We start from the raw sequence: 55,133 nt of genomic DNA, 5'->3' as shown, positions 1-55,133 counted from the left end.
GGCGACGCCGTCGCCGATCAGCTCGACGGGCAGTCCGCCCGCGGCCTTGGCGGCCCGCTCGACCAGCGGGTAGCCGCGCCAGCCGGGCACGTTCACCGGGCTGACCGTGCCGGCGGAGGCGTCCACCGGACCCGCGCTGCCGATACCGAGGGCTCCGGCCCTGCTCCACAGCGGGGAGACCGTCAGCTCGCCGATGACCTCCTCGACGGCGCGCATCACGGTGTCGCCGTCCTCCCGCGCGGGCGTCGCGCGCTGCGCGCGCAGGAGAATCCGGCCGTGGCCGTCCACCAGCGCTCCGGCGATCTTGGTGCCGCCGATGTCGAGCGCGGCCACGAGGTCGGTGTGCATCAGAGTCAGGTCTCCCATGGGGTGTCGTGACGGGCCCACCGCGCCGCGGGTCCGGGGTCCCCGGCCGGGAACGGGGCAGGATCGGGCCCTGTCGTACGCCGGCCGCGGAGGGCGCGGCGGACCACGGGGACCGTGCGCCCTGGGGAAGGCGCAGGCCGGAGATTTCGGTGGACAGTGTCTCCCGCATCTGACAACGTTGTCCAGGCTCTATGCTCGTCGCCACATCCTCATACAACCCCATGGACCTACGCATCCCCGTGGACGACAGGACAGGACAGCACATCGTGGCCGAGACCGCCCGCCGATCCGAGAACCGCTACGGAAACCGTCCGACCATGAAGGACGTGGCGGCGCGTGCGGGAGTCGGTCTGAAGACGGTCTCCCGCGTGGTCAACGCCGAGCCCGGGGTCACCCCGGACACCGAGCGGCGCGTCCAGGAGGCCATCGAAGCACTGGGCTTCCGCCGCAACGACAGCGCCCGGGTGCTGCGCAAGGGCCGCACCGCGAGCATCGGGCTGGTCCTGGAGGACCTCGCGGACCCGTTCTACGGGCCGCTGAGCCGCGCGGTCGAGGAGGTGGCGCGCGCGCACGGCGCCCTGCTGATCAACGGTTCCAGCGCGGAGGACCCGGAGCGCGAGCAGGAACTGGTCCTCGCGCTGTGCGCGCGCCGTGTGGACGGGCTCGTCGTGATCCCGGCCGGCGACGACCACCGCTATCTGGAGCCGGAGATCAAGGCGGGCGTCGCCACGGTGTTCGTGGACCGCCCGGCCGGGAGGATCGACGCCGATGTCGTCCTGTCGGACAGCTTCGGCGGTGCCCGGGACGGTGTCGCCCATCTCATCGCCCACGGCCACCGCCGGATCGGCTTCATCGGCGACATGCCGCGCATCCACACCGCCGCCGAGCGGCTGCGCGGTTACCGGGCCGCGATGGAGGACGCCGGGATACCGGTCGAGGACGACTGGATGTCGCTGGGCGTCACCGATCCGCAGCGGGTGCGCAAGGCGGCCGAGGACATGCTCTCCGGCCCGTCGCCCGTCACCGCGGTCTTCGCGGGCAACAACCGGGTCACGGTGACCGTCGTCCGTGTCATCTCCGAGTGCGGCCGTCCCGTCGCCCTCGTCGGCTTCGACGACATCGAGCTCGCCGACCTCCTGAAGCCCGGGGTCACCGTCGTGGCCCAGGACGCCGCCGCCCTCGGCCGCACCGCCGCCGAACGCCTCTTCCGCCAGCTCGACGGCAACCTCATCGCTCCGGAACGCGTCGAACTCCCGACCCGCCTGATCACCCGCGGCTCGGGCGAACTGCCGCCGGCACGCTGAGCCAGGAGGGCAACCGGCCCGCCCGCTCGGGACGTCGGGCCTCGCCGAGGCCGGGCTTTCCGGTCCGCGGCGCTGCCCCGACGCGTGCCCGCGGGGCGGCGCCGGGCTCGCTCCGTCCGGACTTCTCGGCAGCCACCGGCCGCCGTCTCGCCCGTTCGCCCGAGGCCGGCGGCGTTCGCTACTGCCCCGAAACCGTCAGATCCCCCCGCCGCGGCGCCGCGAAGGCCTCCAGTTCCGGTCGGGTCAGGCCCGTCGCGCGGGCGACCTCCGGGATGTCCAGGGCGCCGCAGTCCAGGCCGCGCAGCAGGTAGCCGCTGAGGGCCTTGGCGGTGGCGGGTTCGTCCATGACGTCGCCGGACGCGTGTCCGGCGTAGCGGGAGAGGCGGGCGGCGGCCTGTTCGAAGCCCTCGCGGTAGAAGGCGAAGACGGCCGCGTAGCGCGTCGGGATGTGGCCGGGGTGCATGTCCCAGCCCTGGTAGTAGGCGCGGGCCAGGGCACGGCGGGTGAGGCCGTAGTGCAGGCGCCAGGCGTCGTGGACCTTCTCGGTCGGGCCGACGGGCAGGACGTTGGTGGAGCCGTCCGAGAGGCGCACGCCGGTGCCCGCGGCCGCGACCTGCATGATCGCCTTGGCGTGGTCGGCGGCCGGGTGGTCGCTCGACTGATAGGCCGCGGAGACGCCGAGGCAGGCGCTGTAGTCGAAGGTGCCGTAGTGCAGTCCGGTGGCGCGGCCCTCGGCGGCCTGGATCATGCGGGCGACGGTGGCCGTGCCGTCCGTGGCGAGGATGGACTGGCTGGTCTCGATCTGGATCTCGAAGCCGATCCGGCCGGGCTCCAGGCCGCGCGCCTTCTCGAACTCCTCAAGGAGCCGGACCATGGCGGTGACCTGTTCCGGGTACGTCACCTTGGGCAGCGTGAGGACGAGCCCGTCGGGCAGGCCGCCCGCCTCCATCAGGCCTGTCAGGAAGATGTCGAGGGTGCGGATGCCCCGGTCGCGGACCGGTGCCTCCATGCACTTCATACGGATCCCCATGTACGGGGCCGCCGTTCCGTTCTCGTACGCCTCGGCGATCAGCCGGGCCGCGCGGACCGCCGTCGCGTCCTCCTCGGCGTCCGGGCGCGGGCCGTAGCCGTCCTCGAAGTCGACGCGCAGGTCCTCGACGGGTTCGCGCTCGAGCTTGGCCCGTACGCGGTCGTACACGGGGCCGGCGAGTTCCTCGGTGAGGCCGAGGACCGCGGCGAAGGAGGCGGCGTCCGGGGCGTGTTCGTCGAGGGCGGCGAGGGCGCGGTCGCCCCAGGCGCGGACGGTGTCGGCGGCGAACACGTCTCCGGGGACGTACACGGTGTGGACGGGCTGCCGGGTGCCGGGGTCGCCCGGATAGCGTCGCTCCAGCTCGGCGTCGACGGGGGCGAGCGAGGCGCTGACCGCTTCGGTGACGGCGCCCGCGAGGCTCGTCGCCACCTTCTCCTGCTGACCCTGACCCATCCCACAACCTCCCATTTTCCGCAGTACGGAATCAATAATCCGTAGAGCGAAGTTATCCGGCGAGCTTCCCGCGGGTCAACACCCTCTTGGATCGCGGGACACTCCGCGGCCCCGCCGCGTTCACTCCCGTCCCGGTCGGTTCGGGCAGTCTTTTCCGGTTCCTTCTTCCCCTCCGGTGATGCGCGCCCCCATCCTGACTCGCGACCGAAGGAGCACGCGTGTCCGACTCCAGCAGAGTGACCCGACGCACGGGGCTCAGAACCGCGGTGGCCGCCGCGGTCTCCATGCCCCTGCTCACCACGGCCCAGGCCGCCGCCACCCGGCGCGCCCGCCACCGCCCCCGCGCCCGTCCACACCTCGACGTCATGACCTACAACCTGCGCTACGCGAGCACTGCCGAACCCAACAGCTGGGCGGTGCGCCGTCCGGTGATGCGCGAACTGCTGCTCGGCGAGTCGCCCCACGTCATCGGCACTCAGGAGGGCCTCTACCGGCAACTGCTCGACATCGAGTCCGACCTCGCGCCGCACTACGAGTGGATCGGCACCGGCCGGGAGGGCGGCAGCCGCGACGAGTCCGTGGCGATCTTCTACGACACCCGGCGGCTGTCCCCGGTCGAGCACGACACGTTCTGGCTCTCCGACACCCCGAAGGTGATCGGCTCGAACACCTGGGGCGCGGCCCTCCCCCGGATCGCCACCTGGGTGCGCTTTCGCGATCTGGCGGACGGCGGGCGGGAGTTCCGGGTCCTCAACACCCACCTGGACCACAGGAGCCAGTACGCGCGGACGCGGGCCGCCTCGCTCATCGCCGAGAGGGCCGCGGCGTTCGACCCGTCCCTCCCCCTGCTGGTGACCGGCGACTTCAACGCGCCGGCGCATCTGAACGAGGCCTACGACATCCTGCTGGGCGCCGGGCTCCGCGACACCTGGGACACGGCGGCCTCGCGGACCAAGCTGTACGCGACCTTCCACGGATACGCGCCGTTGACACCGGACGGCGAACGCATCGACTGGATCCTCGCCAGTCCCGGGGTCAGCGTGCACCGGGCGTCGATCGACACCTTCTCGCTGTACGGCCAGTTCCCGAGCGACCACCTGCCCGTGGGGGCATCGCTGACCCTGGGATGAACGAAGGCCCCCGTGACCGGTGTCCGGTCACGGGGGCCTCAGCACTGCGGGATCAGCCCTTGCGGGACTTGATCTCCTCGGTGAGCTGCGGGACTACGTCGAAGAGGTCGCCGACCACTCCGTAGTCGACCAGGTCGAAGATCGGCGCCTCGGCGTCCTTGTTGATCGCGACGATCGTCTTCGAGGTCTGCATGCCGGCGCGGTGCTGGATGGCACCGGAGATGCCGGAGGCGATGTAGAGCTGCGGCGAGACGGACTTGCCGGTCTGGCCCACCTGGTTGGTGTGCGGGTACCAGCCGGCGTCGACCGCGGCACGCGAGGCGCCTACGGCGGCACCGAGCGAGTCGGCGAGGTTCTCGATGACCGAGAAGTTCTCGGCGCCGTTGACGCCACGGCCGCCGGAGACGACGATCGCGGCCTCGGTCAGCTCGGGGCGGCCGGTCGACTCGCGCGGGGTGCGGGCGGTGACCTTGGTGCCGGTGGCCTTGTCGGAGAAGGTGACCGCGAGGGCCTCGACGGCGCCGGCGGCCGGGGCGGCCTCCACGGCGGCCGAGTTCGGCTTGACCGTGATGACCGGGGTGCCCTTGGCGACACGGGACTTGGTGGTGAAGGAGGCGGCGAACGCGGACTGCGTGGCCACCGGACCCTCGTCACCGGCCTCCAGGTCGGTGGCGTCGGTGATGATGCCCGCGCCGATACGGACCGCGAGGCGGGCCGCGATCTCCTTGCCCTCGGCGGAGGACGGGACGAGAACGGCGACCGGGGAGACGGCGTCGTACGCGGCCTGGAGCGCTTCCACCTTCGGCACGACGAGGTAGTCGGCGTACTCGGCGGCGTCGTGCGTGAGGACCTTCACCGCACCGTGCTCGGCGAGCGCGGCGGCGGTGTTCTCGGCACCGGAGCCGAGGGCGACGGCGACGGGCTCGCCGATACGGCGGGCCAGCGTCAGCAGTTCGAGGGTGGGCTTGCGGACGGCACCGTCCACGTGGTCGACATAGACGAGAACTTCAGCCATGGGGATGATCTCCTGCGGATTACGAAGTCTGAGGGCGGTGAGCTGGGTGGGCCGTGGCCGCTGCAACGGTCCGGGAGCGAGACCCGGACCCTCGGCGACTAGATGAACTTCTGGCCCGCGAGGAACTCGGCGAGCTGCTTGCCGCCCTCGCCCTCGTCCTTGACGATCGTTCCGGCGGTGCGCGCCGGACGCTCGGTGGCGGAGTCGACCTTGGTCCAGGCACCCTCGAGACCGACCTCGTCCGTCTCGATCTCCAGGTCTTCCAGGTCCCAGGCCTGAACCGGCTTCTTCTTGGCGGCCATGATGCCCTTGAAGGACGGGTAACGCGCCTCGCCCGACTGGTCGGTCACCGACACGACCGCGGGGAGGGAGGCCTCGAGCTGCTCGGAGGCGGTGTCGCCGTCGCGACGGCCCTTGACCACGCCGTCCTCGACCGAGACCTCGGAGAGCAGGGTGACCTGCGGGACACCGAGGCGCTCGGCCAGCAGCGCCGGGACGATGCCGGCGGTGCCGTCGGTGGACGCCATGCCGGAGATGACCAGGTCGAAGCCGGCCTTCTCGATCGCCTTGGCCAGCACCAGCGAGGTGCCGATGGCGTCGGTGCCGTGCAGGTCGTCGTCCTCGACGTGGATGGCCTTGTCGGCGCCCATGGACAGCGCCTTGCGCAGCGCGTCCTTGGCGTCCTCGGGGCCGACGGTCAGCACGGTGATCTCGGCGTCGTCCGCGTCGGCGGCGATCTGCAGCGCCTGCTCGACGGCGTACTCGTCGAGCTCGGACAGCAGGCCGTCCACGTCGTCACGGTCGACGGTCAGGTCATCGGCGAAATGCCGGTCGCCAGTGGCGTCGGGCACGTACTTCACAGTGACAACGATCCTCAAGCTCACGCCGGCTCTCCTACTGCATCGTCATGTCTGGGCTGCCTTCTTTCAGGCAGCATAGGCGCCTGAAGCGGCCGATCCCGGTCGGGGCGGCCCGCGCTCCGACCGAAATATTACTCACCAGTACACCCATCGGGCGCCCACTGAGCAAGCGCTTTGGACTGTGACCTTCGCAACTGTGTGTAACCGGTGGGTAGAACCGGCGAGTAGCCCGGTGGACACCCGGTCCACGGGTTCAGTCGCGCAGTCCGTTGAACCGGCCCTGGTGGTACAGGAGGGGGCCGCCGGCGCCCGAGTGATCGCCCAGCACGACCTCCGCCAGGACGATGCGATGGTCCCCCGCCGGTACCCGCGCCACGACGCGGCACACCAGCCAGGCCAGGACGTCGTCGAGTACGGGAACTTCCTCGGGCCCCTTACGCCAACGGGTGGGCGCGCCGAACCGGTCGGCGCCGCTGCGGGCGAAGGTTGCGGCCAGCTCCCGCTGGTGTTCGCCGAGCACATGGACGCCGACATGGCCGGCCTCGGATATCGCCGGCCAGCTGGAGGCGCCGGTGCCGATGCCGAACGAGACGACCGGGGGGTCCGCCGAGACCGAGGTGAGTGAGGTGGCGGTGAAACCGACGGGACCGCGGGCGCCCGAGGCGGTGATCACCGCGACACCCGCCGCGTGCCGCCGGAACACCGAGCGCAGCAGATCCGGGGAGGCGGGTCGTGGAGTGCCGAGGCCGGGCGTGGCCGTCATGGAGCTGTCCTTCTGCGAGAGCCGACGTGAGGTTCCCGCCGCTCGGGCGGAACCGAGGGCGGGGAGCGGTCCTTGGCTGCTCAAGAGCCCGGACCGCGCGCACCCGCGGTGCGGGCCGGGTCCATGTCGACGAGCTCGGGGAGAAGGATTTCCGGTGACATACGGTCAGGCTGACGAGAGGCGACGGGCGCAGTCAAGGGTGTACCGGCATATGGGAGATGCCTCACCATGATCGCCACGGGTCAGACGGCCTCTCCGAGCGCCGCGATGACGTCCGCCTTGCGCGGCTGCCCCGTCGCCCTCCGCACGATCCGCCCGTCGGCGTCGAGCACGAGCACCGTGGGCGTCTTGAGGACGCCGAGATCGCGTACGAGGTCCAGGTGGTCCTCGGCGTCGATCTCCACATGCGTCACCCCGGGGACGAGGCCGGCCACCTCGCCGAGCACCCGCCGGGTCGCCCGGCAGGGGGCGCAGAAGGCGCTGGAGAACTGCACGAGCGTGGCCCGTTCACCGAGCGCCTCCCCCAACTCCGCCGCGCCGAGCAGCTTCCCGCCGTCACGCCCGCGCACACGCACTCTCCCGCTCCGCCGCCGGTGCAGCACTCCGTAGACGCTCGCCGCCGCGAGCACCACCACGCACACCACAAGTCCGTTCATCCTCCGTACAAGCATTCATGAGACCGCAAAGATTCCCGGGGTCACTCGGCACCCTTCATACGGAATGCTTGATTCATGGACATCGATACGAGAGGGCCGCGGTTCGGTGCGGCCGTGACGACCGTCGTGCTGGCGGTGACGCTGATCACCGGGAGCGTCTGGCTGCTGGCGTGGCAGACACTGGCGTTCGCCCTGGGCGCGGCGGGCGGCGTGACGCGCTCGCCGTACGGCTGGGTCTTCAGGAAGGCGGTACGGCCGCGGCTCGGGCCGCCGACGGAGTTCGAGGCGCCGGAGCCCCCGCGGTTCGCGCAGACGGTCGGGCTCGCCTTCGCGGTGGTGGGTCTGATCGGCTGGACCGCGGGTCCCCAGTGGCTGGGGTCGGCGGCAACCGGGTGCGCTCTGGCCGCGGCGTTTCTCAATGCCGCGTTCGGGTACTGCCTCGGGTGTGAGATGTACCTGATTGTGCGTCGGGTGTCGGTACGCGCTAAGTAAAGGCGGGTTAAAACTCCGAGGTGGATCAAGTGGACGACGTGACGAGGATCTCGCCGTTCCGAGGCACCGGGGCTGGCCTCCCGTCCGTTCTTCGGGCACGATCTGCGCAATGCCGTAAACCTACGGCTGCGTAACTTTCCCGCCGGGAGACCCCTTCCCAGGCAGAGAGAAGGGTCCACCCCGTCCATGGCAGAGCTTGTCTACCGTCCCGTCGTCGGCCTCGCCCAAACGCTCTTCAAGGCGTGGGACCTCAAGATCGACTGCAAGGGATCGGAGAACATTCCGCGCTCGGGCGGCGCCGTGCTGGTCAGCAACCACATCAGCTATCTGGACTTCATCTTCGACGGCCTGGCCACTCTGCCGCAGAAGCGCCTGGTGCGTTTCATGGCGAAGGAGTCGGTCTTCCGGCACAAGATCTCCGGTCCGCTGATGCGGGGCATGAAGCACATCCCCGTGGACCGTCAGCAGGGCGAGACGGCCTACCAGCACGCGCTGGACTCGCTGCGTTCCGGTGAGATCGTCGGCGTGTTCCCCGAAGCGACCATCTCGCAGTCCTTCACGCTGAAGAGCTTCAAGTCGGGTGCCGCGCGCATGGCCCAGGAGGCCGGCGTCCCGCTCATCCCCATGGCTCTGTGGGGCACGCAGCGGCTGTGGACCAAGGGCCACCCGCGCAACTTCAAGCGCAGCCACACCCCGATCACCATCCGGGTCGGCGAGCCGATGGAGGCCCCGCAGGACCAGTACGCGGGCGCCATCACCCGGCGGCTGCGCGAGCGGGTCCAGGAGCTGCTCGAAGCGGCACAACGCGCCTATCCCGTACGCCCCAAGGGGCCGGACGACACCTGGTGGATGCCCGCCCACCTGGGCGGCACCGCGCCGACCCCCGAAGAGGTGCGCGCGGCCGAGAAGCGCTGAACCGTCCCGTACGGCGCGCCCCGCGTCGAGTCGTCATTCCGGGGCGTGGACGGTGATCCGCGCCCCGGGGCTGAACTTCTGGAGCAGCTCGGCGAGTTCGGCGCCCGCGGCCTCGACGTCGGCGACCGGCATCGGGGCCAGGCTCTCCAACAGGAAGAGGGCCGAGGCGGATTGCTCCGTGAGCCGGGTGCGCGGTCCCTGGCGCCAGTTCCAGCGGCGGCAGGTGACACCGGTGTCGTCGCGCCACACCACCTCGCCCGCGTCAGGGTGTTCGACGGTCTCCGCACCGCCTGCGACGGTCACGAAGTCCTCGTCCCCCGTGGCGCGCACGAGGCGCATCGCACCCCGGATGTGGTCGGTGTCCTCGCCTCCGACGGGGATCAGGTGGGCCACGCTGATCGCGTTGTAGACGTCCACGAGGACGTTGATCCGTGGCAGGCCCCCGTCCGACAGCGCGCGTTTGGCCAGCGCCTCCGCGGAGTTGCGGGTGCGTGAGGGCTTGGAGCCGAACGCCGTGTAGATCTCCCGCCAGGCCGCCATGTGCGGGTCCTCGTGCGGGGCCCGCCCCGCGAGCCGTTCGGCGAGCCGCCGCGCCGCGTCGTCCAGGAGCGCCGAAGTCCCTTCCGTACTGGGTCCGTTGACCAGTCCGTCCGCCTCGATGGCGACATGGGTGAATCCGGGCGCGAGGGCGCGCACCTCGTCGGACACGGTGAGCGTGAGAGTCATCGTCTGCCTCGCCTCAGAGTGCGGTGGGGAGCGTCCGCGAAAGGGACAGCCGGTCCGGGGCGGCCTTCAGGACGCCGACCACGACCGGGTGAGGTTCAGCGTACAACTCCGGATAGTCCATCTCATTGCACTCCGGGTCGGGCGTGAAGGCCAGTCGTTCGCCGTCGAGGGAGAACTGGGCGTCCACACCGGGTTTGTTGCCACGGGGGTCCTGCCGGTGCCAGGCGCCGTCGAGGCGGACGGCGACGAGACCGTGCACCTCCTCGAACTTCTGATAGCAGAACCCGGTCGGAATGTCCTCGGCCCGCAGCAGCGCGGCCAGCGCGTGAGCCTTGGCGTAACAGATGCCGGTGCGCCGCTCCAGTACGTCGGAGGCGCGCCAGGTGACCCGCGGATCGCCGGAATCGTAGGAGTGCGGGATGGTGTCCCGGACGAACTCGAACGCCGAACGCGCATAGGCATACGAGTCGGCAGCCCCGGCGGCGAGCCGGGCGGCCGTCTCGCGGACGAGTGGATGATGATGGTCGACCACCTCGTCGGCGGCCAGGTAGGCGGACAGGTCGCTGGTTTTCTGGATCAGCTCCATGCGCGCAGAGCATAGGAATGCGGCCGCCCGAGAGTCAATGACTTTTCAGGCTACCGCATATCCATGCACAGCTTGCCGCTGCGTGATGTCTCGTGCGCGCTGTCTGGTGCGCGCTGCGCACGAGGACGGCCATGGCCGTACGGAGAACCCAGGAGCGCCCTGCTACCGCTGGGCCATCTCCTCCTTGAGCGCGGCCACGAACCCGTCGACGTCGTCCTCGGTCGTGTCGAAGGCGCACATCCAGCGGACGTCGCCCGCGGGCTCGTCCCAGAAGTAGAAGCGGTAGCGCTTCTGCAGCCGCTCGCTCACGTCGTGCGGGAGCCGGGCGAAGACCGCGTTGGCCTGCACCGGGTAGAGGATCTCCACTCCGTGCACGGCGCGGACGCCCTCGGCCAGACGCTGTGCCATCTCGTTGGCGTGCCGGGCGTTGCGCAGCCACAGGTCCTTGGCGAGCAGCGCCTCCAACTGCACCGAGACGAAGCGCATCTTGGACGCGAGCTGCATCGACAGCTTGCGCAGATGCTTCATGTGGCTGACGGCGTCCTGGTTCAGGACGACGACGGCCTCGCCGAACAGCGCGCCGTTCTTCGTGCCGCCCAGCGACAGGATGTCGACGCCGACCGCGTTGGTGAACGTCCGCATCGGGACGTCCAGGGAGGCGGCGGCGTTGGATATCCGGGACCCGTCCAGGTGCACCCTCATGCCGTGCGCGTGGGCGTGGTCGCAGATCGCGCGGATCTCTCCGGGCGTGTAGAGCGTGCCCAGTTCGGTGCTCTGGGTGATGGAGACGACCTGCGGCATCGCCCGGTGCTCGTCGTCCCAGCCGAATGCCTGCCGGTCGATCAGTTCGGGCGTGAGCTTGCCGTCGGGCGTGGGCACCGTGAGCAGCTTGAGGCCGCCCATGCGCTCGGGAGCGCCGCCCTCGTCGACGTTGATGTGCGCGCTCTCCGCGCAGATCACCGCGCCCCAGCGGTCGGTGACCGCCTGGAGCGCGACCACGTTCGCGCCGGTGCCGTTGAAGACCGGGAAGGCCTCCGCGCCGGCACCGAAATGGCTGCGGATGATCCCCTGGAGGTTCTCCGTGTAGTCGTCCTCGCCGTACGCGACCTGGTGCCCGCCGTTGGCCAGGGCCAGCGCGGCGAGCACCTCGGGGTGGGCCCCCGCGTAGTTGTCACTGGCGAAGCCGCGGACGGCCGGGTCGTGATGACGCCGGGCGTCGGTCTTGGGAGGGTTCACGGCTTCTCGGTCAGCCACAGACGCTTTCCGTTCACTTCACCGGCGGGCCGGTCCCAGACGCCGACGATGGACTCGGCGAGTTCCTTGACGTCCGTGAAGCCCGCGAACTTCGCGTTCGGCCGCTCGGCGCGCATCGCGTCGTGCACCAACGCCTTCACCACCAGGATGGCAGCAGCGGACGTCGGGCCGTCCGCGCCCTCGGCGATCCCGGCCTTGCGGAAGTAGTCCGCCATGGCCAGGGTCCACGCCTCGGCGGCGGCCTTGGCCGCCGAGTAGGCGGCGTTGCCCGCGGTGGGATTGCTCGCGCCGGCGGCGCTGATCAGGACGTAGCGGCCGCGTTCGCTGGCCTGCAGCGCCTCGTGGAAGGCGAGCGTGGTGTGCTGAACCGTGCGGATGAGCAGCAGTTCGAGCAGGTCCCAGTCGTCGAGGACCGTCTTGGTGAAGGTCTCGCTGCCGCGCCAGCCGCCGACGAGGTGGACGAGGCCGTCCACCCGGCCGAAGTCCTTCTGGACGCGCGTGGCCCAGTCGCGGGTCGACTGGAGGTCGAGCAGGTCGACGGTGTCGCCGACGACGGTGGAGCCGCCGTGCGCGTAACGGGCCGCGTCCACGGCCTCCGCCAGCCGCTCCGCGTCGTTGTCCGCGCCGATGACGGTCGCGCCCGCCTCGGCGAGCCTGAGCAGTGCCGCCCGGCCGGCGGGTCCACCCGCACCCGCCACCGCGATCACCGCACCGCTGAGAGCCCCGTTCCCCATGGTCTTCGCCTCCTGAGCAATGTTCTCGCTACCGCGGTCGGTCACGCGGCGACCCGCTCGGAGCCGGCCGCGGTGATGCCCTTGGTGGAGGCGATCACGTTCTTCAGCTTTTTGGAGAGCGCCTCATAGAACATGCTCAGGGGAAACTCGTCCGGAAGCACGTCGTCGACCAGCTTGCGGGGCGGCTGGGACAGGTCGAGGGCGTCCGGACCCTTGGCCCAGCGGGAGCCCGGGTGCGGGGCGAGGTAGGTGGAGACGAGCTCGTACGCCTTGAACCAGTGGACGAGCTTGGGGCGGTCGATGCCGGCTCGGTAGAGCTCCTCGATCTCGGAGCAGAGCTGGTTGGTGACCTGCGGGGCGCGCTGCCAGTCGATGTGCAGCTTGTTGTCGGTCCAGCGGACGACGTCGTGCTTGTGCAGGTAGGCGAAGAGGAGCTGGCCGCCGAGACCGTCGTAGTTGCGGACGCGGTCGCCGGTGACGGGGAAGCGGAACATCCGGTCGAAGAGCACGGCGTACTGCACGTCGCGGCCGTGCGCGTTGCCCTCGGACTCCAGCTTCACGGCCTCCTTGAAGGCGGTGAGGTCGCAGCGCAGCTCTTCCAGGCCGTACATCCAGAACGGCTGGCGCTGCTTGATCATGAACGGGTCGAACGGCAGGTCGCCGTGGCTGTGGGTGCGGTCGTGGACCATGTCCCAGAGCACGAAGGCCTGCTCGCAGCGCTCCTGGTCGTGGACCATGGCGGCGATGTCCTCGGGCAGTTCGAGGCCCAGGGTGTCCACTGCGGCGTCGGTGACGGCACGGAAGCGCGCGGCCTCGCGGTCGCAGAAGATGCCGCCCCAGGAGAAGCGCTCGGGCGCCTCGCGCACCGCGATCGTCTCCGGGAAGAGGACGGCCGAGTTGGTGTCGTAGCCCGCGGTGAAGTCCTCGAACGTGATGCCGCAGAACAGCGGGTTGTCGTACCGGGTGCGCTCCAGTTCGGACAGCCATTCGGGCCACACCATGCGCAGCACGACCGCCTCGAAGTTGCGGTCCAGGTTGCCGTTCTGCGTGTACATCGGGAAGACGACCAGGTGCTGGAGGCCGTCCTCGCGGTTCGCGGCGGGCTGGAAGGCCAGCAGCGCGTCGAGGAAGTCGGGCACCTGGAAGCCGCCGTCGGCCCAGCGGCGCAGATCGTTCACGAGCGCCTCGTGGTACGCGACGTCGTGGGGCAGCAGCGGGGAGAGCCGCTCGATCGCGTCTATCGCCCGGCGCACGGCCAGCTCGACGTCGGAGGCGTCGGGGGCCCCCTCCGCCTCGAAGTCGATGGAACCGTCCTTGGACTGCCAGGGGCGGATCTCCTCCACGGCATCCTTGAGCACGGGCCACGCCGGGTGGTCCACCACCCTGGCCACGGGAGGAACCCGCTCCTCCGTACCCACCTGCACAAGAACTTCCGTCATGTCCCACCCTCCACAGGAGAACCTCGCGTATGAACACCGTATGTTTTCGAGGTTCCTTTCCGCAAGCGGGAACTCGGGAGATTATCCTGCGCACCCCCGGCCTTAACCGCTCTTTTTCCTGCCGGACACCGTGGAGGCAATGACATCCGCCACAGCCTTCTGGACGGCGCGAGCATCCGCGGGAAGCACGTCCACCCCGCGACCGACGCCCGTCCGAGGGAGGACGAGCCCCCGTGGGGCGGCCCCGGGTACTCCCTCACGCCGGCGCACGCCCGCTGGTTCGCCGAGCAGTACTTCGGTCCCGACGCCGACCGCTCCGACCCTGGCGCCTCGCCCCTCCTGGCGGGTCCCCAGGGCCTGCCGCCCGCCCACGTCGTGACGGCGGGCTTCGATCCCCTCCGTGACGAGGGCCACGCGTACGCCGTCGGGCTTGAGGGAAGCCGGAGCACGGAACACGGAGAGCCACTTCCCGGGCTTGTTCCACAGGTTCTTCGGCTTCCCCGAGCTACGACCAACGCGTCCCGGTCCACGCCCAGTTCACCGGTGTGCTCGGCGGCCCAGCACAGCGCCGCGTACGCGTCGTCGACGGCCGCGGGGAAGCGTGCCTCCGGGGCGAGCCGGTAGCCGACCGACACGACGGCCGCGCCGGCGTCCCGGCACAGGGCGCGCGCGATGGAGTCGTGCGTGTCCTGGCCGCACTCTTGCGACCGACCAGCTCAACTCCCGGGCCAACCCCTGGATCTGGGGCAGACCCGCACCGCCCACCCGACGACTACGAAGCCGATATGTGTACACCGTTCGAGGAATCCAGCACCAGCGGGCGGACCTCGAAGGGGCAAGGACCATGGGCCGGCCGACCCTCAGGCGCCGGGCCCACCACGGAGCGACACTCCTCCGCGCACCAGCGGGCGCGACACACCCGGAGCGCCGCGTGAGCCCGACACTCCCATTGCACCGCGTAGGAACGGGTACATAGCACAGCCAGGCCATTAGGCTGCGGCCTTGCCGCGTGGACGCCCCCGTCGGAACCACGCGCGAGCCGAGCCGCCGTCGACGGAAGCGAGTCGCATCTTGAACTTCCTCACCATCGGTCACCGCGGAGTGATGGGTGTCGAGCCCGAGAACACCCTCCGTTCCTTCGTCGCCGCCCAGAACGCGGGCCTCGACCTGATCGAACTCGATCTGCATCTGAGCAAGGACGGCGCCCTCGTCGTCATGCACGACGCCGAAGTGGACCGTACGACCGACGGCTCGGGGCCGATCGCCGAGAAGACGCTCGCGGAGCTGCGCACGCTGGACGCGGGGCGCGGTGAGCACGTCCCCGTCTTCGAGGAGGTTCTGGAAGCCGTCAGGACCCCGTTGCAGGCCGAGATCAAGGATGTCGCGGCGGCCAGGGCGCTGGCCGAGGTGATGCAGCGGCACGACCTGGTCGGGCGGGTCGAGGTGTCGTCGTTCCACGACGAGGCGATCGCCGAGATCACGCGGCTGGTACCGGGTGTCCGTACCGCGCTGATCGCCAGCCGCTACGGCACCGATGTCGTGGACCGGGCCGTGGAGGTCGGCTCCGCGACCGTCTGTCTCAACATCCGCAGGCTGAGCCTGGAGGTCGTCGAAGAGGCACGCAAGGCCGACCTGCGGATCATCGGCTGGGTGGTGAACACCCAGGACCAGCTCCGGCTGGTACGCGCCCTGGAGCTGGACGGGGCCACGACCGACTACCCCGAGATCAAGCGCACGGGCCGCTTCACGGCATAACCGGATCGAAGCGGCAGCGGTACCGACGGCCGCTCGGCCGGGACCACCGAGCGGCCCGGCCGCTGACCGCGGTCGTCAGCCACCGCCCACGGACCGGACCCGTACCCGGTCTAGACGAGCGGCTTGACCAGGAGCTCGAAGCGCAGGTCGTCGCGCTGCGGGATGCCGAAGCGCTCGTCGCCGTACGGGAAGGGCGTCATCCGTCCCGTACGGCCGTAGCCGCGTCGCTCGTACCAGGCGATGAGGTCGTCGCGTACGGAGATCACGGTCATGTGCATCTCCGTGACGCCCCAGACCTCGCGGACCGTGCGCTCCGCCTCGGCGATGATCACCTTGCCGAGCCCGCCGCCCTGGAGCGCGGGGCTGACGGCGAACATGCCGAAGTAGGCGTGGTCGCCGCGGTGCTCCAGCTGGCAGCAGGCGACGATCGTGCCGTCCCGCTCCACGGTCAGGAGCCGGCTGTCCGGCGCCCCGATGACGGCGAGTACCGCCTCGGCGTCGGTCCGCTGCCCCGCGAGGATGTCCGCCTCGGTGGTCCAGCCGGCCCGGCTGGAGTCCCCTCGGTACGCCGATTCGATCAGCGCGACCAGGGCGTCCACATCACTGTCGGTGGCGTCGCGGAACGTCAGTCCGGTGGCGGCGGCGGTTTCCATGGAAGCGGTTCTCCGATCAGTGGCGCGGCTGGGCACGCCCGAGCGTAACCCGGGTCTAGGCTCCGGCTGCATGGTGCATGTATTGAGCAGCCGGACGCTTCTGCGCCCGACCGATCCGGAGCGCTCCCGTGTCTTCTACGGTGAGCGGCTCGGCCTGGCCGTCTACCGCGAGTTCGGTACGGGGCCCGAGCGCGGGACCGTCTACTTCCTCGGCGGCGGATTCCTGGAGGTCGCCGGGCGGTCCGCGACCCCGCCCTCCCCCGCGCTGAAGCTGTGGCTCCAGGTCGCGGACGTGACCGCCGCCCACGAGGAGCTGACGGCCGCCGGTGTCGAGGTGGTGCGCGGGCCGGTACGGGAGCCGTGGGGGCTGATCGAGATGTGGATCGCGGACCCGGACGGAACCGAGATCGTGCTGGTCGAGATCCCGGCCGACCATCCGTTGCGTCACCGGCCCTGAGGTGCGATCGAGTCGAGGGTGCGTGCGGCGCGGGCGGCCGGCCGGTCGAACAGGGGGCCGGGACGCGGTGCCCGGATGGCCGGTGTTCCACGGCAGGCTTAGCGTGCTGAGGGGACTCGACGGGGGCTCGCTGCGGAAGGAACCTCATGAAGCTCGACAGGCCGGTGACCGGCGGCCCCTGCTGGACGGAGCTCGGCACCGACGATCTGGAGGGTGCCAAGGGCTTCTACGCCGATCTGTTCGGCTGGCGCCCGGAGACCGACCCGCGGCAGGAGGCGGGCGGATACACGGTCGCGCACCTCGGGGACGCGCCCGTCGCGGGGATCGCCCCCATCTACCAGGAGTCGCAGCCCGTCGCCTGGAACGTGTCGTTCGCCGTCACCGACGTGGACGCGACCGCGGCGGCGGTGCAGGCCGCCGGCGGCACCGTCGTCCTGGCCCCGATGGAGGTGCTCGACGTGGGCCGCTTCGCGGTCGCCTTCGACCCGGGCGGCGCCGCCTTCCAGATGTGGCAGGCGCGGGCCTTCTCCGGTGCGGGGCTGTTCAACGCGCCGGGCTCGCTCGGCTGGGTGGAACTTCTGACCCGGGCCCCCGACCGGGTGACCGAGTTCTACACGACGGTCTTCGGCTGGACCGTGACCGCCTCGAAGTACTACCCGCAGTGGGGCATCGACGGCGCCGATTTCGGCGGGATGGTCACGATGGACGAGAACTTCGCGCACGAGGTTCCCTCGCACTGGCTGCCCTATTTCGCCGTCGAGGACGTGGACGCCACGGCGAACGCGGTCCTCATGGCGGACGGCCACCTGCTGATGGAAGCCGTCTCGCAGCCCAACGGCCGGCGCATCGCCGTCGCGCGGGACCGCCAGGGCGCGGCCTTCGGGATCTACTCGGAGGGCGACAAGGACTGATCCGCCGGGACCGCCGCCGGGACCCGCAGCGCGGACTGCCGTCCCTATGGCGTCCGTTCGCCGTCCCGGCCCGCGTCAGGCGCGCGGCAGCCTCAGCCGGCCTTCGAGCTGTCCGAGCAACTCGCCCAGGAGTCGGGCCAGTTCACGCTGCCGTGCGCGGTCGATGCCGGACAGGACCCCTGTCTCGTAGGCGAGTTGATCAGGGAGGACGCCGTCGACCAGGTCGCGTCCCGCGTCGGTCAGCCGGACGTGCGCGACCCGGCGGTCACGGGTGTCACCGCGGCGTTCGACCAGACCGCGCTCGGTGAGCTGCTTGAGCCGCTTGGTGACGGCGGCGCCCGAGGAGAACGTCTCGCGGGCGATCTCGCTCGGGGTCAGTTCGTGCCCGGTGCGGCGCAGTGTCCCGAGCACGTCGAACTCGGGGCGGGTGAGGCCGGCCCGGCGCAGCGGCGCGTCCTCGGCCTGCTGCAGGAGGGCGGCACAGCGGTTGACCCGCCCGATGACCTCCATGGGCCCGGTGTCGAGATCCGGCCGCACGGTCTCCCACTGACGCACGACAGCCGCCACCGTGTCAGCGGCCACCTTGTCGGCCGACGTACTGTCGGCCGACGACATGTCGTCGGGCGTCGTCTCAGCAGGCACCGCGCCTGCGGGCACCGTGCCTGCGGGCGCCGGCCGGTCCGACGCGGGGCCGCCGCCCGACGCCGGGTCGCCGTCCGGCGCAGGGCCACCGCCCGACGCGGCGCCACCGCCCGACGCCGGGCCACCGGTCGACGCCGGGCCACCGCCCGACGCGGGGCCAACTTCCGGCGCAGGGCCACCGCCCGACGCGGCGCCACCGCCCGACGCGGGGCCACCTTCCGGCGCAGGGCCGCCGGTCGACGCCGGGCCACCGCCCGGTCTCGGGTCGCCGTGCGGTTCCCGGTCGCCGTCCGCCGTTCTCCGCCCGTCCGCTGTCGTCATGCCTGTGCGCCTTCCCAGCAGTGCAGTCCCTGGCGTCGTACCGTCGCCGCGAGCGTACGGTGTCCGGCCTGCTCGGCCCGCATCACCCGCTCCTCCGGCAGGGCGCGCCGCCACCACTCGCCGGCCGCGGCGTCCGCGGCGGTGCGCAGGTCCACGACCGCGGCGGACAGACCGCGGCGGGCGGACTCCAGGGCGCCGGACCGCGGATGCTCCTCGGCGAGCAGCCCGGCGGCGTGTTCCCGGGACCGCTCCACCGCGGACAGCGCCTCTTCGATGCGGTCACCGGCCCGCCGGTTGGTCACGGCGACGGCCGCGACGAAGCCGACCAGCGCGCCGACGAGGGTGTCCAGGACCCGGTCGGTGATCAGTTCTCCGGACGGCTGGGAATGTGCGAACTCGGTGATCAGCAGGGCCATGGGGGTCACGCAGACGCTGCCGAGCCAGTAGTTCCGGCCCATCAGCGCCTCGGCGCCGAAGTTCAGGACGAGGCAGCACAGGACGAGGGCGGCCTGGCCGGCATGGGCGAGCGGGGCGAGGACGACGAAGGCCAGCACGCCGAGGAGGTTGCCGACCACACGCTGGACACCCCGGCTCCAGGTCAGGGCGACGTTGGCCTGGTAGAGGGAGGCGGCGGTGACCAGCGCCCAGGAGGGGCGGCCGACGCCGAGCGCGAGCGAGACGTATCCGGCGAGGGCGCAGCCGAGCGCGGTACGCAGGGCGATGGGGGCGAGCGGACGGAGGCGGCCGAGCAGCGGGGGTTCCCCGAAGGCGAGCACGGCCTCGACGCCGAGGAGTTCGTCGGCGGCGTCCCCGAGGCCGTCGGGGCGCGGGACGGGTCCGGTGCCGGACAGTTCGCGAGCCCAGCCGCGCAGCCGTTCGGGGTCCGTTTCGGCCGGGGCGGCGAGCGCGACCTCGGCCCGTACGACGAGCCGTTCGAGGGCGCGCCGGGGTGCCGAGCGGGCTCCCGTGGACAGCAGCGACTGCCAGGCGGTGTGCACGGCGGCGGCCGCGGCGGCGCGGGCACGGGCGTCGTCCGGCGCCCCCACGGACAGCGCCGCGGCGTTGAGGGCGTACGCGGTGGCACGCCGCTCCGGGCCGTGCGGGCGGACGAGTCCCGGGGCCATGCAGACGATCCAGGCCCAGGCTCCCGCCGCCGCGCCCAGCGCGAGGTGGCCCGGCACCTGACCGAGTGTCTGCGGCACGAACAAGGATGCCGAGGAGATGAAGGCGAGGACCACGTGTCCCGGCGGGCCGACGCGCGTGGCATCGCACAGGGTCTTCTGCGTGGCGGCGAGCAGCGCGCCGACGGTGACCAGCAGGACGGCGTTCGTGGTGAGCGAGGCCATGACGAGCGCGACGCCGAGTCCGCCGAGCATCCCGGCCACCACCCGGGCGAGAACGCGGGCCCGGGCCGCGTACGGACGGTTGTGGGCGTAGAGCGCGCAGAGCGACCCGGCCATGGTGTACATCGCCAGGTCCAGCCGGCCGAGCGCCAGCAGCGTCAGATTCGGCGGGGCGACCGCGACGACGACGCTCAGGGCGGGTTTGAACCAGATGTCGGAGGGCCTGCCGAGGCGCAGCACATCGGCCAGCGGAAGCCGGCGTGCACGCGAGGGGCCGGAAGGGGTCGCACTGCTCATGGCGATAACCTTAACAGGTGTTTTACTTGTAAATCATTCCCCTCGGCGCCGCTCCCACCTGCGGTGCACTCCCGCACGCTCCCCCTCGTACACCCTTGCGCTCGTCTGCGCACCGGCCGGCCGGGGCATGCCCTGACCGACTGTCCGATGTCCGGCACCGCTGCCCGGCACCACCTGCCCGGCATCGCGCGTCCCGCATCGCGCGTCCGACATCGTCGAGCGGGGAGGTACGCGGTGCACGGACCGGCTTCACCCGGCTGGCTGCTCGTCGCGCTGTGCGCGGCGACCGGGGCCTACTGCCTGCTGCGGATGCGCAGCCCGGTCGAGGAACAGCGCCGTACCGCGGGCGGCGAGGCGCTCATGGGGTTCGGCATGGCCGCGATGGCCGTACCGGCGGCCGTGGTGACCCCACCGCGCTGGGCCTGGCTGGCCTGCACGGTCGTCTTCGGCGTCACCGGGCTGCGGGCGCTCTGGACGGCCCGCAGCAGTCCGCACCATCTGCACCATCTGATGGGCACGTTCGCGATGGTCTACATGGCGGCGGCGATGGCCGCGTCCCCGGCCCACCATGTTCACGGCGGCACCGGCGTCCCCCTCCTCACCGGAGTTCTCCTTCTCTACTTCACCGGCTACGTGCTCCGCTCGGGCGTCCGCCTTCTGCCGTCGGCCGTCGCGTCGGGCCCGCCCCCACGCGCCGTGGGCTGGGGTGACCGGCCCGAACTCTCCCAGGCCTGCCGCCTGTCGATGGGAATCGCGACGCTGGCGATGCTGGTCACGCTGTGACCTCCGGGCATCGAAGCCAGACCCCAAAACCCGGTCACGCTCCGAGGCCAAGGCGTCGGGAGGGACCTCGGCCGCCGTACGAAACCGTGGCGTACGTCACTTGGGGTCGTTGCCCGTATCCAGCGGCGAGCCCCGCTCATAGGCTTCGGGCCATGATGCTCCCCGCGGCACTGTTGCTGCTCGGCGCCCTGGCCTCCGTGGTCGCTCCGCGACTGCTCGCGCGGGCGGACTGGCCGGACCGGGAGCCGGTGGTCGCCCTGTGGGTGTGGCAATGCGTGGTGGCGGCCGTCCTGCTGTGCTGCGTCCTGTCGATGACGCTCAGCGCGTCCGCCGCCTGGGTGGCCGTGCGCGGCCCTGTCTTCGAAGGAGCACCGGCCTCGGTCGTCGACGCCTACGCGCCGGGTGCGGGAAGTCCCTGGGCCGCCGCCACGGCCGTGGCACTCGCGTGCGGTGGTGCCTGGACGGCGGCGATGCTGGTGCGCGAGATCGTACGGTCGCGGGTGCGCCGTCGGCAGAGCCGGACCGAACTCCTGGTGCGCGCCCCGCTGTTGCCCGGCGAGGAGCCCGGAGCCGAGCGTCTCGTCGTCCTGGAGGGGGAGCGTCCCGACGCCTGGTGGCTGCCCGGCGCAGCTCCCCAACTGGTCATCACCACGGCCGCGTTGCGCCGTCTCAAGGGTCGGCAACTGGATGCCGTACTCGCCCATGAGCAGGGGCACGCGCGGGCCCGGCACGACTGGCTGTTGCACTGCTCGGCCGCGCTGGCCAACGGCTTTCCGCAGGTGCCCGTCTTCGCCGCGTTCCGCGACGAGATGCACCGGCTGGTCGAACTCGCCGCCGACGACGTGGCGTCGCGCCGCTTCGGCCGGCTCACGATCGCGCTCGCCCTTGTCGAACTCAACGAGGACCGGGGCGTGTTCGGACCCTGCCCGGCCCCGGACGCGCACGTCCCGCAACGCGTCGACCGCCTCCTGACTCCCCGGGACCGGCTCACGACCGCCCGCCGGCTGCAACTCACGGCGGCGGCCGCCCTGGTACCGGTGGTACCGGTCCTCGTCGCGTTCGTACCGGGGTTGCGGGCGCTGGGTTAGCCCAGCGACTTCTCCGAGACGGACACGGAGACGCACTCGGAGCCAGACTCGGAGAAGGGCGGGCGGGCGAGGCCGCCTTGACCCGGATGGGCGCGCCGCGAAGGATCTCCCTCATGACCGTCAAGGGTGTGCTCTTCGACTTCTCCGGGACCCTCTTCCGCGTCGAGGCCGCGGAATCATGGCTGCGCGCGGTACTCGCGGCGACCGGTCACACGCTCCCCGAGCCGGAGTTGACCGAGAAGGCCCGAGCCCTGGAGGCCGTGGGTGCGCTCGCGGGCGGCGCCCGGCCGGTCCGGCCGGTGCCGGCACATCTCGCCGGCCTGTGGGAGGCCCGCGACCGCAGCGCCGAACAGCACCGGGCGGCGTTCACCGGTGTCTCCCGGCAGGTGTCGCTGCCGGATCCCGGTCTGCACGACACCCTCTACGACCGTCATATGACACCCGCAGCCTGGAAGCCCTACCTCGACGCGGCCGAGGTGCTCCACGTGCTGCGCGAACGGGGTCTCACGGTCGGCGTGGTCAGCAATATCGGCTGGGACCTGCGGCCCGTCTTCCGCGAGCACGGTCTCGACCCCTACGTCGGAACGTACGTCCTGTCGTACGAGCACGGTATCCAGAAACCGGATCCGCGGCTCTTCGCGATCGCCTGCGCCGAACTGGGCGTCGCTCCGGAGGACACCCTGATGGTCGGCGACGACCGGAGGGCCGACGGTGGCGCGGCCGCGCTGGGCTGCGCGGTGCATTTCGTGGACCACCTGCCGGTGGCGGACCGTCCCGACGGGCTGCGGCCGGTACTCGACCTGACGGACTGACCGCCAGGACCGCGGACGTCAGCCCCGGTAGCCCTCGACCTGCGACGACGGGCGCACCTGTGCGTCGTCCGGGTTCTCGCCGAACTCGGACTTCGCGCGCCGCTGGCGCAGCAGGTCCCAGCACTGGTCGAGTTCGCGCTCCAGTTGTCCGAGCCGCGCGTGCTCCGTGGCGTCGTCGATCTGCCCGGCCGCCAGCGCGTCGCGCAGCCGCCGCTCGTCGTCCACCATCGACGTGATTCTGGCCAGGATCTGCTCTTGCTCCATGTCCGTATGCCTCCTCGGGGCTCCAGGCCACTCTATGGACGACTCGGGACCCCTGCGAGTGATGGACCCGGGGTGTCCCTTCAGCGCCCGACGCGGGCAGACCGCGTACGAACGTCCGGTCGGCTCAGGAGTGACCGTTCGCCCCTCCTGGATCACCCCTTGCACGGCATCTCGATCCGGAAGGGAGGGCTTCTGATCTCCGACGGCCCGACCCGGTCAAGTTTTCACCAACAAAGGCCAAACGTCTCGCAATACGGCATCCGTGGCTACGTTGGCGCCTCTGCGTCACACACTCCCGAGGTTCCCCATGAAGACAGCGATCTGGCTCCTCCTCGCCGGCCTCCTCACCTACGTCACCGCCACCGCGCTGCACAACACGGCCCGCAGTGACGACAGGGAGACCCTCGTCGGCAACGTGCTGCTGAGTCTGTCGGTCGGCTGGTACACGGTCACCAGCTGGCGACGCGCCTACCTCGCGAAGCACCGACGCCCACCTCGGGACGAGGTGGGCGTGATGCGGAACGCCGGTAAGTGAAGCCCGAGGACGGCCACCGTTCAGAACGACACTCCCCGGCGCCGTCTGCCGCGCGTCCGACCTGAGGCGATCCCCCGCGTCGCCCCAGGTCGGCGACAGCCCGGATGCGACCCGCGAAGAGTCTGGGTCCGGACGCGTTGAGTATAGTTGGCTGGCAGCCAGTCAACGCAGGAGTTACAGCATGTCCCCGCGAAGCGCCTCGGTCAATGAAGAGTTGCGGCGGCGTTCCCGGGAACGGCTGCTGCAGGCCGCGGTGGAGCTGGTGAGCGAGCGCGGCTACGACGCCACGACGCTCGGGGACATCGCTGATCGCGCGGGATCGGCGCGCGGACTGGTGTCGTACTACTTCCCCGGCAAACGGCAGCTCCTGCAGTCCGCCGTGCACCGGCTGATGCACCGCACGCTGGAGGAAGCGCTCGAACGCGAGCCACGCAGCGAGGACGGCCGGGAGCGGATGGCACGGGCCGTCGACGCGATCCTGGGCCTCACCCGGGATCAGCCGGTGCTGATGCGTCAGCACATGGCCGGGCTGCTCCAGGCCGAGGGATTCGTCCAGTGCCCGGAGCAGGTGCGGCTCTCGGAGCTGCTCGGGGAAACCGTCGCACGGTACGGATCACAGCAGGTCACGGCCGACTACCCGATGCTGCGCGCCCTGCTCATGGGCGCGGTGTACGCGGCGCTCGTGCCGGGGGTACCGATGCAGGTCCCGGTGCTGCGGGCCGAACTGTTCAAGCGCTACCGGCTGGACTGGGAGATGGGGACACCCCCGGACACCGAGGCGTCGGACGGTCCCCGCGAGACGGACCTGTCCCGCTTCTTCGAGACCGACCCCGAGCCGGAGGACGGTCGGTCCGCCTAGCCGGGCCGCCTCCGGACGTTGCCCACACAGCCGGGCCGCCTCCGGACGTCGGGCTCGCGCCACGGGGCACGACCACTGCGCCATGGTCAACGACGGACGTGACGAGGGGTCAGGAATCCCGCGTCGCGCGCCCCGGCGATCAGCCTCAGGGACTTGCGGCGACTGTGGCCGGTGGCCCCCATGACGGCGAGCACCGGGTCCACGCCCTCCTCCTGCGCCGCCCGGTACTCCTCCGCGACCAGCAGACGGCCCTCGACACCGCGCGGCCAGGCGGGCCGGGCGCGCCGTGCCTGCCCTTCCCGGTCCTGGTCGCGGTCGGCGCCGAGGCGGGTCCCGCACGCCTCGAACAGCGGTTCCTCGATCCACTCGGCGACCACGGCGAGGTCGTCCAGCGAGAGGGGCGGCTCGGCCCGGACGTCCTCGATGGACAGGGCCGTCTCCGACAGAACGGCCAGCAGATCGACGCGGGCGCCGTCCGCGAAGGCCAGCCGGACGTCGAACCAGGACGTGACCGTCGTACCGGACTCCCGCACTTCCCAGGCGGGCCGCACGGACACGTCGCCGTCCGCTCGGCAGCGGTCGGACAGATTGATGAACGATGCGTCTGGCACATGCGGAACGTAACCGCATCATCACATTCCATACGAACGGACACGCGCGCGTTCACCACGCACCGCACCCTGTCAGCGGAGCACCAGTGGTGCGATCCTGGTAGCACAGCGATGTCCTGTCAGCGATCTTCCTGATCCCTCGGGTAAGGAGTTCCGCAGTGCTGCGTGTCGCCGTCGTCGGTTCGGGGCCCAGCGGGGTCTACAGCGCGCAGGGTCTTGTCCAGCGGAGCGGGCCGCCCGATGTCCGGGTCGACGTCCTGGACCGGCTGCCCTGCCCGTACGGCCTGGTGCGCTACGGCGTGGCACCCGACCACGAGAAGATCAAGTCGCTCCAGAACAATCTGCGGACCGTCCTGGAGGACGAGCGCGTGCGCTTCCTCGGCGGTGTCCAGGTGGGGCCGGGCGGAGTGCCGGTGGCGCGGTTGCGGGAGCTGTACCACGCGGTCGTGTACTGCGTCGGCGCCGCCACCGACCGGCATCTCGGCGTGCCCGGCGAGGATCTGCCCGGCAGTTGGTCGGCGACCGAGTTCGTGTCCTGGTACAGCGCGCACCCCGACTCCGTGGCCGACGGATTCGTGGCCGGTGTGCGCTCGGCCGTGGTCATCGGCATCGGGAACGTCGCCGTCGACGTGACCCGGATCCTGGCTCGCGGCGCGCCCGAGCTGAGCCCCACCGACATGCCGCAGGCGGCGCTCGGCGCCCTGGCCGCGAGCGGGGTCACCGAGATCAGCATGGTCGGGCGGCGCGGACCGTCGCAGGCCCGCTTCACCACCAAGGAACTGCGCGAGCTGGGCGCCCTGCCGGAGGCCGAAATCGGAGTGGACGAGGCGGAGTTGGCGCTCGATCCGGCCTACCTCGATCCCGCTGGGCTGCCCGCCGCACAGCGCCGCAACGTGGAGGTCCTGCGGGGCTGGGCGGCGGCCGGGTCACGGGGCCGGCCACGTCTCATCCGTCCGCGCTTCTTCCTGCGTCCCGTCGAACTCCTCGCCGACGGCGGGCGGGTGGGCGCGGTGCGCTTCGAGCGGACGGCGCCGGACGGGGCGGGCGGGGTGACGGGAACCGGTCGATTCGAGGTGATCGAGGCCCAGTTGGTGCTGCGTTCGGTGGGCTATCGCGGAGTACCGCTGGAAGGACTGCCGTTCGACCCCGACCGTGGCACGGTTCCGCAGAGGGAGGGGCGGGTCCTGCGGGACGGCGCGGTCGCGCCGGGCGAGTACGTGGCGGGCTGGATCAAGCGGGGCCCGACCGGCGTGATCGGAACCAACCGCCCGTGCGCCAAGGAGACCGTCACCTCCCTGCTGGAGGACGCCCCCACGCTCCTACGACGCGAGGTCGCCGAGGATCCGCTCACGGCACTGCGGGCCGAGGGGGTACGGCCGGTCGAATGGGCCGGATGGCAGGCGATCGAGCGGGCCGAGGCGGAGCTCGGAGCCGGCCTGGGCCGTGGCGTGGTCAAGCTGCCCGACTGGGACGCGCTGTGGGCGGCGGCTCGGACGGCGCGGTCCTGACCGGATTCCGGGCACGTCCTGGCGGGCCGCCATCCGGCGCGGCGCGCGGGTCGTGGCCGAGTCCGCAGCAGTTCCGTGGGCATGACACACATCGGCAACAGACCGGACATCAACAAACTGTTTAACTCGCCTACCGTCTCGTGCTGTCCGGGCGTGCTCGTGTCGTGCGGACGTTCCCCTCTCTCACCTCCCCTCTCCCCGCAGCTTCTGGAGTGCCCATGGCAACCACCGCTCCCGTGCATCCCGTCGACGAGGTTCCACCCGTACGCCAACTGGCCGCCTTCGGTCTCCAGCACGTCCTCGCGATGTACGCGGGCGCGGTGGCGGTTCCGCTGATCGTGGGCGGCGCGATGAAGCTGTCGCCCGCCGACCTGGCGTACCTGATCACCGCGGATCTCCTGGTGTGCGGCATCGCGACGCTGATCCAGTGTGTGGGTTTCTGGCGCTTCGGGGTGCGGCTGCCGATCATGCAGGGGTGCACCTTCGCCGCCGTCTCCCCCATGGTGCTCATCGGCACGACGGGCGGCGGACTTCCCGCGATCTACGGATCGGTGATCGTCGCGGGCCTCGCGATCGTCCTGCTCGCCCCGGTGTTCGGAAGGCTGCTGCGCTTCTTCCCGCCGCTGGTCACGGGCACGGTCATCCTGATCATCGGTCTCTCGCTGCTGCCGGTGGCGGGCAACTGGGCCGCGGGAGGCGTCGGTTCGAAGGACTTCGGGGAGCCGAAGAACCTGGCGCTCGCCGGCTTCGTCCTGGCCGTGGTGCTGGGTGTGCAGCGGTTCGCACCGGCCTTCCTCGGGCGCATCGCGGTCCTCATCGGTATCGCCGTGGGTCTCGTGGTCGCGGTGCCGTTCGGGTTCACGGACTTCGGCGGGGTCGGGGACGCCGACTGGGTCGGAATCAGCACCCCGTTCCACTTCGGGGCGCCCTCGTTCCACGCCTCCGCGATCGTCTCGATGCTGGTGGTGGCCCTGGTGACCATGACCGAGACGACCGGCGACTTCATCGCGGTGGGCGAGATGACCGGCCGGCCGATCGAGACGCGGACCCTCGCGGACGGTCTGCGCGCCGACGGTCTGTCCACCGTCCTCGGCGGCGTCTTCAACACCTTCCCGTACACGGCGTTCGCGCAGAACGTGGGCCTCGTCGGGATGACCCGGGTGCGCAGCCGCTGGGTGGTCGCCGCGGCCGGCGGCATCCTCGTCGTGCTCGGGCTGCTGCCGAAGCTGGGTGCCGTGGTCGCGGCGATTCCCGCCCCCGTGCTCGGCGGCGCGGGCCTGGTGATGTTCGGCACCGTCGCCGCCAGCGGGCTGCGCACCCTCGCCGAGGTGGACTTCAAGGGCAACGACAACCTGACGGTGGTGGCTGTCTCGGTCGCGATCGGCATGCTGCCGGTCGGAGTGCCGACGGTCTACGCGAAGTTCCCCGACTGGTTCCAGACGGTGATGAACAGCGGCATCAGCGCGGGATGCCTGACTGCGGTCGTACTGAACCTGCTGTTCAACCACCTTCCGGGCCGCCCGAGTCCGGCGGAGACCGGCGCTGAACCCGAGGCCGCCTCGGCCGACGCCTAGGACCTGTCCGGCCGTGTGTCCGCCGGGATCAGGGACTCGTGAGGACGACGAGTTGCTGGGTCGCGCGGGTCATCGCGACGTAGTGGTCGACCGCGCCCGCCACGCCCTCGCCGAACCTCTCCGGGTCGATGAGGACGACCAGGTCGAACTCGAGGCCCTTCGACAACTCCGGTGTCAGCGACCGGATCCGGGGTGTCGTCCGGAACGTGGGGTCGCCGATGACGCAGGCGATCCCCTCGGCGTGGGTGAGGAGCCAGGTGTCGAGGATCGACTCCAGTTCGCCGACGGAACCGTGGACGACGGGGACACCCGAACTACGGACGGAGGTCGGCACGTTGGCGTCCGGGAGCGCGGCCCGGATCACCGACTCGGCCTCCGCCATGACCTCTTCGGGTGTGCGGTAGTTGATGGTCAGGGAGGCCACGTCGATGCGATCGAGCCCGATCCGCTGGAGCCGTTCCCGCCAGGATTCGGCGAATCCGTGCCGGGCCTGGGCACGGTCCCCGACGATCGTGAAGCTCCTGGACGGACAGCGCAGCAGCAGCATCTGCCATTCCGCGTCGGTGAGTTCCTGTGCCTCGTCCACGACGATGTGCGCGAACGGACCGGCGAGCAGGTCCGGTTCGACGGTGGGCAGTTCGGACTCGTCGACCAGGCTGACCTTGGCGTCCTCGCCACGCAGCATCGTCACCAGGCCTTCGCCGTCGTCACCGTCGGCGCCGGAGTCGGCCGCGGCGTCGATCAGGTTGCCGACGACCTGCGCCATGCTCTCGCGCTGCGCGGCGAGAACGGCCTCGTGGCGGCGCTTGCGCCGGGCCGTCTCCGGGTCGCCGAGCCGCTGCCGTGCGGCGTCCAGGAGCGGCAGGTCGGACACCGTCCAGGCGTGGGGAGCACTCTTGCGCCGCAACTTCCGTACGTCGTCGGGGCCGAGCCAGGGGGCGCACATCCGCAGGTAGGCGGGGACGGACCACAGGTCTCCGACAAGGTCGGCCGCTTCGAGCAGCGGCCATGCGCGGTCCAGGGTTTCCGTCAGTTCCTGGTCGTGCAGCATCGCCCGCCGGAACAGCTCGGGCGGAACGTCGTCGTCGTGCCTGTCCAGCAGGATCGTGAGGAGTTCCTCCCAGATCAGGTCGCGCGCCTCGTTGTGCGGCGTCCCGGGGCCCGCCGCTTCGAACGCCTCGGCCCAGTCGTCGGCGCTCAGCCGGACCTCGGCCCAGGGGGTCGTCACGGTCATCGCCCGGGTGGGCGGCTCCTCGTAGAACCTGACGGCCTTCTCGATCGCGCGCACCAGGTCCGCGGACGATTTCAGGAGGGCCACGTCCGGGTCGGGCTCGATCGCCGCTCCGGTGCCCTCGGCGACCAGGTCCCGCAGGGTGCAGGTCCGCACACCCTCCTCTCCGAGGCTGGGCAGGACGTCGGCGACGTAGGCGAGGTAGGGCTGGTGGGGACCGACGAACAGCACGCCGCCGCGCCGGTGGCCGAGGCGCGGATCGGAGTAGAGGAGATAGGCGGAGCGGTGCAGGGCGACGACCGTCTTGCCCGTGCCCGGACCGCCGTCGACGACGAGAGCGCCGCGGGATCCCGCGCGGATGATGGCGTCCTGGTCGGCCTGGATGGTGGCGAGCACGTCCCGCATCCGGGCCGAACGGTTGCCGCCCAGGCTCGCGATGAAGGCGGACTGGTCGTCGAGCGCGGCATTCCGCTCCAGGCCGTCGGCGGTGAACACCTCGTCCCAGTAGTCGCTGATCCGGCCCTGGGCCCAGCGATACCTGCGACGGCTCACCAGACCCATCGGTTGAGCGTGGGTCGCGCCGAAGAACGGCTCGGCCGCGGGAGAGCGCCAGTCGGTCAGCAGCCTGCGGCCTTCGCTGTCGGTGAGGCCGAGGCGCCCGATGTACACAGGCTCGGGGTTGTCCGCGCCGACGATGTGTCCGAGGCAGAGGTCGAGGCCGAAGCGGCGCAGGGTGCGCAGCCGACCGGTCAGCCGGTGGATCTCCAGGTCCCGTTCCATCGCCTCGCGGCCGATGCCGCCGGGCGCCCTGCGCGCGGCGTCGAGACGGTCGGACAGTTCACCGATCGCCTGCTCCAGGCTCTCCGCGATGGCCGCGAAGTGCCGCTCGTCGCCGGAGATCAGCGCCGGGTCGGCCTTGGCGGAAAGGTGGCCGGGAAGGCGGAACGCGCTGGTGGTCAAGGGGTTCATGTCAGCGGCTCCGATCCGGGGTCGCGGCCGCGCAGGGCGGTCGCGTGCCCGTCCGCACGTCGTCGCCGGACACCCGCGGCCTCGGAGCGATTCCCGCCACGGGTGCGCCGGAGCCGCACGCACCATCGATCGACACAAGCACACGCACTTCGTGAATCTCCCATTTCCGCAGGTCCTGGCCTCGGCCAGTGATTCTGCGGCACACCCGGGGCCTTGCCGCAAGCCCCCCGGTGCGCTATACGTTGAGAGTGGCAAGGAGTGGGCGTTCCTCTTTGCCCGTTCCCCCTCCCCCCTGCCATCCGTCATCGACGGGCAGGACCCTCACCTGTCGTGACCTGCCACGGTCGACCGTCGCGACCCGTCACGGCGCCAGTCGCGCGGCCTGCCCGGAGGCGGCCTCCAGGACGCGGTCCAGGAGGCCGGGGAACAGTGCGTCGAGGTCGTCCGCGCGCAGTCCGTTCAGCTTCGCCGTGCCGCGGTAGACCTGGCGGACGACCCCACTCTCACGGAGCACCCGGAAGTGGTGCGTCGTCGTGGACTTGGTGACCGGCAGAACGAAGTCCGAGCAGGAGAGTTCTCGTCCTTCGGCGGCGAGCTCGCGCACGATCCGGAGCCGCATCGGGTCGGACAGCGCGTGCAGCACCGACTCCAGCCGGATCTCGTCCCGCCCGGGGTGCGGCAGATCACGGCCATTGGCAGCGGTGGCGGCGGTCGTCACGGCGGCTCCACTTCGTCCGGGGACCTCGGTCTTCGACGGGCGCCTCGGGCATGTCCGCGGGCTTCACCCGACGCGGCCATTGTACGAGACCCATCGTAGTTTGACACTCGCCATACTACGATGCTTATCGTACGAGCCGTACACCGGTCCCGCGACGAATGGAGTCGGCCGTGAGCGCGCTCTTCGAGCCCTACGTCCTGCGCGACGTCACCATCCCCAACCGGGTGTGGATGCCCCCGATGTGCCAGTACTCGGCCGCGCCCGACGGACCCTCGGCGGGCGCCCCGCACGACTGGCACTTCGCCCACTACGCGGCCCGCGCCACCGGCGGAACGGGACTGGTCATCATCGAGGCGACCGCCGTCTCGCCCGAGGGCCGGATCTCCCCGTACGACCTGGGCATCTGGAACGACACGCAGGTCGAGGCGTTCCGCCGCATCACACGGTTCCTCACCTCCCAGGGCACGGTGCCGGCCGTCCAACTCGGGCACGGTGGGCGCAAGTCCTCGACCGACCGCCCCTGGAAGGGCGGCGCCCCCGTGGGCCCGGACGCGTACGGCTGGCGGGCGCTCGCCCCGAGCGCGCTCCCGTTCGCCGAGGGGCACCCGGTTCCCGACGAGCTGACGGTCGCCGGAATCCGGGAGATCGTGGGCCAGTTCGCGGACGCGGCCCGCCGCGCGCTGGCCGCCGGTTTCGAGATCGTCGAGATCCACGGCGCCCACGGCTACCTCATCAACGAGTTCCTCTCCCCGCACTCCAACCACCGCACCGACGCTTACGGCGGCTCGTACGAGAACCGCACCCGGTTCGCCCTCGAAGTCGTCGACGCCGTACGGGAGATCTGGCCGGACGACAAGCCCCTGTTCTTCCGCATCTCGGCCACCGACTGGCTGGAGGACGCGGGCTGGAGCACGGACGACACCGTCCGCTTCGCCGCCGAACTGCACGAGCACGGCGTGGACCTGCTCGATGTGTCGACGGGCGGGAACGCCTCGGGCGTACGGATTCCCGTCGGACCCGGCTATCAAGTCCCGTTCGCCGCACGGGTGAAGAGGGAGACGTCACTGGCCGTCGCCGCCGTCGGCCTCATCACCGAGGCCGAGCAGGCGGAGAAGATCATCGCGAACGGGGAGGCCGACGCGGTGCTGCTGGGCCGTGAGTTGCTGCGCAACCCGTCCTTCGCCCGGCTCGCCGCACGCGACCTCGGAGCCGAGGTACACGTGCCGGAGCAGTACCACCGCTCCGTCTAGGCGTCGGCCCGCGAAGGCGCCGAAGTGGGGCCCGGCAGCGGGCGGTCGGCCCACACCGGATGGTCGCGGTGGCTCTCGGTACCTGCTCCGGGAGCCCGAGCGGATTCCCCTCCCGCACTCCCTTTTCGCCCTCTCGTTGCGCAGGCTCTCCCAACCGCCTGCCAACTCCCTTCAGGATCCGGCCTGTCGAGATGCCCGTGCGGGTCGGGTTCGGCCGAAACGGTCGGCCCCCGACCCGCTCGTTCACGCCGCGGCCCGCGGGGCCGTCATCTCGGCCTCCGTTTCGGTCTGACCTTCGGTCTCCGTTTCGGCGAGCAGCGCGATCAGGGTCGCGCGGGCCCGTGCCACACACGAGCGGACCGTTCCGACCGGGCAGTCGCCGACCAGGGCGGCCTCCGCGTAAGGCAGGCCCATGAGTTGGGTGAGGACGAACGCCTCGCGCCGGTCACCGGGGAACGCGGCCGGCAGGTCGAACGAGGAAAGGGAGCCGCCCTCGCGTCCCCCCGCGAACGAATGTGCCAGGGCGCCGGAACCGATGTGCCCCACCCCCATGGCCTCCATCGCGGCCATGCCCTCAGAGCCCACTCCGCTTCCGTTTCCGCGCCGGCCGTTCCCGCTTCCGCGCCGGCCATCGCCCATCAGGCCACCGGCGAGCCGGACATCATCACGTGGCCGAGGGCGGCGACCACCACGCGGACGGCCGCGAACATCGTGGCTCGCAGCATGCGAGTGCACCGCCCAGCAGCCATGAGGGCCCTCATCCTCGTATCCGGGGTGAGGACGTCGTGGACGGGTACGGAAACCGGCCGGGCGTCCGGTCGGTGCCGCGCCCGTGATCCGGATCACGGTGAGCCAGGACCACCGGGCCCGCTTGGCGGGCGTCGCCCGGGGTACCCGGCCGGACACGGGTGGAGCACGGGTGAGGCACGGCCAGGACAGGGCGACCCTACGTACTGTAGGGTCCCGGCGGTGAGCGTCTTATGTCAGGGGGAGCCTGTGAAGGAACGTGACGCCGGGCACACGGCACGCGGACCGGCGTCCGTGCTGGCACTGCTCGTACCGAGCCTCGGGATCGCCGCGCTGGGTGTTTACCACCTGTGCGGCTTCGACCTGCACGCCCTGCACGGGCGCCCGCACCTGGGCGACGCGGTGACCATGGCCGGGGTGATCACGGCCCTGGTTTCGGCGGGCGCGGCATTCGGCGACCTCGTCTGGTGGGCGACCACCCGCGACCGCCCGCTCGGTGACGGCGGGGACCCGCGTCCGGGCAGACATTTCGAGAACTCGGGTCGCGACCGGGGGACCCCGGGCCGCCGCTGAGGCATCCGGGCCGACGCCGTTGAGAAATCCGGCTCGCCCCTGACAGAATCCGGCTCGGCCGCCACGAGGGCCGAGCCGCGGACATGTGGCGCGGTTCCGGGGCCTGGGCCGGGCTCCGCACCCCGGCACCGCCGAGCCCGCGCCTGCCGTTCGGGCCGAGCGGGCGGGCGAGCCGCGGACCGGCGGCCGACAGGCAGGTGTGACGCGGACCGGCGGGCCTTATCCTCAACACCGCCTTACCTCTCCATTCTCAATACCTCCTTACCTCTTCACGCCGACTCTGCCTGGCCATAACCCCACTCTTCCCTACAAGATGTAGTGTTCCGGCCTCTGTCCCCACCGGTTTTCCCGGCCTCTCCCCAAGGTGATGCTCCACGGTGTCCGTACAACAGTCAGCGCTCATCCCGGAACAGCGGAACGCGAGCTCGCGCCGGGGGACCGGGGCCGGACCAACAGGCGTCGGAATCCGGCCACGGGCGGCCGCGCTCACCGTCTGGTATCTGCGGCTGCTCGCCGTCCTCAATATCGTCGCGGTGATCTCGCTGCCGTTCCGCGAAGAGGTGCACGAGCACAACGGCGGCGAGTTCTTCACCCCGTACCTGGCCACCGCCGGACTGATCTCGGCCGCGCTGGCCCTGTTTCTCGCGCTGGTGATGCGGCGCCGCAAACGGGCCGCCTGGATCTTCAATCTGCTGCTGGCCGGGCCGCTCCTCGCGCTCTACACCGTCGCGCTGACCCAGGACCGCTACCGAGGGCACGTCTTCAACTGGATCTCGGCCCTGCTCACCGCCCTCTTCGTCGCCGCCCTCCTGTTGGGTCGCAAGGAGTTCCACGCCGTCGGGGACCGCTCGAATCCCCGCCTCGCGCTGGCCGTCGGCACCGGCGGTCTGATCGTCAGCGCCACCCTCGGCACCCTGCTGGTCAGCGCCACCAACCGCGTGTCGGGAACCCCGCTGAGCGACCGGATCGCCTACACCCTGCTGCGTGGAATCAGCGTCGGTCCGCTCGCCGACCGCTTCGACACCGTCGTCGCGCCCCGCTGGGTCGACATCCTGATCAACGTCCTGATGGCCGCCACCTTCCTGCTGGTGCTCTACGCGTGCTTCCGCTCCCCGCGCGGCCTCGAACTCCTCGGCGAGGAGGACGAGACACGGCTGCGCGCCCTGCTGGCCCGGCACGGGGAACGCGACTCGCTCGGCTACTTCGCCTTGCGCCGCGACAAGGCGGTCATCTGGTCCCCGAGCGGCAAGGCGGCGATCGCGTACGGCGTCGGCGGCGGCGTGACCCTCGCCTCCGGCGACCCGATCGGCGACCCCGAGGCCTGGCCCGGCGCGATCGAGGCATGGCTGCGGGAGGCCCGGCGTCACGCGTGGACCCCCGCGGTGATGGGCGCGAGCGAGGAGGCCGGGACCGTCTACGCCCGGCACGGCCTGGACGCCCTGGAGCTCGGCGACGAAGCCATAGTGGACCGGTCCGACTTCACCCTGGAGGGACGCGCCATGCGGGGCGTCCGGCAGGCTCACAACCGCGTGCGGCGCGCCGGTTACACGGTCCGCGTCCGACGCCACGAGGACATTCCCGACGCCGAGATGGCCGCCCTGACGGACAAGGCGGACCAGTGGCGCGACGGTGAGACCGAACGTGGCTTCTCCATGGCGCTCGGCCGGCTGGGAGACCCGGCCGACGGACGGTGCGTGATGCTGGAGTGCCATGACAGCGAAGGGGAACCCCGGGCCGTACTGAGCTTCGTGCCGTGGGGCGAACGGGGCCTGTCGCTGGACCTGATGCGCCGCGACCGGGACTCCGAGAACGGGCTCATGGAGTTCATGGTGATCGAGCTGCTGCTGCGCGCCGAGGAGATCGGCGTCGAGCGGGTGTCCCTGAACTTCGCGATGTTCCGGTCCGTCTTCGAACGCGGCACCCGGCTGGGCGCGGGACCCGTGCTGCGCCTGTGGTGCTCGGTGCTGACGTTCCTGTCGCGCTGGTGGCAGCTGGAGTCCCTCTACCGGGCCAACGCCAAGTACCGGCCGGTCTGGGAACCTCGCTACCTCCTCTTCGAGAAGAGCGCCGACCTTCCCCGTATCGGCATCGCCGCGGCCCGCGCGGAGGGGTTCCTCGCCCCGCCGACCCTGCCCCGGTTCGCCTCCCGGCGCGCGGCCCACCCGGATCGGCGACCCCCCGAGCCGCCCCTCGCGGCGCCCGCCGCACAGCCCGCTCCCCCCGTCTCGTCCACACCGCGCCCCTAGGTTCGCGACGTAGCCGGCGGTCACCTCGCCGTGGGCACCCACGCCGGGCACCCAACAGGGTGTCCGGCGGCGCTGTCCCGGGGCTCCCCCGCCCGGCCGGGCCCTCCGCCCGGCCGGCGTCGCCGCGGCCAACCGTCGTAAAGCGGCCGTTCGCTCGGTAGTTGGCTGGGTTGACGCCATCGACGGGGCCGCTCTCGGGCGTCACTGTCAGTGCCGTGGTGCACACTCACGATCAATGGCCGTACGCCTGGGGAGGACACCGTGTTCAGGGGGATCGACGAGGTCGACTGGGCCTCGATGGAGCATGCCTACGGAAGCGCCGCGGACGTGCCGGAGCTGCTGCGGGGACTCGCCTCGCCGCTCCCCCAGGAGCGGGAGACCGCGCTCGACGGGATGTACGGGGCCGTGCACCATCAGGGCGATGTGTACGACTCGACCCTGGCGTCCATCCCCTTCCTCTTCGCGCTCGCCGGACACACGGGACTCCCCGACCGGGGCGGAATCGTGGAGCTGCTCGCCAGCATCGGCGGATCGGACGACGAGGACGACTCCGAGGACGGCGCGGACGATGCCGTACCCGGCCGGGACGCGGAGGACCCCGAGGACGACAACTACGCGATGGCGCGCACAGCGATCCGGGCGGGTGCCGCGGTCTTCCTGGACCTCGTCGCCGACGCGGACCCGGAGGTGCGCCGCGCCGTGCCGTCCGCGCTCGTACGCTTCCACGACGAACCGCCGCGTGTACTGGCCCTGTTGAGGGAGCGGCTGCACGACGAGCCCGAGGACGGCGTCCGGCCGGCGCTGGTCGAGAGCCTCGGGCTCTTCGCCCGGCTCTACGCCGATGCCGCGGTCCCCGCGGTGGACTGCCTGGTGTCGCTGTGCGCCGCCCCGCACGACCCGGGGCTGCGGCTCGCGGCGCTCGGACAGCTCGCCTCGTGCGCCCCCGACCGGCTGCCCGCCGACCTCGTGCCCACGGTCGTCGCGCTGCTCCACACCAGATCACAACGCTTCCGGCCGTCCGACGAGCCCCTCCGGACGTCCTCCGACACCCTCATCGGCAGTCTGCGCCGCATGCGCCCCGCGGACGAGGAGGGCGCCCAGCTGCTCCGGACGCTCCACAAGGCTTTGGGCGCCCGCACCGCGGACCGGATCGCCCTGCTCGAAGGGCAGTTGAGCAGCCAGGACACGGCCGACCGGTGCAACGCCGTGTGGATGTCGGCGGGGCTGTTCCGCGAATGGCGTGCCGACTACGAGGAGCCGATCGCGCTGATCGGTGAGCAACTCGGCTCGGACGAGGAGCGGTTGCGCTGGGCCGCGGTCTCCGTCCTGGAGTTCCTCTTCACACTGGCCGTACCGGCGGCCGACCGGCTCGCCGCCCTCGTGGAGTCGGGCCCGGACCCCCGGGGGCGCGGTACGACAACGCTGAGCCGCCCTCTCAAAGCCCTGGCCAGATGTGGGGACGCGCGGGCGGTACCGGCCCTCGCGGAGGTGCTGCGCCGCCCGGTGGTGCCGAACGAGACCGGGTACGCGATCGGGCATCTGGGCCGGGCCGCGGCTCCCCTGGCTCCGTTGCTGCGGGAGCGGCTGGCCGAGGTCCCCCTCGACGACCCGGAGACCTACGGCCGGGCCGCACCCCTGCTCCACGGACTCGGCGCACTCGGGCACTCCGCCGCCGTGCCGGAGGTGCTGCGGCTGCTGCACGGCACACCGCGCGAACTGCGGCTCCGGGACGCTCTGCTGAAGGCACTGGCCAGGACGCTCGGCGCGTTCGGGCCATCGGCGCACGAAGCGATACCGGCGCTGCGGGACCTGCTGACGGGCGAGAACGCCGTGGCGGCGGCCGACGCGCTCTGGTCCGTGGAGTCGGACGCCGAGACGGTCCTCCCGACGCTGCTCGGGGCGCTGGCTTCGGCTCGGTACGCAGGCGGTCCCCGGACGGCGGCCGAGGCCCTCGGCCGCATGGGGGCGGCGGCCGCACCCGCGCTCCCCGGGCTACGCCGTCTCACGGACTTCCCCGAGGTGTGGGAGCGGACGGCCGCCGCCTGCGCCCTGTGGGACATCTCCGGAGACCCGGAACCCGTGCTGCCGGTGTTCCGAGCCGCCTGGCGGCAGAACCCGTACACCCGGCGGACCATCACCGCGTGTCTCGTCCGGATGGGCGGCGCGGGCACGCCCGTCCACGACCTGCCGCGCACGGAACTGGCCTCGCCCCGGCGACACCGCGCCCGCTCCGGCGGCCACGGCAGCCACGACGTCCTCGACGACGAACTCCTCCTGCGCGACTGCGTCGCGGCTCTGCAGACCGCCTAGCGCAGCCGACATCCAGACCCCGGGTGCCGGGCGCGGATGCCGGGCCTGGGTGCCGCAGCCCGGCCGTCGAGGCCGGGGGGCCGAGGCCTGGAGGCCGGGGCCAGGTCCCGGTGGGGCCGGCTCCCGGTGGGGCCAGGTCCCGGTGGGGCCGGGTGTCAGGAGCTGGTGTCGGGGTGGCATGCGGTCGGTTTGCCGGGCGGGTCTCCGGCCGGATCCGTCGAGCACCGTGCGCTGGCCGGAAACTGGCGAGCGCCGTGCGCCGAAGGGGTGGTCAGCTCGTCATCCGGCCCCACTGGGGTCCGATCCGCTCCCACTCCTCGTCCCACCGTTCCATGCGCCGCCGTTCCAGGCGGCCGCGGAGCAGGCGCCCGGTGAGGAAGGGGACGCTCGCCGCTCCCGCGCCCCCGAAGGCGCCCATCAGACTGGCCCGCAGCCGGGCCACCGCGACGGTGGCGGGTCGGGTGACAAGGCGCCCGTGCGGGTCGGTCCACACCATGACCGGGGTGTCCGCCGAGGTGCCTGCGTAGACCCGTACCCGGCCGGATCGAGGAGTACCGTCCGGCGCGGTCCAGCGGACCTTCGTCCAGACGACGCGACCGGCCTGCTCCCTCGCGCCCGCCTCCGGCGCGTCCTCGGTCAGCTGAGCGGGGACGGCGTGCCACTGCGCGCGCTGCTGGGCGAGACCGTGCTCCACGGCGCGCATGGTCGCCAGGCCCGTGACCGCCCCGCCGAGCACCGTGAGCGCCCAGGCCGCGAGCATGATCCAGGCCTCCAGGACATCGCTCCGCCGCCGTAGCGGGTTCCGCCGCCACCGCCACAGCCAGACCTCAGGACCACGGAATGCCGCCATCAGAGGCATCCTCCTCACCACCGCGCGAACCCGCCACATCTCCCTCCCTTACGCGCCTGCTCCGCGCGATGCTCACGTCCCGCGCCCGTCGGCTCGTCCGCCGCGGGAGGTACGTTCCGCTCGGCCCGCCCGGCGAGCGGGCCCAGGCCGGAACCACGACCGGCGCCGCGGACCCCCGCCGTCCGGCGACGCGACCCGTCCGAGCTGCGAAAACGCGAGGCCGAGAGGTGACTGTCGGTGCCGGGGTGCAGACTGGCCCGTAGCGCAGACAACGACGTCGCGGAGGTGGTCGGCCATGGCCGACGTACTGCTCACCGTGGGCACCCGCAAGGGTCTCTTCATCGGACGACGGCGCGACGGCGCCTGGGAGTTCGACGAGAATCCGTACTTCAACGCACAGGCCGTCTACTCGGTCGCGATCGACTCACGCGGCCGCCGACCGCGGCTGCTGGTCGGCGGGGACAGCGCTCACTGGGGCCCGTCCGTGTTCCACTCCGACGACCTGGGCCTGACATGGACCGAACCGGCGCGGCCCGCGGTCAAGTTCCCCAAGGAGACGGGCGCCTCGCTGGAGCGGGTATGGCAGTTGCACCCGGCGGCCGCCGAACCGGACGTGGTGTACGCGGGAACGGAACCGGCCGCGTTGTACCGCTCGGAGGACCGGGGCGAGTCCTTCGAACTCGTCCGTCCCCTGTGGGAGCACCCCACGCGCTCGAAGTGGGTCCCGGGCGGGGGCGGTGAGGGGCTGCACACCATCCTCACCGACGAGCGCGATCCCCGGGCCGTGACGGTCGCCGTCTCCACGGCCGGAGTCTTCCGCACCGCCGACGGCGGCGCGAGCTGGGAGCCCGCCAACTCCGGTGTCTCCGCGGTGTTCCTGCCCGATCCGAACCCGGAGTTCGGACAGTGCGTGCACAAGGTCGCGCGTGACGCGGCGAACCCGGACCGGCTCTACCTCCAGAACCACTGGGGGGTGTATCGAAGCGACGACGCGGGTGGGCAGTGGACCGACATCGGCGCGGGCCTGCCGTCCACCTTCGGGTTCGCGGCGGCCACGCATCCGCACCGCGGCGACACCGCGTACGTCTTCCCGATCAACGCGGATTCGGACCGGGTCCCGGCCGACCGGCGGTGCCGCGTCTTCCGTACGGAGGACGCGGGCGTGAACTGGGAGCCGCTGACAGCGGGACTGCCCGCGGAGGACCACTACGGCACGGTGTTGCGCGACGCGCTGTGCACGGACGGCGCGGATCCGGCGGGCGTCTACTTCGGAAATCGCAACGGCGAGGTGTACGCGTCGGCGGACGACGGCGACAGCTGGCAGCAGCTCGCCTCGCATCTGCCGGACGTCCTGTGCGTCCGCGCGGCGGTCACGGCCTGAGCGCGCTCACGCCCGGAACAGCGTGGCGTGAACAGCGGGTCGAGCACGGTCGCTGTGTGAGCGGCGTGACTTGATCACGGTCACGGCTGAACGTGGTCACGGTCCGAGCGCTGCCGCGGTCCGGAAGCCCCGAAGGCTCCGCCGGCCCGCGGTGCCGGGAATCCTGCGCTCGGAGACCTCCTTCATGGACGTCGGCGGGGACCAGCTCCACGAGTTCGCTCCTCGTCGATCCGGTCGTCGATCCGGCCCGGCCGGACGACCGCGCCGGATCCAGCGCGACTCCCCGCTCACCCTCCGCGAGGACCACGCGTACCCACGCGAACCCGGCACCGATCCGGTGGGCCCATCATCCGTCGAGCACGGCCGCCGCGATTTTCACCCGGACACGGATCGCCTTTTTGATCTTGTCCAGAGCCGCGCTGTTCTTCTCGATCGCCTGCCGCTGCAAGGCGGCGTCGACCGCGTACCAGACGCCGACGACGTTGTTCCGCATCTTGCAGTCCGCGTCGGCGCGGGCTGCCGCCTTCTCTTTCGCCGACGCGGTCCTGGTGCGCCAGGCACGGTCGCCGGTGGAGGCGAGCGGGTCGGGGTAGGAAAAGCCGCGGGCTTCCATGCACTGCGACCACTTGGCGAATACGGCTCTGACCAGGGGATGTTTCCGCGAGGACTCGAAGCTGTCGATGTTGATGGCGTTGGGGAGCTCCGCGTCGCCTCCGGCTTCCGGCCCTTCGGAGAGCAGTCGCGCCCGAGCCTCACCGACACATCCGCCGACCGGGATCTTCCGGCCCTTGTGGACCTGCCCGCCGGCCGCGGTGGAGCCGGGTTTGACGTGCGGGTCGTTCGTTCCCGTCAGTACGAGCGTCATCTCCGCGGACACCGAAGCGTGTTCGGCGGGCGCCGGAGCGGTTCTGCTGCCGGCCGGAGCGAATCCGTCGACCGCCGCCGCCTTGGGGTCGGTCACTCCGTACCGGAACTGGGTGGGGGTCCTCGGCCTGAACACCGGGGTCGGGGCGGGAGACGTATAGCGGAACCCGAACCGGACCATGCACTGTTCCGTCAACTTGGCCTGGGCCGCGGTCAGTTCGTCCGACTGCTGGTCGCTCAGGAGATAGGGGGCTATCGGCAGCGTCCGGTCGGCTGCCGTGATCAGCCTCGGCACGGAGGAAACCTCCGGCATGACGACGGCCGCGCCCTTCGCCCGGGGAGGCCCGGAAGACGACGGCGAGGACGAGGAACAGCCCGCGGCCATGAGCACGGCGGCCGTCGCCAGGACGACGGCGGCTTTCGGACGGCCGGGCGTAGGAAACGAAGTCATGAGCCGGTGTGTCCTCGATGCGATGGGTGGGTACGCAAGGACGGCCGAGCATGCGGCCGGGGCACGGGGGATGCCCCGCCCGGTGTCTTCGGAGCGGGGCACCCCCTGCGTGAGGCTGCGGTGAACAGACCTCAGTCGGTCAAGACGTTCGGCCGCATCAGCCGAACTTGCCCGATGCGTTCTCGTTGCGCAGCGTGGTGTTGAAGTTTCCGCCGCCGCCCGCGGCGAAGCGCTGGCTCGCTCCGGTGTAGTTCACGTGGTAGTACACGGTGAAGGCGTTGTTGAAGTCCCAGTTGTCGACCGAAGCGGCGTTGTTCCGGACGCCCTGGCCCGCGCCGTCACTGCCGTTGGCGCTCGTCGTGAAGGTGTAGCCGGAGTAGTTGGGGATGTTGGGGAACTGCTTGAAGAAGGCCCCCTGGTAGTTGGGGTGGTAGTAAATGCAGGCGTAACCGCTGGAGCAGGTCGTGTCGGCCGCTGCCGCGGGGCTGATGGTGAGGGCGGTGGCGCCGGCGGCCAGGACGGCCGCGACTCCTGCGAGGGCTGCCGGGCGACGTATGTTCCTCATGGTGTGGCGTATCCCTTCCGGTACGGATGCGGGCTGGAAGCCATACTCGCCAGCGTGTTCGGTTGAGGGACAGCCCTTTCCACCGTGGTCGAAATGCGCAGGTGACGAGCGCCCTGGTCACGTTTCCGATCTCAAGTGCCTGAGGTATGGGCCGCGTTGACCAAGGCGGATCCGGTGGACGTACGGGTGTGCAGAATGAGCTCGCCCCGATGCAGGGTGCTCAGAAGACCAGCCCCGCGTAGCGCGGAGAGGTGATGACTCACCGTGGCGGCGGACACACCCACCCGGCGCGCGAGTTCCCCGGATGTGGTCGCGGTCTCGGTGGCGATCAGGATGGAGGCACGGGTGCCGCCCATGAGCCGGCCCAGAGCCCGGACCGTCACCGGCGCCGCCGCCTTGTCGTACCCGGCGGGATAGACGAGGACGGGCGGCAGAGCGGGATCGGCGAGCGCGTTCGCGGGTCCCTGGCCGAAGTGCGACGGGGCCAGAAGCAGTCCTCGTCCGTTCAGGTGGAGTGTCTGATCAACGGAATACCGGACATGCAGGACAGGAGGCGCCCACCGCATCAGCGGCCGGTAGCTGTGCAGCAGCCCATGGACCCCGCCGTCGAGAAGGGCCCGGGTACGAATGGCCCGATCCGTCTCGACGCTGTTACGGATCGCATTCCAGTGAGGGACGAGGGCGATACGGTGGTAGTCCCTCAAGAGTTTTTGCAGGTCTTCTCTGGCCGCGGAATCCGCCTCGTACAACCGCTCCAGCCAAGCGGATCCCCGACCTCGGTCGAGGAGGTCGAGTTGGCCGCGGAGGACTCTTTTCGGACATCCGGCCACCGCCTCGATGATCGATTCGATTCCTCCATGCCCTCGGTTTTCCGGAGTCAGAAAATCCGGAAAATATCCCGAGGCCGGGATCATGGGCATCAGCATGAGCCGAATGCGCTGCAGCAGATCACTTCGGGCCGCTTCGGCCTTGACCTGCCGATACCACGGTTCGTACCGGGCCACGGCCAGCCGTCTGCGTAATCGGAAGACACTCAGCACCAGTTCCCACATGGGATCCGGCGCCGAGACCACCCTGGTTTTCAAGAGATCTTCGGTCGTAAAATGAATCCGTAGCATCCCCAACCCCCACGAGCCCCCGTACCTCGTAGGTCATTGTCTATATCAGGAATGCCTGGCTCGCAAGAAACCTGCCCGAATTTCCGCGTACGCCAATCGCTCCAGCCCGACCCGTCCACTCCGGTATTCGTCGGCCCGTATCACCATGGCCATCCGGCGGGTGGCTGAATTTCCATCACCGTTTCAAACGAGTGAGTCGTCCGCTGCGTGCGACGTATCCACACCTACTTGGAATGCTGTATCCGTCAGAGGCCCAAACGGCCCATGCCACTGAAACACGTCCACCTTGCGATCACGAGACGGCCCGGTCGACGAGTACCACGACCGGCCGCGCCGACAGCGCCGCGAACGTCTCGACACGCTCCGGGCCGAGCGGTCACGCGCCTGGGCGCATCCGGGCCGAGAGCGGTCGCCCGCCTGTACGTAGTGGCGGCCTGCTGCGCGGGGCCGCGACTGGAACGCGGGCGCGGTCCTGGATCCAGACGACTCCAACGACCCTCTGCGGCAAGCGTCTTGTGCTCGCCGATGTCCAATTCGACGACGAATCGGTCATCCCCGGTCGCGCGACGGCCACCGGTTTGATCTCCGCCATGGATGCGGCAGTAGGGTGACGCCCGTGGCACCACGACCGTTGCATGAGATCGTCGAACCGGGCTGGGCGAAAGCCCTCGACCCCGTGGCCGGACGGATCGCCGAGATGGGCGACTTCCTGCGCGCGGAGATCGCCGCGGGACGCACCTACCTACCGGCCGGGGCGAATGTCCTGCGAGCCTTCCAGCAGCCCTTCGACGAGGTACGTGTCCTCATCGTCGGACAGGACCCCTATCCGACACCGGGACACGCGGTGGGGCTGTCGTTCTCGGTGGCCCCGGAGGTACGTCCGCTGCCGCCCAGCCTGATCAACATCTTCACCGAGCTGAACACCGACCTCGGGGCGCCCCAGCCGTCCACCGGTGACCTCACCCCCTGGACGAGACAGGGCGTGCTGTTGCTCAACAAGGCGCTCACCACGGCTCCGCGCAGCCCCGCCGCACACCGCGGCAAGGGCTGGGAGGAAGTCACCGAACAGGCGATTCGGGCCCTGGCCGCCCGCGGCCGCCCGCTGGTGTCGATCCTGTGGGGCCGCGACGCCCGCAACCTGCGCCCCCTGCTCGGCGATCTCCCCTCGGTGGAGTCCTCGCACCCCTCACCCATGTCGGCCGACCGCGGCTTCTTCGGTTCCCGCCCGTTCAGCCGCGCCAACGACCTGCTGGCCAGGCAGGGAGCCGAGCCGGTGGACTGGCGCCTGCCGTGAGGTCCGACGGTGTTCGCGGAGGACGGCCGGGCGGCCCCGGGCCGTCCGTCGTGCTGGCCGTGGACTCCGGCGGTTCGGGACTGCGGGTGGCTCTCGCCGCGTACGGGGCGACAGGCGATGCCGGCTCCCCCGTACGCGATGGGCCGGCACCGCCCCCTCCCCCGGCCCCGCTCGGTGAACCCCTGACCTCCCGGGAGCCGGTCCGTACCGGCCCGCGCGGGATCTCGGCCGGGCATCTGCTGGATCAACTGCTGCCGATGGCACGCCGGTTGATGACCGAAGCGGGGACCGAACGCATCGGGGCGGTCGCCGTCGGCGCGGCCGGCCTGGCCACGCTCGGCGACGAACTGCGGGACGAACTGCCGGCGGCGCTGGAGCGTGAACTAGGAGTACGACGGCTCGCCCTGGCGGCAGACGCGGTGACCGCGTACACGGGCGCGCTGGGCCCCCAGGCCGGTGTCGTGATCGCGGCCGGCACCGGCATGATCGCGATCGGCACCGACCTCACGTCGTGGCGCAGGGCCGACGGGTGGGGCCATCTGCTCGGCGACTGCGGCGGCGGCGCGTGGATCGGGCGCGCGGGCCTGGAGGCGGCCCTGCGGGCGTTCGACGGCCGCCCGGGCGGCTCGGCCGCACTGCTCGCGCGGGCCGAGGAGATGTTCGGGCCGATGCCGGAACTGCCTGGCCGGCTGTACCCGCGCACCGACCGGCCCGCCGTGCTCGCCTCCTTCGCCCCGGAGGTGGCCTCCCGCGCCGAGGGCGATCCCGTGGCGGCGGACATCCTGCGGGCCGCCGCACGGCACATCGCCGAGTCGGCCGCGGCGGCGTGCCCGATGGACGGTGAGCCCCATCTCGCACTCACCGGGGGCCTGTTCAACATGGGTGCCCCGCTCCTCGACCCACTGGGAGAGGAGTTGGCCGAGCGGCTGCCGCACGCCCGGCGGGTACCGGCCACGGGCGACCCGCTCGACGGCGCGCTCCGGATCGCCGCCGACTTGGCGAACGGCCTGCTCGCACTGCCCGCGGACGAGCGACTGTTGTTCGTGGCGGCCGAAAAGACGTATCCGGAAATCGATGGTTGAAATTCACCGCAGGACCGACAAGTCCACGATTACTGATCACTTCTGATCCGTACGTAACTCATCAGACAAAAGCGGACGGATACCGCTCACCTGCACCCTCCCCGAACAGGGGAACCCGAGAAACCAGTAACATGCGGCGCCATGAGCTCCCCCACTGGGCCCGCGTCCGGCCTGCCAGTACGAATGCCGCGACCCCGCCAAGCCGGGCGGCACCGCCGTCCGGAACCCCTGGCGGCTCCCGAGGGCGCGCCCGCGCTCGTCCTCGCGGTGCCGGGCACCCCCAGCGCGGCCACGCGCAGCCTCGCCGAGGAGGTCGTGAGCATCGCGCGCTCCGAGCTCCCCGGCCTCGATGCCCGCATCGGTTACCTGGACGGGGACGACGAGTTCCCCACGCTGCAGTCCGTGCTGACCCACGCCGCCGAGGAGCGCACCGCGCGCTTCGAGCAGGCCCGCGCCGCCGGTTCCGACGTCACCGCGCCCGACGGGCCGGTCGGCATCGTGGTGCCGCTGCTCGCCGGTCCGGACAACGCCCTGCTGCGCCGGATCCGCCAGGCGGTCATGGAGAGCCGCGTCGCGGCCGAACTGACCGATGTCCTCGGCCCGCACCCGCTGCTCGCCGAGGCGCTGCACGTGCGCCTGTCCGAGGCCGGTCTCGCCCGCGCCGACCGCGCCCGGCTGTTCACCGTGGCGACCGCCGCCGACGGCATCGTGCTCGCCACCGTGGGCGGCGAGGACGCCGTGCAGGCGGCCGGGATCACCGGCATGCTGCTCGCCGCGCGTCTCGCCGTGCCGGTCATGGCCGCGGCGCTCGACGAGGAAGGTTCCATCGCGGCCATCGCCGAGCAGCTCCGCGGCTCCGGTTCGCAGCAGCTGGCGCTCGCCCCGTACCTGATCGGTCCGGAGCTCGACGCGGGTCTGCTCGACGCGGCGGCCAAGGAAGCCGGCTGCAGCGCCGCCGAGGCCCTCGGCCCGTACCCGGCGATCGGCAAGCTCGCGCTCGCCCAGTACACGTCGGCGCTGGGCATCGCGCCGCCGCAGAGCCAGGGAGCGCCGGCCTTCTAGTCGGCCGGCACACCCGCACAGCCCGCACTACCCGTACAACCCGCACATCGAAAGGGCCCACTCCTGTGACAGGAGGGGCCCTTTCCCATGGGCGCTCGGCGTACCCGGCGCGCTCGGGGCTCGGCGGGCCGCGGGGAGGGGGTGCCCGGTGCGCATCCCCTGGGCCGGCCTGGTCGGCCTGGTCAGCCTGGTCAGCCGAAGACGACGCACGACGCCGCGGGCGCCTCGACCGAACCGGCGCGGGACGGCACGCCCGTGTCCGGGTCGACGGTGAACCAGGTCACGTCGCCGGAACGCTCGTTCGCCGCGTACAGGAAGCGGCCCGAGGGGTGGAGGGCCAGCGCGCGGGGCCAGACGCCGCCACAGGGCACCGTGGCGACCAGCCCGAGCCCGTCGCCCACCGCGTCGGGCGTGAGCACGGAGACGACGTCCTGGCCACGGGTGGCGGTCCACACGAAGCGGCCGTCGGGCGAGACGACGATGCCCGAGGGGTACGCGTCACCGTCCGGGGCACCGGTCAGCACCGGGGTCTCACCGACGGGCCGCAGGGAGCCCTCGGCGGCGTCCCAACGGCAGACCGTGACGGTCGGGGCGAGTTCGTTGAGGACGTACGCGTGCCCGCCCCGCGGGTGGAAGGCGAGATGGCGCGGTCCGGAACCTGGGCGCAGGGCGATCTCGCGGTGCAGGGTCAGCGTGCCGCCGTCGAGGGCGCACACCCGGACGGAGTCCGTGCCGAGGTCGACGCTGACCGCCCAGCGGCCGGTCGGGTCGGGCTGTACCTGGTGAGCGTGCGGACCCTGCTGCCGCTTCGTGTGCGGACCGGAACCGGTGTGCCGCAGGACGCTGGAGGCGGTCACGCCGAGCCCGCCGCCGGGTCGGACGGGCACGGCGGAAACGCTGCCGGAGCCGTAGTCGGCGGTCAGGACGTGTCCGTCGAAGAGACTGAGGTGGGTGGGGCCGCTGCCGCCGGTCCGGACCGGCGGACCGGTCAGCTCCGGTGTGTCGCCGTGCACGCGGTAGGCGGCCACCGCACCCTCGGCGGTCTCGCTGACGGCGTACAGCACGTCGTGTGCGGGCGACAGGGCGAGATACGAGGGGTCCGGTACGCCGTCGACCGCGCTCAGGACGGTCAACGCGCCGCTGTCCGGATCCACGGCCGCCGTGAGGACACCGCGGCCTCCCGCCGCCGTGAACGAGCCGATGAACGCCCGCTGTTGCCGCCTGCCGCCGTCTGCCACTGCTGTCCCCTCTCGGTCCCGCGTCATCGGGGGCGACGGTAGCAGTCGGGACACCGCGGTCTAGACCAGAGCGGGTGGTCCGGTCGGCGGACTGGAACGGGCTGGTACGAACCGGAACGGGCGGGAACCGACTGGAACGCAGGGGAACGGTGGGCCGAAGCGGTCGGTCGAGCGACGGGCTAGAACGGGACGGCGCCCCGTGCCCGTTCCATGGCCTCGGGGTGGTGGACGTAGGCCGGAGTCCGTTCGACGGTGTCGAACGTGCGGTGGAAGACCGGCGTGGCGCTGCCGGAGATCGGGGGCACGATCCACGACCAGTCGGCGCCCACCGGACGGCCTCTGCGTTCCTCGCGTCCCAGATGTGTGATGAAGCGCCGGGACTCGGTGTGGTGGTCGGTGACGGTGACACCCGCGCGGTCGAAGGAGTACAGGACCGAGCGGTTGAGTTCGACGAGGGCGCGGTCCTTCCACAGGGACCGGTCGGTGCGGGTGTCGAGGCCCAGACGGTCGGCTATGAACGGCAGGAGGTCGTAACGGTCGGTGTCGGCGAGGTTGCGGGCGCCGATCTCCGTTCCCATGTACCAGCCGTTGAAGGGTGCGGCCGGATAGCAGACACCGCCGATCTCCAGGCACATGTTGGAGATGGCGGGCACCGCGTGCCAGCGCAGCCCGAGTGAGTGCCACCAGGGGTGATCGGGGTGGCCCAGCTCCACTTCGAGCACCGCGTCCTGGGGCAGCGCGAACCAGCGCGGCTCGGCGCCGGAGTCCTGGATCACCAGCGGCAGGACGTCGAAGGGCGTGCCGGGGCCGCCGGGCCAGCCGAGCCGACGGGCCGCCCCGGTGAGACCGGCGTTGCGCGGGTCACCGGTCACACCGCCGTCGGGGCGCGCGTAGCCCGCGTACCGGACGAGCTGTTCGTTCCAGATCCTGGGGCCGGGGCGCTCCGGCGTGTCGGGCGCGAAGACCGTGATCAGCGAGCGGATCCGGCCGCCGCGGGTGGCCTCCCGGAGGTGGTCGGCCGAGGCCTCGGCGACCTCCCCGGCGTCGTGCACGTCCCGGCGGTCGCGCACGCTCAGCGAGTTCCAGTACAGCCGGCCGATGCAGCGGTTGGCGTTGCGCCAGGCGACCCGCGCGCCGAAGACGAGTTCCCGGGTCGTGTGCCGGTACGTCCCCGTGTCCGCGATCTCCGCGCGGACAGCGGTGATCCGCCCGGCCGGATCACCGAGGCGCTCCTCGGTGTGGTGGAGCGTGATGAACTCGGCGGCGGCGCGGAGGAGGTCGTGGGGCGATCGCGGGGCGCGTCGCTGCGGGCCCGTGCCCGGTTCGTTCCGCTCGGGACCGCCCCCGCACCCGGCGCCGGTCCGCGTGTCCGGCCCCGTCCGCGTGTCCGGCCCCGTCCGCGTGTCCGGCCCCGTCCGCGTGTCCGGCCCCGTCCGCGTGTCCGGCCCCGTCCGGCCGGGATCCCGGGCCGGACGGGTCAGCGCCTCGGCTGCGGTTTCCCCGGCCATCAGCCGCCCGCGCAGCCCCGGGATCGGGGTGGCGCCCCGTTCGGGCCAGAGCGTTGCCAGTGCGTCCACCCGCGCGGACAAGGCGCGGGCCGCCGCGGCAACGTCCACGGCGTGGGCGTCGGCCGGAACGGCGGTCGGGGACACGTCGTCCGCCCGGCGGGTGTTCCGGGCCGCGTGCGGTCCGCGCGACTGGACGGCGTCCCCGTGCCGGTCGGCCGGGGCATCGGGCGCGTACGGGGCAGGGGGCGTAGCGGGGTCCCCCCGACGGGCGGCAGGCACGGTGGGTGCGTACAGATCGCGCGGCCGCACGGGGTCGCCGCGACGCTCGGCCGAGGCATCGGACGCGGACAGGGCTGGAGACCGCCCGAGGTCCCCCCGGCCGTCGGCGGGGACACCGGGCACGTACGGGGCGGGAGGTCTCGTGGAGTCCGTACGGTGGTCGCCGGGCGGTTCGGGGGTGGGCGTCGGGGCGATGGCGGCGGGGGTCGCTCCGAGGCCGTCCAGCGGGCGTCCGTGCCCTCGTTCCGGATCTTCACCCTCGTGCTCGTCGTCGTGCCGGATCCGGTCCAGCCAGCCGGCCGCGCCGTCGCCTCCGGGGCCCGGGTGCCCCGGGTCCGGTCTGCCGGCCGTGCGCTCTTCGTGTGTGGTGTCGCGCGGGAAGTCGCGCATGGTGCCGCCCCCAAGAGTTCCGCCCGCGGGCCGCTCCCGCACGGTCCGCGGCGTCCGTACGTCCGGCGGCCGCGGAGGTGCCCGGCGGGTGCGGCGATCCGCCCTGTGGATGGCCGGTAAATCTGCCCCATTCCGGGCGCCCGTGTCCACAGAGCGAGGGCGGCGTCCCAGGGCTGCGGGCAGCCGCGGGACGCCGGGGGAAGCGCCCCGGAGGGATCAGGCGGCGACGAGCAGCGAGCCGCGCAGCGGTGTCTCCAGCTCGACGAGCGCCCGCTCCAGGCCGTGCAGGTGGACGAGCGCCTGCTCGGCACCCGGGTGGTGACCGGGGACGCCGTGCTGGGCCGCCGGAGCGCTCCCCGGTATGGCGCCGACCAGCGACTCCATCGCTGTCTCGACCCGTCGGCAGGCCGCGGTGAGGTGGGCGTCGTGCGAGGCGTCCGGGTCGGCGGCGACGGCGGCGAGACCCCGTACCTCGCGGGCGCAGTCGTCGAGGAGGGCGAGGATCGCGCGGGCCCGTTCCTTGCGTCGGCGCATCGGGTTGAGCGGATGCACCAGGGGCGCGACAGCCATCCGCACGCGCCCCAGAAGTGCTTCGAGCTCCCCCGCACGCGGCGCGGGGTCGGCCAGGGCGTCGCCCGCGAGCCGCCGGGCCGCCGCCGAGGTACAGCCGTGCACGGCGTGCAGGGCGCGCTCGATCCACCGGTCGGTGACCGTGTGCGTGGTGATGGGCAGGACGAGCGCGACCGCGAGTGCCGCGCCGAGCGCGCCGACACCGGTCTCGGCGAGCCGGAGTCCCAGAAGCCCGGGGTGCAGGACGCCGAGGAGCCCGTAGAGCAGGCCCGCCATGACGGTGACGAAGAACATCATCCAGCTGTACGAGAGCGCGGCCGTGTAGAAGATCCCGAAGACGCTCACCGCGACGAGGGCGAGGGTGGGCGCCGGTGCGCCGTGCAGCGGTACGGCGATCAGGAACCCGGCCACGATCCCGGTGAGCGTGCCGAGCACGCGCCGGAAGCCGCGTACCAGCGTCTCGCCGCGCGAGGCCGTGTTGACGAAGATCCACCATGCGGCGCCGACGGCCCAGTACCAGCGGTCGTGCGAGAGGACCTGGCCCGCGGTGAGCGCGAAGGCGCAGGCCGCGGTCGCCTGGAAGGCCTGGCGGGTGGCGGGGCGCGCCAGCCCGCGTCCGTCGAGCGGCCGCGGCGCGGCGGGCAGCGGACTGCGCCGCTCGACGCACCAGGCGCCGAACCGCACGGCCGAGGTCGCCGCAAGCGACAGGGCGACGGCGGCGTACAGCTGCGGGAGCTGGCCGGGCACCGCGTGCAGGAACTGGGCGGTGAAGAACATCATGAACGCGAAGATGCCGAGCGCGTGGCCGCGCGGGCCGAAGCGGCGGGCGTACACCCCGGCGAAGACCACGGCGAGCCAGCTGGCGTCCCGCAGTGTCGGCATCCCGTGCAAGGCGGTCGCGACCGTCAGGACCGGGAGACCGGCCAGCGGGAGCAGCGCGGTGGTGCCGGCCTGGCCGCGTACCGTCGGGTCACCGACCGTGAACAGCGCGAGGAGCGCCGCGAGCCCTCCGGCGATCGACGCGGGGAGCGACAGCCCGGCCAGTTGGCACAGGACGACCGCGAGGCCGATACCGAGCACCGCCCGGAGCGAGACCCGCAGCCGGAACAGTCCCGGATCCGGAGCCATGAACATCTTCTTCACCGTCGGCGGCCCGCCCCCACATCGCACTTCAGTACAAGGTTCGGCATGCGCAGCGCACATGCGAAAGGCGCCGCGGGTCCGGTACGGCGTCGTTGCCGTCCGGCGCTGCGCAGCGCCATCAATAGGGACAAGGTAAGCGGCAGTCGGGAACTGGCTCAACCGGCGCGGTTTCAGCTGGGCCATTGGTACAGTGGAAAGTGATCATTGTCGGCCACAGGGAGGCCAACGGACCATGGCCGTCGACGAACTCGACACCCGCATCCTGCGACTGCTTCTGGAGCAGCCGCGTACCAGCGTCCGCGAATACGCCCGCGTCCTCGGTGTCGCCCGCGGCACGCTTCAGGCCCGCCTGGACCGGCTGGAGCGGGACGGGGTGATCACCGGGACGGCCCCGTCGCTGTCCCCCGCGGCTCTCGGCCACCCCGTGCTCGCCTTCGTGCACATCGAGGTCACGCAGGGCCATCTCGACGACGTCGGCGACGCCCTCGCCGCCGTACCGGAGATCATCGAGGCGTTCTCGATCACCGGCGGCGGCGATCTGATCACCCGGGTCGCGGCGCGGGACAACGCCCACCTGGAGGATGTGATCCAGGCGCTGATCAGTCTGCCCGGCGTGGTCCGCACCCGGACCGAGGTGGCCCTGCGCGAACGCGTCCCGCACCGGTTGCTGCCGCTGGTGGAGTCGATCGGACGGGCGGCGCAGGGCTGAGCGGCCCCACCCCGATAGCGGCTGGTACCCCCGCAGCCGAGCAGTGTCAGCGCCACTCCCTGCACGGCTGACGACGGCGGCTGACGGCGGACCGTGTGGTCCTGGAGGACCCCGCGCCGGGCGCCTTCGCGCACACGGCCGGCTTGCGCTGCATCGCCGTCCCCTCCGGCGCGGCGCGGGCCGACGACCCCGCCTTCGCACGGGCCGATCTCCTGCTGCGCGGCGGGCAGGCCGAGTTCACGGAACGGGCGGCGTACGCGTGGCCGGCGAGCGTGGCCGCGCGTGCCTGCGCCGTCAGACTTCCGCCGACCTTTTCGGAAGGTCCGCGGCCGAAATCCCGCCGGGTGCGCCAGAATGCCGCTCGGCGACCTGTTCCGGCCGGCATCGCGCAGTAAGCCGGCCACCAAAGGCGGGGCCTGAACGGGCAGTTGTCCACGATCGGCGGACCCGGTACGGCTGTCCGGTCGGCGAGGGCGGTCCGGCGGTGCCCCGGGAGGAATCCGGCCTTCGTTCCGGAAGGAGTACGCGTGCACCCCGACAAGGACGCACCGGCGGGCTCGGGGGCGCCCGCACGCCCGGACGGATCTCTGCGCTCGGACGCGCAGCGCAATCGCGAGCGCATCCTGGCCGTGGCCCTGGCGGAGCTGTCCCGCTCGGCGGACACACCCCTGAGCGCGATAGCGAGGAAGGCGGGGGTCGGCCAGGGGACCTTCTACCGCAACTTCCACCACCGCGAGGCCCTCATTCTGGAGGTCTACCGCCATGAGGTGCGGCAGGTCACCGAGACGGCGGCACATCTGCTCGCCACCCAGGCACCGGATCGGGCGCTACGCGCGTGGATGGACGGTCTCGCGCGGTTCGCGATGGCCGAGGCGAGCCTGGCCGAGGCGCTGCGGCCGACCACCGGCACACCTCGGAGCGCGCTGACGAAGCTGGGCCACCGACCCCTGAGTTCGGCCGTCGCGCTCCTGCTGGGGACCAACGAGGAAGCGGGCACCATCCGGCCGGGGGTGACCCCCGACGACTTCCTGCTCGCCGTGTCCGGCCTCTGGCGGCTCGATCCGCACGGGGACTGGCAGTCGCCCGCCCGGCGCCTGCTGGACCTGGTGATGGACGGCCTGCGGATGGGCGCGCCGGGACCGGGCACACCCGCACAGGAGGACTGATCCCGCGCACGCGGGGCGGGCCGCGAACCGGTCACCGTCCGCAGAGGCAGGCCGCCCCCCGGTCACCATCCGCGGGGACAGGCCGCCCCCGGTCACCGTCCGCGGGGACAGGGCCGCGAATCGGTGACCGCCCGGAGGCGGACCGAAGAGGCGGGTTCCGGAGGCTGCCGCGGACCGTTCACCGTCCTCGCCTCGGTGGGCGACGGAACAGCCAGGCTCGGAACGTGGTCAGCGGCGGACCAGCCGGGCGTGCGTCGCCGCCGGCGATCCGACCAGCTCGGCGACCCGGTAGCCGTCGATCCCGTCCCCGAGGTTGTCGAACAGACGCTCGCCCCGGCCCATGAGCTGCGGGACGACGGCCAAGTGCAGTTCGTCGAGCAGCCCCGCGCGCAGGTACTGCTGGACGGTGGCCGGTCCGCCGCCGAGCCGGACGTCCTTGCCCGCCGCCGCCTCGAAGGCGCGCGCGAGGACCGTCTCGATGGGTTCGCCGGTGAAGTGGAAGGTCGTTCCGCCCTCCATGACGATCGAGGGCCGCAGGTGGTGCGTGAGCACGAACACGTCGTTGTGGTACGGAGGGTTGGGTCCCCACCAGCCCGTCCACGACTCGTCCTCCCAGGGCCCGCGCTGGGGCCCGAACATATTGCGGCCCATGATGGTGGCGCCGATGTTCTCCTCGCTGCGCTCCACGTACTCGACGTCGATTCCCCCCTTCCCGTCGGCCCGGTCTCGCATGGCGGCGAACATCCACTCGTGCATCCTCCCGAAGCCCTCGCCGAGCGGATGTTCGAGACGCTGGTGGGGGCCGGCGGCGTAACCGTCCACCGAAACGGTGATGTTGTGTACGCGCAGCTTGGGCATGACCGTGCTCCTGGAGTTCGTGGTTTCCCGCTCTCACCCGTGCGTCGTACGGGTGCACACCTGGATCGACACCTTCTCGCGGGGAACCTCCGCATGGCGCTTCTCCCGGAGAACCTCGGCGTGCCCCGCGACGGGGCCCCGCCGTCAGCGGGCCGCCGAAGGAGGTGGCAGGCGGAGTTCGGCGAGGTCGGGCGGGATGGGGGTGTCGGGGCGGAAGAACGGGGCGGGCACGCCGTCGGCCGCCGTGGCCGGTGCGTCGGTGAGGCGGAAGCGGTCGCGCAGCCGGCCGTAGAAGTCGGTGGCGTGCAACCGGATGAGGCGCACCCGCTGCGGAGCCCTGAAGACACCGATCCAGTCGCCGGGGTCGAGTACGCCGCGCAACTGGCCGTCGATGCTCACGGCGGCCTGGCCCGAGTGGGGCAGCA

Annotated in this window: 51 protein-coding genes and 4 pseudogenes (2 of these 55 cut by a window edge); 26 read left to right on the top strand and 29 right to left on the bottom strand. The window is 71.7% G+C overall.

Going from position 1 to position 55,133, the window contains the following annotated elements; translation table 11 throughout:
• Nucleotides 1-348, bottom strand: partial view of an ROK family protein gene (locus ACIQRL_RS17360; RefSeq protein ID WP_401332409.1) — the start only. Its footprint begins 606 nt before the window's first position; the window shows 348 of its 954 coding nt (coding positions 1-348); the start codon lies at nt 346-348; its stop codon lies off the left edge, out of view.
• Between the two features lie 239 nt (nt 349-587).
• Between ACIQRL_RS17360 and ACIQRL_RS17355 the strand changes: the two genes are divergently transcribed.
• Nucleotides 588-1,670 (top strand): LacI family DNA-binding transcriptional regulator, encoded by a 1,083-nt coding sequence (locus ACIQRL_RS17355; RefSeq protein ID WP_401332074.1) that lies wholly within the window; start codon nt 588-590, stop codon nt 1,668-1,670.
• A 178-nt stretch (nt 1,671-1,848) separates the two neighbouring features.
• Here ACIQRL_RS17355 and ACIQRL_RS17350 read toward each other — a convergent pair whose 3' ends face one another.
• A complete protein-coding gene (locus ACIQRL_RS17350; protein ID WP_401332072.1) occupies nt 1,849-3,153 on the bottom strand; it encodes a DUF6986 family protein in 1,305 nt (434 codons plus the stop codon).
• A 218-nt stretch (nt 3,154-3,371) separates the two neighbouring features.
• Between ACIQRL_RS17350 and ACIQRL_RS17345 the strand changes: the two genes are divergently transcribed.
• Nucleotides 3,372-4,283: an endonuclease/exonuclease/phosphatase family protein gene (locus ACIQRL_RS17345; protein ID WP_401332070.1), complete on the top strand. Its 912-nt coding sequence runs from the start codon at nt 3,372-3,374 to the stop codon at nt 4,281-4,283.
• Between the two features lie 52 nt (nt 4,284-4,335).
• Here the strand turns inward: ACIQRL_RS17345 and ACIQRL_RS17340 are convergent, their stop codons facing one another.
• The 4 genes from ACIQRL_RS17340 to ACIQRL_RS17325 form a co-directional block, all read right to left on the bottom strand.
• Nucleotides 4,336-5,298, bottom strand: a complete 963-nt coding sequence (locus ACIQRL_RS17340) for an electron transfer flavoprotein subunit alpha/FixB family protein (RefSeq protein WP_401332068.1) — start codon at nt 5,296-5,298, stop codon at nt 4,336-4,338.
• 98 nt (nt 5,299-5,396) lie between these two features.
• Nucleotides 5,397-6,182, bottom strand: a complete 786-nt coding sequence (locus ACIQRL_RS17335) for an electron transfer flavoprotein subunit beta/FixA family protein (RefSeq protein WP_401332066.1) — start codon at nt 6,180-6,182, stop codon at nt 5,397-5,399.
• 229 nt (nt 6,183-6,411) lie between these two features.
• Nucleotides 6,412-6,921, bottom strand: coding sequence for a flavin reductase family protein (locus ACIQRL_RS17330; protein WP_401332064.1), 510 nt, complete (start codon nt 6,919-6,921; stop codon nt 6,412-6,414).
• A gap of 242 nt (nt 6,922-7,163) precedes the next feature.
• Nucleotides 7,164-7,577 (bottom strand): TlpA family protein disulfide reductase, encoded by a 414-nt coding sequence (locus ACIQRL_RS17325; protein WP_401332062.1) that lies wholly within the window; start codon nt 7,575-7,577, stop codon nt 7,164-7,166.
• Between the two features lie 75 nt (nt 7,578-7,652).
• Here ACIQRL_RS17325 and ACIQRL_RS17320 point away from each other — a divergent pair, with 75 nt between their 5' ends.
• Nucleotides 7,653-8,069, top strand: a complete 417-nt coding sequence (locus ACIQRL_RS17320) for a DUF4395 domain-containing protein (RefSeq protein WP_401332060.1) — start codon at nt 7,653-7,655, stop codon at nt 8,067-8,069.
• 186 nt (nt 8,070-8,255) lie between these two features.
• Nucleotides 8,256-8,984: a lysophospholipid acyltransferase family protein gene (locus tag ACIQRL_RS17315; protein ID WP_389091378.1), complete on the top strand. Its 729-nt coding sequence runs from the start codon at nt 8,256-8,258 to the stop codon at nt 8,982-8,984.
• A 33-nt stretch (nt 8,985-9,017) separates the two neighbouring features.
• Here the strand turns inward: ACIQRL_RS17315 and ACIQRL_RS17310 are convergent, their stop codons facing one another.
• From ACIQRL_RS17310 to ACIQRL_RS17290, 5 genes are all read right to left on the bottom strand, one after another.
• Complete coding sequence (locus tag ACIQRL_RS17310; RefSeq protein WP_401332058.1) at nt 9,018-9,710, bottom strand: B3/4 domain-containing protein; 693 nt, start codon at nt 9,708-9,710, stop codon at nt 9,018-9,020.
• A gap of 13 nt (nt 9,711-9,723) precedes the next feature.
• Nucleotides 9,724-10,296, bottom strand: coding sequence for a transglutaminase domain-containing protein (locus ACIQRL_RS17305; protein WP_401332057.1), 573 nt, complete (start codon nt 10,294-10,296; stop codon nt 9,724-9,726).
• 162 nt (nt 10,297-10,458) lie between these two features.
• Nucleotides 10,459-11,532: a threonine aldolase family protein gene (locus ACIQRL_RS17300; protein WP_401332056.1), complete on the bottom strand. Its 1,074-nt coding sequence runs from the start codon at nt 11,530-11,532 to the stop codon at nt 10,459-10,461.
• A complete protein-coding gene (locus ACIQRL_RS17295) occupies nt 11,529-12,284 on the bottom strand; it encodes an SDR family NAD(P)-dependent oxidoreductase (protein WP_401332055.1) in 756 nt (251 codons plus the stop codon). The genes ACIQRL_RS17300 and ACIQRL_RS17295 overlap by 4 nt, the downstream gene beginning before the upstream one ends.
• Before the next feature lie 41 nt (nt 12,285-12,325).
• Nucleotides 12,326-13,723, bottom strand: coding sequence for a DUF6421 family protein (locus ACIQRL_RS17290; RefSeq protein WP_401332054.1), 1,398 nt, complete (start codon nt 13,721-13,723; stop codon nt 12,326-12,328).
• 144 nt (nt 13,724-13,867) lie between these two features.
• Between ACIQRL_RS17290 and ACIQRL_RS17285 the strand changes: the two are divergent.
• A pseudogene (locus ACIQRL_RS17285) lies at nt 13,868-14,101 on the top strand (alpha/beta hydrolase fold domain-containing protein); the annotation flags it as partial.
• 185 nt (nt 14,102-14,286) lie between these two features.
• Here the strand turns inward: ACIQRL_RS17285 and ACIQRL_RS17280 are convergent.
• Nucleotides 14,287-14,358 (bottom strand): annotated as a pseudogene (locus tag ACIQRL_RS17280) (alpha/beta hydrolase fold domain-containing protein); the annotation flags it as partial.
• Between the two features lie 436 nt (nt 14,359-14,794).
• Here ACIQRL_RS17280 and ACIQRL_RS17275 point away from each other — a divergent pair.
• A complete protein-coding gene (locus tag ACIQRL_RS17275; protein WP_401332053.1) occupies nt 14,795-15,478 on the top strand; it encodes a glycerophosphodiester phosphodiesterase in 684 nt (227 codons plus the stop codon).
• Nucleotides 15,479-15,588: 110 nt separating this feature from the next.
• On the opposite strand, the gene ACIQRL_RS17270 is transcribed toward ACIQRL_RS17275, so the two are convergent.
• Nucleotides 15,589-16,131 carry a GNAT family N-acetyltransferase gene (locus ACIQRL_RS17270; RefSeq protein ID WP_401332052.1) on the bottom strand — a complete coding sequence of 181 codons (543 nt, stop codon included), beginning with the start codon at nt 16,129-16,131 and terminating at the stop codon, nt 15,589-15,591.
• A gap of 70 nt (nt 16,132-16,201) precedes the next feature.
• Here ACIQRL_RS17270 and ACIQRL_RS17265 point away from each other — a divergent pair, with 70 nt between their 5' ends.
• Nucleotides 16,202-16,588 (top strand): VOC family protein, encoded by a 387-nt coding sequence (locus ACIQRL_RS17265; RefSeq protein WP_401332051.1) that lies wholly within the window; start codon nt 16,202-16,204, stop codon nt 16,586-16,588.
• A 146-nt stretch (nt 16,589-16,734) separates the two neighbouring features.
• On the top strand, nt 16,735-17,499 hold the full coding sequence (locus ACIQRL_RS17260; protein WP_401332050.1) for a VOC family protein: 765 nt from the start codon (nt 16,735-16,737) through the stop codon (nt 17,497-17,499).
• 75 nt (nt 17,500-17,574) lie between these two features.
• On the opposite strand, the gene ACIQRL_RS17255 is transcribed toward ACIQRL_RS17260, so the two are convergent.
• Both ACIQRL_RS17255 and ACIQRL_RS17250 read right to left on the bottom strand, forming a co-directional pair.
• Complete coding sequence (locus tag ACIQRL_RS17255; protein ID WP_401332408.1) at nt 17,575-18,114, bottom strand: MarR family winged helix-turn-helix transcriptional regulator; 540 nt, start codon at nt 18,112-18,114, stop codon at nt 17,575-17,577.
• Nucleotides 18,115-18,458: 344 nt separating this feature from the next.
• On the bottom strand, nt 18,459-20,102 hold the full coding sequence (locus ACIQRL_RS17250) for an FUSC family protein (protein WP_401332049.1): 1,644 nt from the start codon (nt 20,100-20,102) through the stop codon (nt 18,459-18,461).
• A 234-nt stretch (nt 20,103-20,336) separates the two neighbouring features.
• Between ACIQRL_RS17250 and ACIQRL_RS17245 the strand changes: the two genes are divergently transcribed.
• The 3 genes from ACIQRL_RS17245 (at nt 20,337) to ACIQRL_RS17235 (ending at nt 22,785) form a co-directional block, all read left to right on the top strand.
• On the top strand, nt 20,337-20,885 hold the full coding sequence (locus ACIQRL_RS17245) for a DUF5134 domain-containing protein (RefSeq protein ID WP_401332048.1): 549 nt from the start codon (nt 20,337-20,339) through the stop codon (nt 20,883-20,885).
• Between the two features lie 152 nt (nt 20,886-21,037).
• Nucleotides 21,038-21,973: a M56 family metallopeptidase gene (locus ACIQRL_RS17240; RefSeq protein WP_401332047.1), complete on the top strand. Its 936-nt coding sequence runs from the start codon at nt 21,038-21,040 to the stop codon at nt 21,971-21,973.
• Nucleotides 21,974-22,086: 113 nt separating this feature from the next.
• The gene (locus ACIQRL_RS17235; RefSeq protein WP_401332046.1) at nt 22,087-22,785 is read left to right on the top strand and encodes an HAD family hydrolase; all 699 of its coding nucleotides are present in this window, start codon (nt 22,087-22,089) and stop codon (nt 22,783-22,785) included.
• 18 nt (nt 22,786-22,803) lie between these two features.
• On the opposite strand, the gene ACIQRL_RS17230 is transcribed toward ACIQRL_RS17235, so the two are convergent.
• Nucleotides 22,804-23,049 carry a DUF2630 family protein gene (locus ACIQRL_RS17230; protein WP_401332045.1) on the bottom strand — a complete coding sequence of 82 codons (246 nt, stop codon included), beginning with the start codon at nt 23,047-23,049 and terminating at the stop codon, nt 22,804-22,806.
• A gap of 307 nt (nt 23,050-23,356) precedes the next feature.
• Between ACIQRL_RS17230 and ACIQRL_RS17225 the strand changes: the two genes are divergently transcribed.
• Both ACIQRL_RS17225 and ACIQRL_RS17220 read left to right on the top strand, forming a co-directional pair.
• Nucleotides 23,357-23,584 (top strand): hypothetical protein, encoded by a 228-nt coding sequence (locus tag ACIQRL_RS17225; protein WP_401332044.1) that lies wholly within the window; start codon nt 23,357-23,359, stop codon nt 23,582-23,584.
• A gap of 181 nt (nt 23,585-23,765) precedes the next feature.
• On the top strand, nt 23,766-24,443 hold the full coding sequence (locus ACIQRL_RS17220; RefSeq protein WP_401332043.1) for a TetR/AcrR family transcriptional regulator: 678 nt from the start codon (nt 23,766-23,768) through the stop codon (nt 24,441-24,443).
• 86 nt (nt 24,444-24,529) lie between these two features.
• Here ACIQRL_RS17220 and ACIQRL_RS17215 read toward each other — a convergent pair whose 3' ends face one another.
• On the bottom strand, nt 24,530-25,000 hold the full coding sequence (locus tag ACIQRL_RS17215; RefSeq protein ID WP_401332406.1) for a DUF6214 family protein: 471 nt from the start codon (nt 24,998-25,000) through the stop codon (nt 24,530-24,532).
• Between the two features lie 212 nt (nt 25,001-25,212).
• Between ACIQRL_RS17215 and ACIQRL_RS17210 the strand changes: the two genes are divergently transcribed.
• Nucleotides 25,213-26,562, top strand: coding sequence for an FAD-dependent oxidoreductase (locus tag ACIQRL_RS17210; protein ID WP_401332042.1), 1,350 nt, complete (start codon nt 25,213-25,215; stop codon nt 26,560-26,562).
• 218 nt (nt 26,563-26,780) lie between these two features.
• Nucleotides 26,781-28,136: a nucleobase:cation symporter-2 family protein gene (locus ACIQRL_RS17205; protein WP_401332041.1), complete on the top strand. Its 1,356-nt coding sequence runs from the start codon at nt 26,781-26,783 to the stop codon at nt 28,134-28,136.
• A 28-nt stretch (nt 28,137-28,164) separates the two neighbouring features.
• Here ACIQRL_RS17205 and helR read toward each other — a convergent pair whose 3' ends face one another.
• Both helR and ACIQRL_RS17195 read right to left on the bottom strand, forming a co-directional pair.
• The gene (gene helR / locus ACIQRL_RS17200) at nt 28,165-30,336 is read right to left on the bottom strand and encodes an RNA polymerase recycling motor ATPase HelR (RefSeq protein WP_401332040.1); all 2,172 of its coding nucleotides are present in this window, start codon (nt 30,334-30,336) and stop codon (nt 28,165-28,167) included.
• A gap of 361 nt (nt 30,337-30,697) precedes the next feature.
• The gene (locus tag ACIQRL_RS17195) at nt 30,698-31,054 is read right to left on the bottom strand and encodes an ArsR/SmtB family transcription factor (protein WP_401332039.1); all 357 of its coding nucleotides are present in this window, start codon (nt 31,052-31,054) and stop codon (nt 30,698-30,700) included.
• A gap of 170 nt (nt 31,055-31,224) precedes the next feature.
• On the opposite strand from ACIQRL_RS17195, the gene ACIQRL_RS17190 reads away from it, so the two are divergent.
• The gene (locus tag ACIQRL_RS17190) at nt 31,225-32,304 is read left to right on the top strand and encodes an NADH:flavin oxidoreductase/NADH oxidase (protein WP_401332038.1); all 1,080 of its coding nucleotides are present in this window, start codon (nt 31,225-31,227) and stop codon (nt 32,302-32,304) included.
• Nucleotides 32,305-32,547: 243 nt separating this feature from the next.
• On the opposite strand, the pseudogene ACIQRL_RS17185 reads toward ACIQRL_RS17190, so the two are convergent.
• Nucleotides 32,548-32,775, bottom strand: a pseudogene (locus ACIQRL_RS17185) (sigma factor-like helix-turn-helix DNA-binding protein); the annotation flags it as partial.
• A gap of 525 nt (nt 32,776-33,300) precedes the next feature.
• Here ACIQRL_RS17185 and ACIQRL_RS17180 point away from each other — a divergent pair.
• The 3 genes from ACIQRL_RS17180 to ACIQRL_RS17170 all read left to right on the top strand — a co-directional run bounded on the left by ACIQRL_RS17180 (nt 33,301) and on the right by ACIQRL_RS17170 (nt 38,180).
• Nucleotides 33,301-33,624 (top strand): hypothetical protein, encoded by a 324-nt coding sequence (locus ACIQRL_RS17180; RefSeq protein ID WP_401332037.1) that lies wholly within the window; start codon nt 33,301-33,303, stop codon nt 33,622-33,624.
• A gap of 377 nt (nt 33,625-34,001) precedes the next feature.
• Nucleotides 34,002-35,870: a phosphatidylglycerol lysyltransferase domain-containing protein gene (locus tag ACIQRL_RS17175; RefSeq protein ID WP_401332036.1), complete on the top strand. Its 1,869-nt coding sequence runs from the start codon at nt 34,002-34,004 to the stop codon at nt 35,868-35,870.
• 261 nt (nt 35,871-36,131) lie between these two features.
• The gene (locus tag ACIQRL_RS17170) at nt 36,132-38,180 is read left to right on the top strand and encodes a HEAT repeat domain-containing protein (RefSeq protein WP_401332035.1); all 2,049 of its coding nucleotides are present in this window, start codon (nt 36,132-36,134) and stop codon (nt 38,178-38,180) included.
• 271 nt (nt 38,181-38,451) lie between these two features.
• On the opposite strand, the gene ACIQRL_RS17165 is transcribed toward ACIQRL_RS17170, so the two are convergent.
• Nucleotides 38,452-39,030: a hypothetical protein gene (locus ACIQRL_RS17165; RefSeq protein ID WP_401332034.1), complete on the bottom strand. Its 579-nt coding sequence runs from the start codon at nt 39,028-39,030 to the stop codon at nt 38,452-38,454.
• A gap of 295 nt (nt 39,031-39,325) precedes the next feature.
• On the opposite strand from ACIQRL_RS17165, the gene ACIQRL_RS17160 reads away from it, so the two are divergent.
• The gene (locus tag ACIQRL_RS17160) at nt 39,326-40,411 is read left to right on the top strand and encodes a WD40/YVTN/BNR-like repeat-containing protein (protein ID WP_401332033.1); all 1,086 of its coding nucleotides are present in this window, start codon (nt 39,326-39,328) and stop codon (nt 40,409-40,411) included.
• 346 nt (nt 40,412-40,757) lie between these two features.
• Here ACIQRL_RS17160 and ACIQRL_RS17155 read toward each other — a convergent pair whose 3' ends face one another.
• The 3 genes from ACIQRL_RS17155 to ACIQRL_RS17145 all read right to left on the bottom strand — a co-directional run bounded on the left by ACIQRL_RS17155 (nt 40,758) and on the right by ACIQRL_RS17145 (nt 43,376).
• Nucleotides 40,758-41,726: a hypothetical protein gene (locus ACIQRL_RS17155; protein WP_401332032.1), complete on the bottom strand. Its 969-nt coding sequence runs from the start codon at nt 41,724-41,726 to the stop codon at nt 40,758-40,760.
• Between the two features lie 157 nt (nt 41,727-41,883).
• Nucleotides 41,884-42,291, bottom strand: coding sequence for a peptidase inhibitor family I36 protein (locus tag ACIQRL_RS17150; RefSeq protein ID WP_401332031.1), 408 nt, complete (start codon nt 42,289-42,291; stop codon nt 41,884-41,886).
• A 131-nt stretch (nt 42,292-42,422) separates the two neighbouring features.
• Entirely contained in the window at nt 42,423-43,376 is a 954-nt protein-coding gene (locus ACIQRL_RS17145) for a helix-turn-helix domain-containing protein (protein WP_401332030.1), read from the bottom strand.
• A gap of 649 nt (nt 43,377-44,025) precedes the next feature.
• On the opposite strand from ACIQRL_RS17145, the gene ACIQRL_RS17140 reads away from it, so the two are divergent.
• From ACIQRL_RS17140 to ACIQRL_RS17130, 3 genes are all read left to right on the top strand, one after another.
• Nucleotides 44,026-44,703: a uracil-DNA glycosylase gene (locus ACIQRL_RS17140; RefSeq protein ID WP_401332029.1), complete on the top strand. Its 678-nt coding sequence runs from the start codon at nt 44,026-44,028 to the stop codon at nt 44,701-44,703.
• A gap of 50 nt (nt 44,704-44,753) precedes the next feature.
• On the top strand, nt 44,754-45,785 hold the full coding sequence (locus ACIQRL_RS17135; protein ID WP_401332028.1) for an N-acetylglucosamine kinase: 1,032 nt from the start codon (nt 44,754-44,756) through the stop codon (nt 45,783-45,785).
• Between the two features lie 141 nt (nt 45,786-45,926).
• Nucleotides 45,927-46,847 carry a sirohydrochlorin chelatase gene (locus ACIQRL_RS17130; protein WP_401332027.1) on the top strand — a complete coding sequence of 307 codons (921 nt, stop codon included), beginning with the start codon at nt 45,927-45,929 and terminating at the stop codon, nt 46,845-46,847.
• A 191-nt stretch (nt 46,848-47,038) separates the two neighbouring features.
• Here the strand turns inward: ACIQRL_RS17130 and ACIQRL_RS17125 are convergent, their stop codons facing one another.
• The 3 genes from ACIQRL_RS17125 to ACIQRL_RS17115 all read right to left on the bottom strand — a co-directional run bounded on the left by ACIQRL_RS17125 (nt 47,039) and on the right by ACIQRL_RS17115 (nt 51,966).
• Complete coding sequence (locus tag ACIQRL_RS17125; protein WP_401332404.1) at nt 47,039-48,085, bottom strand: lactonase family protein; 1,047 nt, start codon at nt 48,083-48,085, stop codon at nt 47,039-47,041.
• Between the two features lie 179 nt (nt 48,086-48,264).
• Nucleotides 48,265-50,262, bottom strand: coding sequence for a nitric oxide synthase oxygenase (locus ACIQRL_RS17120; RefSeq protein ID WP_401332026.1), 1,998 nt, complete (start codon nt 50,260-50,262; stop codon nt 48,265-48,267).
• Between the two features lie 216 nt (nt 50,263-50,478).
• Nucleotides 50,479-51,966, bottom strand: coding sequence for an FUSC family protein (locus tag ACIQRL_RS17115; protein ID WP_401332025.1), 1,488 nt, complete (start codon nt 51,964-51,966; stop codon nt 50,479-50,481).
• Nucleotides 51,967-52,207: 241 nt separating this feature from the next.
• Between ACIQRL_RS17115 and ACIQRL_RS17110 the strand changes: the two genes are divergently transcribed.
• The 3 genes and pseudogenes from ACIQRL_RS17110 to ACIQRL_RS17100 all read left to right on the top strand — a co-directional run bounded on the left by ACIQRL_RS17110 (nt 52,208) and on the right by ACIQRL_RS17100 (nt 53,850).
• Complete coding sequence (locus ACIQRL_RS17110; RefSeq protein WP_401332024.1) at nt 52,208-52,684, top strand: Lrp/AsnC family transcriptional regulator; 477 nt, start codon at nt 52,208-52,210, stop codon at nt 52,682-52,684.
• A gap of 86 nt (nt 52,685-52,770) precedes the next feature.
• Nucleotides 52,771-52,947 (top strand): annotated as a pseudogene (locus ACIQRL_RS17105) (HAD family phosphatase); the annotation flags it as partial.
• 264 nt (nt 52,948-53,211) lie between these two features.
• The gene (locus ACIQRL_RS17100; protein WP_401332023.1) at nt 53,212-53,850 is read left to right on the top strand and encodes a TetR/AcrR family transcriptional regulator; all 639 of its coding nucleotides are present in this window, start codon (nt 53,212-53,214) and stop codon (nt 53,848-53,850) included.
• Nucleotides 53,851-54,078: 228 nt separating this feature from the next.
• Here the strand turns inward: ACIQRL_RS17100 and ACIQRL_RS17095 are convergent, their stop codons facing one another.
• Both ACIQRL_RS17095 and ACIQRL_RS17090 read right to left on the bottom strand, forming a co-directional pair.
• Nucleotides 54,079-54,708, bottom strand: a complete 630-nt coding sequence (locus ACIQRL_RS17095; RefSeq protein ID WP_401332022.1) for a dihydrofolate reductase family protein — start codon at nt 54,706-54,708, stop codon at nt 54,079-54,081.
• A 144-nt stretch (nt 54,709-54,852) separates the two neighbouring features.
• On the bottom strand, nt 54,853-55,133 hold the 3' portion of the coding sequence (locus ACIQRL_RS17090) for an NAD(+)/NADH kinase (RefSeq protein WP_401332021.1). It continues 784 nt past the right edge of the window; 281 of the gene's 1,065 nt are visible here — the last part of the coding sequence; the start codon falls outside the window, past its right edge; its stop codon occupies nt 54,853-54,855.

Source organism: Streptomyces sp. NPDC091209, from assembly GCF_044757755.1.
Lineage (GTDB): Bacteria > Actinomycetota > Actinomycetes > Streptomycetales > Streptomycetaceae > Streptomyces.
The sequence above is the reverse complement of the archived record's forward strand: the minus strand, read 5'-3'. Positions and strand labels throughout refer to the sequence as shown.

What these genes read in the sequence shown, in the direction of transcription:
- ACIQRL_RS17355 (WP_401332074.1), top strand. Translation starts at nt 588, where the DNA reads ATGGACCTACGCATCCCCGTGGACGACAGGACAGGACAGCACATCGTG.
- ACIQRL_RS17350 (WP_401332072.1), bottom strand. Translation starts at nt 3,153, where the DNA reads ATGGGTCAGGGTCAGCAGGAGAAGGTGGCGACGAGCCTCGCGGGCGCC.
- ACIQRL_RS17340 (WP_401332068.1), bottom strand. Translation starts at nt 5,298, where the DNA reads ATGGCTGAAGTTCTCGTCTATGTCGACCACGTGGACGGTGCCGTCCGC.
- ACIQRL_RS17330 (WP_401332064.1), bottom strand. Translation starts at nt 6,921, where the DNA reads ATGACGGCCACGCCCGGCCTCGGCACTCCACGACCCGCCTCCCCGGAT.
- ACIQRL_RS17325 (WP_401332062.1), bottom strand. Translation starts at nt 7,577, where the DNA reads ATGAACGGACTTGTGGTGTGCGTGGTGGTGCTCGCGGCGGCGAGCGTC.
- ACIQRL_RS17320 (WP_401332060.1), top strand. Translation starts at nt 7,653, where the DNA reads ATGGACATCGATACGAGAGGGCCGCGGTTCGGTGCGGCCGTGACGACC.
- ACIQRL_RS17315 (WP_389091378.1), top strand. Translation starts at nt 8,256, where the DNA reads ATGGCAGAGCTTGTCTACCGTCCCGTCGTCGGCCTCGCCCAAACGCTC.
- ACIQRL_RS17310 (WP_401332058.1), bottom strand. Translation starts at nt 9,710, where the DNA reads ATGACTCTCACGCTCACCGTGTCCGACGAGGTGCGCGCCCTCGCGCCC.
- ACIQRL_RS17305 (WP_401332057.1), bottom strand. Translation starts at nt 10,296, where the DNA reads ATGGAGCTGATCCAGAAAACCAGCGACCTGTCCGCCTACCTGGCCGCC.
- ACIQRL_RS17295 (WP_401332055.1), bottom strand. Translation starts at nt 12,284, where the DNA reads ATGGGGAACGGGGCTCTCAGCGGTGCGGTGATCGCGGTGGCGGGTGCG.
- ACIQRL_RS17290 (WP_401332054.1), bottom strand. Translation starts at nt 13,723, where the DNA reads ATGACGGAAGTTCTTGTGCAGGTGGGTACGGAGGAGCGGGTTCCTCCC.
- ACIQRL_RS17270 (WP_401332052.1), bottom strand. Translation starts at nt 16,131, where the DNA reads ATGGAAACCGCCGCCGCCACCGGACTGACGTTCCGCGACGCCACCGAC.
- ACIQRL_RS17265 (WP_401332051.1), top strand. Translation starts at nt 16,202, where the DNA reads ATGGTGCATGTATTGAGCAGCCGGACGCTTCTGCGCCCGACCGATCCG.
- ACIQRL_RS17260 (WP_401332050.1), top strand. Translation starts at nt 16,735, where the DNA reads ATGAAGCTCGACAGGCCGGTGACCGGCGGCCCCTGCTGGACGGAGCTC.
- ACIQRL_RS17255 (WP_401332408.1), bottom strand. Translation starts at nt 18,114, where the DNA reads ATGTCGTCGGCCGACAGTACGTCGGCCGACAAGGTGGCCGCTGACACG.
- ACIQRL_RS17250 (WP_401332049.1), bottom strand. Translation starts at nt 20,102, where the DNA reads ATGAGCAGTGCGACCCCTTCCGGCCCCTCGCGTGCACGCCGGCTTCCG.
- ACIQRL_RS17240 (WP_401332047.1), top strand. Translation starts at nt 21,038, where the DNA reads ATGATGCTCCCCGCGGCACTGTTGCTGCTCGGCGCCCTGGCCTCCGTG.
- ACIQRL_RS17235 (WP_401332046.1), top strand. Translation starts at nt 22,087, where the DNA reads ATGACCGTCAAGGGTGTGCTCTTCGACTTCTCCGGGACCCTCTTCCGC.
- ACIQRL_RS17230 (WP_401332045.1), bottom strand. Translation starts at nt 23,049, where the DNA reads ATGGAGCAAGAGCAGATCCTGGCCAGAATCACGTCGATGGTGGACGAC.
- ACIQRL_RS17225 (WP_401332044.1), top strand. Translation starts at nt 23,357, where the DNA reads ATGAAGACAGCGATCTGGCTCCTCCTCGCCGGCCTCCTCACCTACGTC.
- ACIQRL_RS17220 (WP_401332043.1), top strand. Translation starts at nt 23,766, where the DNA reads ATGTCCCCGCGAAGCGCCTCGGTCAATGAAGAGTTGCGGCGGCGTTCC.
- ACIQRL_RS17205 (WP_401332041.1), top strand. Translation starts at nt 26,781, where the DNA reads ATGGCAACCACCGCTCCCGTGCATCCCGTCGACGAGGTTCCACCCGTA.
- helR (WP_401332040.1), bottom strand. Translation starts at nt 30,336, where the DNA reads ATGAACCCCTTGACCACCAGCGCGTTCCGCCTTCCCGGCCACCTTTCC.
- ACIQRL_RS17165 (WP_401332034.1), bottom strand. Translation starts at nt 39,030, where the DNA reads ATGGCGGCATTCCGTGGTCCTGAGGTCTGGCTGTGGCGGTGGCGGCGG.
- ACIQRL_RS17160 (WP_401332033.1), top strand. Translation starts at nt 39,326, where the DNA reads ATGGCCGACGTACTGCTCACCGTGGGCACCCGCAAGGGTCTCTTCATC.
- ACIQRL_RS17155 (WP_401332032.1), bottom strand. Translation starts at nt 41,726, where the DNA reads ATGACTTCGTTTCCTACGCCCGGCCGTCCGAAAGCCGCCGTCGTCCTG.
- ACIQRL_RS17150 (WP_401332031.1), bottom strand. Translation starts at nt 42,291, where the DNA reads ATGAGGAACATACGTCGCCCGGCAGCCCTCGCAGGAGTCGCGGCCGTC.
- ACIQRL_RS17130 (WP_401332027.1), top strand. Translation starts at nt 45,927, where the DNA reads ATGAGCTCCCCCACTGGGCCCGCGTCCGGCCTGCCAGTACGAATGCCG.
- ACIQRL_RS17120 (WP_401332026.1), bottom strand. Translation starts at nt 50,262, where the DNA reads ATGCGCGACTTCCCGCGCGACACCACACACGAAGAGCGCACGGCCGGC.
- ACIQRL_RS17115 (WP_401332025.1), bottom strand. Translation starts at nt 51,966, where the DNA reads ATGTTCATGGCTCCGGATCCGGGACTGTTCCGGCTGCGGGTCTCGCTC.
- ACIQRL_RS17110 (WP_401332024.1), top strand. Translation starts at nt 52,208, where the DNA reads ATGGCCGTCGACGAACTCGACACCCGCATCCTGCGACTGCTTCTGGAG.
- ACIQRL_RS17095 (WP_401332022.1), bottom strand. Translation starts at nt 54,708, where the DNA reads ATGCCCAAGCTGCGCGTACACAACATCACCGTTTCGGTGGACGGTTAC.